Annotated in this window: 48 protein-coding genes and 1 pseudogene (1 of these 49 running past the window's edge); 29 read left to right on the top strand and 20 right to left on the bottom strand. The window is 66.4% G+C overall.

All coding sequences use genetic code 11. The annotated features are described in order from the left end of the window. The 4 genes and pseudogenes from H7J73_RS27570 to H7J73_RS27555 all read left to right on the top strand — a co-directional run. Nucleotides 1-288: pseudogene (locus H7J73_RS27570) on the top strand (DUF6779 domain-containing protein); the annotation flags it as partial. Between the two features lie 94 nt (nt 289-382). Then, entirely contained in the window at nt 383-1,294 is a 912-nt protein-coding gene (locus H7J73_RS27565; protein WP_264070980.1) for a Rossmann-like and DUF2520 domain-containing protein, read from the top strand. A gap of 5 nt (nt 1,295-1,299) precedes the next feature. Then, nucleotides 1,300-2,211, top strand: coding sequence for a pantoate--beta-alanine ligase (gene panC, locus H7J73_RS27560; RefSeq protein ID WP_264070979.1), 912 nt, complete (start codon nt 1,300-1,302; stop codon nt 2,209-2,211). A gap of 3 nt (nt 2,212-2,214) precedes the next feature. Beyond that, nucleotides 2,215-3,030, top strand: coding sequence for a type III pantothenate kinase (locus H7J73_RS27555; RefSeq protein WP_264070978.1), 816 nt, complete (start codon nt 2,215-2,217; stop codon nt 3,028-3,030). Between the two features lie 62 nt (nt 3,031-3,092). On the opposite strand, the gene H7J73_RS27550 is transcribed toward H7J73_RS27555, so the two are convergent. Then, a complete protein-coding gene (locus tag H7J73_RS27550) occupies nt 3,093-4,358 on the bottom strand; it encodes an alanine racemase (protein WP_264070977.1) in 1,266 nt (421 codons plus the stop codon). A 42-nt stretch (nt 4,359-4,400) separates the two neighbouring features. Between H7J73_RS27550 and lysS the strand changes: the two genes are divergently transcribed. From lysS to H7J73_RS27515, 7 genes are all read left to right on the top strand, one after another. Beyond that, the gene (gene lysS, locus H7J73_RS27545; RefSeq protein WP_435405590.1) at nt 4,401-5,945 is read left to right on the top strand and encodes a lysine--tRNA ligase; all 1,545 of its coding nucleotides are present in this window, start codon (nt 4,401-4,403) and stop codon (nt 5,943-5,945) included. A gap of 122 nt (nt 5,946-6,067) precedes the next feature. Continuing rightward, nucleotides 6,068-6,409 (top strand): histone-like nucleoid-structuring protein Lsr2, encoded by a 342-nt coding sequence (gene lsr2 / locus H7J73_RS27540; protein WP_264070976.1) that lies wholly within the window; start codon nt 6,068-6,070, stop codon nt 6,407-6,409. A 261-nt stretch (nt 6,410-6,670) separates the two neighbouring features. Next, entirely contained in the window at nt 6,671-9,217 is a 2,547-nt protein-coding gene (gene clpC1 / locus H7J73_RS27535; RefSeq protein WP_264070975.1) for an ATP-dependent protease ATP-binding subunit ClpC, read from the top strand. Between the two features lie 74 nt (nt 9,218-9,291). Next, nucleotides 9,292-9,663: a YbjQ family protein gene (locus tag H7J73_RS27530; protein WP_264070974.1), complete on the top strand. Its 372-nt coding sequence runs from the start codon at nt 9,292-9,294 to the stop codon at nt 9,661-9,663. Between the two features lie 136 nt (nt 9,664-9,799). Beyond that, on the top strand, nt 9,800-10,015 hold the full coding sequence (locus H7J73_RS27525) for a CbtB domain-containing protein (protein ID WP_264070973.1): 216 nt from the start codon (nt 9,800-9,802) through the stop codon (nt 10,013-10,015). A 21-nt stretch (nt 10,016-10,036) separates the two neighbouring features. Beyond that, nucleotides 10,037-10,837, top strand: coding sequence for a CbtA family protein (locus H7J73_RS27520; RefSeq protein ID WP_264070972.1), 801 nt, complete (start codon nt 10,037-10,039; stop codon nt 10,835-10,837). After that, entirely contained in the window at nt 10,834-11,382 is a 549-nt protein-coding gene (locus H7J73_RS27515; RefSeq protein WP_264070971.1) for a histidine phosphatase family protein, read from the top strand. Before H7J73_RS27520 ends, H7J73_RS27515 begins: the two co-directional genes overlap by 4 nt. Here the strand turns inward: H7J73_RS27515 and H7J73_RS27510 are convergent. Both H7J73_RS27510 and mhuD read right to left on the bottom strand, forming a co-directional pair. Next, nucleotides 11,379-12,743: a serine hydrolase gene (locus H7J73_RS27510; RefSeq protein WP_264070970.1), complete on the bottom strand. Its 1,365-nt coding sequence runs from the start codon at nt 12,741-12,743 to the stop codon at nt 11,379-11,381. The two genes, H7J73_RS27515 and H7J73_RS27510, sit on opposite strands and share 4 nt — an antisense overlap. A gap of 4 nt (nt 12,744-12,747) precedes the next feature. Further along, nucleotides 12,748-13,065: a mycobilin-forming heme oxygenase MhuD gene (gene mhuD, locus H7J73_RS27505; protein ID WP_264070969.1), complete on the bottom strand. Its 318-nt coding sequence runs from the start codon at nt 13,063-13,065 to the stop codon at nt 12,748-12,750. Nucleotides 13,066-13,121: 56 nt separating this feature from the next. Here mhuD and H7J73_RS27500 point away from each other — a divergent pair, with 56 nt between their 5' ends. Further along, nucleotides 13,122-13,892 (top strand): alpha/beta fold hydrolase, encoded by a 771-nt coding sequence (locus H7J73_RS27500; protein ID WP_435405589.1) that lies wholly within the window; start codon nt 13,122-13,124, stop codon nt 13,890-13,892. Here the strand turns inward: H7J73_RS27500 and H7J73_RS27495 are convergent. Then, nucleotides 13,866-14,135, bottom strand: coding sequence for a hypothetical protein (locus H7J73_RS27495; protein ID WP_264070967.1), 270 nt, complete (start codon nt 14,133-14,135; stop codon nt 13,866-13,868). The genes H7J73_RS27500 and H7J73_RS27495 overlap by 27 nt on opposite strands. Nucleotides 14,136-14,206: 71 nt before the next feature. On the opposite strand from H7J73_RS27495, the gene H7J73_RS27490 reads away from it, so the two are divergent. Then, a complete protein-coding gene (locus tag H7J73_RS27490) occupies nt 14,207-15,169 on the top strand; it encodes a GlxA family transcriptional regulator (RefSeq protein ID WP_264070966.1) in 963 nt (320 codons plus the stop codon). Between the two features lie 55 nt (nt 15,170-15,224). Here the strand turns inward: H7J73_RS27490 and H7J73_RS27485 are convergent, their stop codons facing one another. After that, nucleotides 15,225-16,142 carry an HhH-GPD family protein gene (locus tag H7J73_RS27485; protein ID WP_435405588.1) on the bottom strand — a complete coding sequence of 306 codons (918 nt, stop codon included), beginning with the start codon at nt 16,140-16,142 and terminating at the stop codon, nt 15,225-15,227. Here H7J73_RS27485 and H7J73_RS27480 point away from each other — a divergent pair. Then, nucleotides 16,141-16,758 carry a carbonic anhydrase gene (locus H7J73_RS27480; RefSeq protein ID WP_264070964.1) on the top strand — a complete coding sequence of 206 codons (618 nt, stop codon included), beginning with the start codon at nt 16,141-16,143 and terminating at the stop codon, nt 16,756-16,758. The two genes, H7J73_RS27485 and H7J73_RS27480, sit on opposite strands and share 2 nt — an antisense overlap. A gap of 82 nt (nt 16,759-16,840) precedes the next feature. Beyond that, complete coding sequence (locus H7J73_RS27475) at nt 16,841-17,644, top strand: hypothetical protein (protein ID WP_264070963.1); 804 nt, start codon at nt 16,841-16,843, stop codon at nt 17,642-17,644. Here the strand turns inward: H7J73_RS27475 and disA are convergent. From disA to H7J73_RS27460, 3 genes are read right to left on the bottom strand one after another with little or no spacing between them, the layout of a single operon-like run. Then, nucleotides 17,641-18,747 (bottom strand): DNA integrity scanning diadenylate cyclase DisA, encoded by a 1,107-nt coding sequence (gene disA, locus H7J73_RS27470; RefSeq protein WP_264070962.1) that lies wholly within the window; start codon nt 18,745-18,747, stop codon nt 17,641-17,643. The two genes, H7J73_RS27475 and disA, sit on opposite strands and share 4 nt — an antisense overlap. Next, entirely contained in the window at nt 18,744-20,219 is a 1,476-nt protein-coding gene (radA, locus tag H7J73_RS27465; protein WP_264070961.1) for a DNA repair protein RadA, read from the bottom strand. The genes disA and radA overlap by 4 nt, the downstream gene beginning before the upstream one ends. A gap of 53 nt (nt 20,220-20,272) precedes the next feature. Continuing rightward, on the bottom strand, nt 20,273-20,836 hold the full coding sequence (locus tag H7J73_RS27460) for a copper chaperone PCu(A)C domain-containing protein (RefSeq protein WP_264070960.1): 564 nt from the start codon (nt 20,834-20,836) through the stop codon (nt 20,273-20,275). 254 nt (nt 20,837-21,090) lie between these two features. On the opposite strand from H7J73_RS27460, the gene carD reads away from it, so the two are divergent. Genes carD through rlmB form a run of 5 tightly spaced genes read left to right on the top strand, consistent with a single transcriptional unit; the run spans nt 21,091 to nt 25,144 of the window. Then, nucleotides 21,091-21,579 carry an RNA polymerase-binding transcription factor CarD gene (carD, locus tag H7J73_RS27455; RefSeq protein ID WP_264070959.1) on the top strand — a complete coding sequence of 163 codons (489 nt, stop codon included), beginning with the start codon at nt 21,091-21,093 and terminating at the stop codon, nt 21,577-21,579. 12 nt (nt 21,580-21,591) lie between these two features. Next, a complete protein-coding gene (gene ispD / locus H7J73_RS27450; protein WP_264070958.1) occupies nt 21,592-22,254 on the top strand; it encodes a 2-C-methyl-D-erythritol 4-phosphate cytidylyltransferase in 663 nt (220 codons plus the stop codon). After that, nucleotides 22,251-22,751 carry a 2-C-methyl-D-erythritol 2,4-cyclodiphosphate synthase gene (gene ispF / locus H7J73_RS27445; protein WP_264070957.1) on the top strand — a complete coding sequence of 167 codons (501 nt, stop codon included), beginning with the start codon at nt 22,251-22,253 and terminating at the stop codon, nt 22,749-22,751. The genes ispD and ispF overlap by 4 nt, the downstream gene beginning before the upstream one ends. Nucleotides 22,752-22,762: 11 nt before the next feature. After that, nucleotides 22,763-24,196 carry a cysteine--tRNA ligase gene (gene cysS, locus H7J73_RS27440; RefSeq protein ID WP_264070956.1) on the top strand — a complete coding sequence of 478 codons (1,434 nt, stop codon included), beginning with the start codon at nt 22,763-22,765 and terminating at the stop codon, nt 24,194-24,196. Then, a complete protein-coding gene (rlmB, locus tag H7J73_RS27435) occupies nt 24,197-25,144 on the top strand; it encodes a 23S rRNA (guanosine(2251)-2'-O)-methyltransferase RlmB (RefSeq protein ID WP_264070955.1) in 948 nt (315 codons plus the stop codon). It abuts the gene before it with no gap. A gap of 2 nt (nt 25,145-25,146) precedes the next feature. On the opposite strand, the gene H7J73_RS27430 is transcribed toward rlmB, so the two are convergent. The 4 genes from H7J73_RS27430 to H7J73_RS27415 are packed head-to-tail and all read right to left on the bottom strand — an operon-like array spanning nt 25,147 to nt 28,874. Further along, nucleotides 25,147-25,941: an alpha/beta fold hydrolase gene (locus H7J73_RS27430; protein WP_264070954.1), complete on the bottom strand. Its 795-nt coding sequence runs from the start codon at nt 25,939-25,941 to the stop codon at nt 25,147-25,149. A gap of 10 nt (nt 25,942-25,951) precedes the next feature. Next, nucleotides 25,952-27,187 (bottom strand): SLC13 family permease, encoded by a 1,236-nt coding sequence (locus tag H7J73_RS27425; RefSeq protein WP_264070987.1) that lies wholly within the window; start codon nt 27,185-27,187, stop codon nt 25,952-25,954. Nucleotides 27,188-27,195: 8 nt separating this feature from the next. Beyond that, nucleotides 27,196-28,116 (bottom strand): MBL fold metallo-hydrolase, encoded by a 921-nt coding sequence (locus tag H7J73_RS27420; protein WP_264070953.1) that lies wholly within the window; start codon nt 28,114-28,116, stop codon nt 27,196-27,198. Next, nucleotides 28,116-28,874, bottom strand: coding sequence for a LamB/YcsF family protein (locus tag H7J73_RS27415; RefSeq protein ID WP_264070951.1), 759 nt, complete (start codon nt 28,872-28,874; stop codon nt 28,116-28,118). Before H7J73_RS27415 ends, H7J73_RS27420 begins: the two co-directional genes overlap by 1 nt. 48 nt (nt 28,875-28,922) lie before the next feature. On the opposite strand from H7J73_RS27415, the gene H7J73_RS27410 reads away from it, so the two are divergent. Genes H7J73_RS27410 through H7J73_RS27395 form a run of 4 tightly spaced genes read left to right on the top strand, consistent with a single transcriptional unit; the run spans nt 28,923 to nt 32,758 of the window. Then, on the top strand, nt 28,923-29,912 hold the full coding sequence (locus H7J73_RS27410) for a metal ABC transporter solute-binding protein, Zn/Mn family (protein ID WP_264070949.1): 990 nt from the start codon (nt 28,923-28,925) through the stop codon (nt 29,910-29,912). After that, nucleotides 29,899-30,687, top strand: coding sequence for a metal ABC transporter ATP-binding protein (locus tag H7J73_RS27405; RefSeq protein WP_264070948.1), 789 nt, complete (start codon nt 29,899-29,901; stop codon nt 30,685-30,687). The genes H7J73_RS27410 and H7J73_RS27405 overlap by 14 nt, the downstream gene beginning before the upstream one ends. Next, nucleotides 30,687-31,646: a metal ABC transporter permease gene (locus H7J73_RS27400; protein WP_264070947.1), complete on the top strand. Its 960-nt coding sequence runs from the start codon at nt 30,687-30,689 to the stop codon at nt 31,644-31,646. The genes H7J73_RS27405 and H7J73_RS27400 overlap by 1 nt, the downstream gene beginning before the upstream one ends. A gap of 11 nt (nt 31,647-31,657) precedes the next feature. After that, on the top strand, nt 31,658-32,758 hold the full coding sequence (locus H7J73_RS27395) for an Rv3575c family transcriptional regulator (RefSeq protein ID WP_264070946.1): 1,101 nt from the start codon (nt 31,658-31,660) through the stop codon (nt 32,756-32,758). A gap of 7 nt (nt 32,759-32,765) precedes the next feature. Here the strand turns inward: H7J73_RS27395 and otsB are convergent, their stop codons facing one another. Together otsB and kstR are read right to left on the bottom strand one after the other, a co-directional pair. After that, on the bottom strand, nt 32,766-33,512 hold the full coding sequence (otsB, locus tag H7J73_RS27390; protein WP_264070945.1) for a trehalose-phosphatase: 747 nt from the start codon (nt 33,510-33,512) through the stop codon (nt 32,766-32,768). A 3-nt stretch (nt 33,513-33,515) separates the two neighbouring features. Then, nucleotides 33,516-34,199, bottom strand: a complete 684-nt coding sequence (gene kstR / locus H7J73_RS27385; protein WP_264070944.1) for a cholesterol catabolism transcriptional regulator KstR — start codon at nt 34,197-34,199, stop codon at nt 33,516-33,518. 245 nt (nt 34,200-34,444) lie between these two features. Here kstR and H7J73_RS27380 point away from each other — a divergent pair, with 245 nt between their 5' ends. Beyond that, nucleotides 34,445-36,577 (top strand): acyl-CoA dehydrogenase family protein, encoded by a 2,133-nt coding sequence (locus tag H7J73_RS27380; RefSeq protein WP_264070943.1) that lies wholly within the window; start codon nt 34,445-34,447, stop codon nt 36,575-36,577. Between the two features lie 54 nt (nt 36,578-36,631). Here the strand turns inward: H7J73_RS27380 and H7J73_RS27375 are convergent, their stop codons facing one another. Both H7J73_RS27375 and H7J73_RS27370 read right to left on the bottom strand, forming a co-directional pair. Then, nucleotides 36,632-37,174 (bottom strand): hypothetical protein, encoded by a 543-nt coding sequence (locus H7J73_RS27375; protein WP_264070942.1) that lies wholly within the window; start codon nt 37,172-37,174, stop codon nt 36,632-36,634. Between the two features lie 22 nt (nt 37,175-37,196). After that, on the bottom strand, nt 37,197-38,297 hold the full coding sequence (locus tag H7J73_RS27370) for a ferredoxin--NADP reductase (RefSeq protein WP_264070940.1): 1,101 nt from the start codon (nt 38,295-38,297) through the stop codon (nt 37,197-37,199). 134 nt (nt 38,298-38,431) lie between these two features. Between H7J73_RS27370 and hsaA the strand changes: the two genes are divergently transcribed. Genes hsaA through hsaB form a run of 4 tightly spaced genes read left to right on the top strand, consistent with a single transcriptional unit; the run spans nt 38,432 to nt 42,006 of the window. After that, nucleotides 38,432-39,616, top strand: coding sequence for a 3-hydroxy-9,10-secoandrosta-1,3,5(10)-triene-9,17-dione monooxygenase oxygenase subunit (gene hsaA / locus H7J73_RS27365; protein ID WP_264070938.1), 1,185 nt, complete (start codon nt 38,432-38,434; stop codon nt 39,614-39,616). 11 nt (nt 39,617-39,627) lie between these two features. Next, nucleotides 39,628-40,515 carry a 4,5:9,10-diseco-3-hydroxy-5,9,17-trioxoandrosta-1(10),2-diene-4-oate hydrolase gene (hsaD, locus tag H7J73_RS27360; RefSeq protein WP_264070937.1) on the top strand — a complete coding sequence of 296 codons (888 nt, stop codon included), beginning with the start codon at nt 39,628-39,630 and terminating at the stop codon, nt 40,513-40,515. 3 nt (nt 40,516-40,518) lie between these two features. Further along, complete coding sequence (gene hsaC / locus H7J73_RS27355) at nt 40,519-41,421, top strand: iron-dependent extradiol dioxygenase HsaC (RefSeq protein ID WP_264070936.1); 903 nt, start codon at nt 40,519-40,521, stop codon at nt 41,419-41,421. Between the two features lie 15 nt (nt 41,422-41,436). Next, the gene (gene hsaB / locus H7J73_RS27350; protein WP_264070935.1) at nt 41,437-42,006 is read left to right on the top strand and encodes a 3-hydroxy-9,10-secoandrosta-1,3,5(10)-triene-9,17-dione monooxygenase reductase subunit; all 570 of its coding nucleotides are present in this window, start codon (nt 41,437-41,439) and stop codon (nt 42,004-42,006) included. Between the two features lie 3 nt (nt 42,007-42,009). On the opposite strand, the gene H7J73_RS27345 is transcribed toward hsaB, so the two are convergent. From H7J73_RS27345 to ipdE2, 4 genes are all read right to left on the bottom strand, one after another. Beyond that, on the bottom strand, nt 42,010-42,249 hold the full coding sequence (locus tag H7J73_RS27345) for a fibronectin-binding protein (protein ID WP_264070934.1): 240 nt from the start codon (nt 42,247-42,249) through the stop codon (nt 42,010-42,012). Nucleotides 42,250-42,259: 10 nt separating this feature from the next. After that, nucleotides 42,260-43,036: an alpha/beta hydrolase gene (locus H7J73_RS27340; RefSeq protein WP_264070933.1), complete on the bottom strand. Its 777-nt coding sequence runs from the start codon at nt 43,034-43,036 to the stop codon at nt 42,260-42,262. A gap of 108 nt (nt 43,037-43,144) precedes the next feature. Next, nucleotides 43,145-44,257 (bottom strand): pyridoxal phosphate-dependent aminotransferase, encoded by a 1,113-nt coding sequence (locus H7J73_RS27335; RefSeq protein ID WP_264070985.1) that lies wholly within the window; start codon nt 44,255-44,257, stop codon nt 43,145-43,147. 51 nt (nt 44,258-44,308) lie between these two features. After that, nucleotides 44,309-44,605 carry the end of an acyl-CoA dehydrogenase IpdE2 gene (ipdE2, locus tag H7J73_RS27330; protein ID WP_264070932.1) on the bottom strand. 666 nt of this gene lie beyond the right edge of the window, so the window shows 297 of its 963 coding nt (coding positions 667-963); its start codon lies beyond the right edge, outside the window; its stop codon occupies nt 44,309-44,311.

The raw sequence follows: 44,605 nt of genomic DNA, 5'->3' as shown, positions 1-44,605 counted from the left end.
CACTCGTCGGCGGCCGAAGGTGCCCCTGGCCCGCGGCTGGCGCCCGCCCCGGCGCCGGTGGCCTCGCCGGCACCCACTCCTCCGCAGCCGGCACCGCCCCGGGCGGAGACCCCACCCGCGCCGCGGCACCGCAGCGATGCGGAGGTCCAGGAGGCCCTGAACACCGAAGCGGCCGAGTCTGCCGACGAGTCCGACGGCAAGCCCGGCGGCACCCCCGCAGCGGAATTGCTGGCGCGGCTGCAAGCCGGGGCGGCCAGGACCGGCGGGCGGCGGCGCCGCGAGGACTGAGGCGTCGGCCGCTTGAGCTACAGTTTGGTCCGACCGTCCGGTACCCGATCTGAGCGGACCGGAACGAATCGATGACGTCAGCGAGGTCGTCTGCGTGGGGACTCCCGGTGGAATCCGTCCTGCCCGGTTGAAGGTGGGAATCATCTCGGCGGGCCGGGTGGGCACGGCGCTCGGCGTCGCACTCGAACGTGCCGAGCACGTCGTGGTCGCCTGCAGCGCCATCTCGACCGAATCGCGGACCCGCGCCGAGCGCCGGCTGCCCGATACGCCGGTGCTGCCTGTCCACGAGGTCGCCGACCATTCCGAGCTGCTGCTGCTCGCCGTTCCCGACGCCGAACTGGCGTCGCTGGTCACCGGGCTGGCGGCGACATCGTCGGTGAAACCGGGAACGATCGTCGCGCACACCTCCGGGGCCAACGGCGTCGCAGTGCTCGCTCCGCTGGCCGAGCAGGGCTGCATTCCGCTGGCGATCCATCCCGCGATGACTTTCACCGGTGGTGACGAAGACATCGTCCGGCTGGCCGACACCTGCTTCGGGGTCACCGCGGCCGACGAGATCGGGTACGCGATAGCGCAGTCGTTGGTCCTGGAAATCGGCGGCGAGCCCGTCGGGGTCCGCGAACGGGACCGGACGCTGTATCACGCGGCACTGGCCCACGCGAGCAACCACATCGTCACCGTGGTGGCCGACGCATTGGAGGCACTGCGTGCGGCGCTGGCCGGCCAGGAACTGCTGGGGCAGGAATTGGTGGGAGACAACCCCGGCGGTATCGCCGAACGCGTCATCGCCCCGCTGGCCCGGGCGGCACTGGAAAACACCCTGCGCCGCGGGCAAGGCGCACTCACCGGCCCGGTGGCCCGCGGCGATGCCGTGGCCGTCGCCGGCCACCTCGCCGCGCTCGGCGACCTCGATCCAGAACTCGCCGAGGCATATCGGGCCGTCGCACTGCGCACCGCGCAGCGATCGCACGCGCCGGCATCCGTCTTCGAGGTGCTGGCGCGGTGAAGCCGATGTCATCGAAGTTTCAGGCCGGCCAGCTCAACGTGTACCCGTCACCGGCCGCCGTCGCCGAGGTCACCAGGGCACTGCGGCACACCGGCCGACGGGTGATGCTGGTGCCGACAATGGGCGCCCTGCACGACGGGCATCTCGCGCTGGTCCGGGCGGCCAACCGCGTGCCCGGATCCGTTGTGGTGGTGTCGATCTTCGTCAACCCTCTGCAGTTCGGGCCGACCGAGGACCTCGACGCCTACCCGCGCACTCTCGACGCCGATCTCGAACTGCTGCGCAGCGAAAACGTCGAGATCGCGTTCACGCCGACTGCCGCGGCGATGTATCCGGACGGACCGCGCACGTCGGTGCATCCTGGAGTATTGGGGGCCGACCTCGAAGGATCTTCGCGGCCAACACATTTCGCGGGCATGTTGACCGTGGTTATGAAACTCCTGCAGATCGTGCGTCCGGACCGCGCGTTCTTCGGGGAGAAGGACTACCAGCAGCTGGTCCTGATCCGGCAGATGGTTGCCGACCTCAATATCGACACGGGCATCGTCGGGGTGCCGATCGAACGGGAATCCGACGGGCTGGCCATGTCGTCGCGCAATCGCTACCTCGATGCCGAGCAGCGTGAACAGGCCATCGCCTTGTCGGCGGCCCTACTGGCCGGCAAGTACGCCGCTGCCCAGGGGCCCGAAGCGGCGGTCAGTGCCGCGCGGGCAGTGCTAGAGGAGGTTCCGGCGATCGAAGTTGATTACCTGGAGGCTCGCGGTCCTGGGTTGGAACCGTCACCGGCGGCGGGGCCGGGGCGGCTGCTCGTCGCCGTGCGGCTGGGTACCACCCGACTGCTGGACAACATCGCCGTCGACCTCGGTGGGGGCAACCCGAGGCTGGCCGGGCATCCCGAAATGCCTTGGAGGAACTGATAAATGCTCCTCGCCATTGACGTCCGAAACACGCACACCGTCGTCGGGCTGATCTCCGGCTCGGGGGAGCACGCGAAAGTCGTGCAGCAGTGGCGGATTCGCACCGAACCCGAAGTCACCGCAGACGAACTCGCGCTGACCATCGACGGTTTGATCGGTGATGACTCCGAACGGCTGACCGGGGCGGTCGGCCTGTCCACCGTTCCCTCGGTGCTGCACGAGGTCAGAGTGATGCTCGACCAATACTGGCCGTCGGTCCCGCACGTATTGATCGAGCCTGGTGTCCGCACCGGGATCCCACTTCTGGTGGACAATCCGAAAGAGGTCGGCGCCGATCGTATTGTCAACTGCCTGGCTGCCTTTCACCGTTACGGCACCGCAGCCATCGTGGTGGACTTCGGATCGTCGATCTGTGTCGACGTGGTGTCGGCCAAAGGCGAGTTCCTCGGTGGGGCCATCGCGCCGGGCATCCAGGTGTCCTCGGACGCCGCGGCGGCGCGCTCGGCAGCACTGCGGCGCGTCGAGCTCACCAGGCCCAGATCGGTGATCGGCAAGAACACCGTCGAGTGTATGCAGGCGGGAGCGGTATTCGGCTTCGCCGGGCTGGTCGACGGCATCGTCCGGCGGATCCGGGAAGACGTCGACGGATTCGCCGGCGACGATATCGTGGTGGTTGCCACCGGGCACACCGCACCGCTGCTGCTCCCCGATCTGCGCACGCCTGCACAGTACGACCGGCATCTGACCCTCAACGGGCTGCGGCTCGTCTTCGAGCGCAACCGTGACGGCCAGCGCGGAAAGCTCAAACCCGCGCGCTGACTAGAAGAGCGTCCGGCGACCGATGCAGAGCGAGAGACGAGGTATGGGGAGGAGCTGGACGATCAGAAGAACGTCCGGACCATCTCGACCACCCTGTCGTCGGCGTCGAGGACCGGGATCATCTGCCACTTGTCGAAGACGGTGCATGGATGGGAGATGCCGAACTCCAGCCAGGAACCCACCTCGGCCCGGTCGGCATCGCCTGCGTCCAGTTGCAGAAACGCGTGCTGGTCATTGAGTTTGGTCACGAAGCTGTTCGGAAGTGCCCGCGGTATCGGCAGATCCTCGTCGAAGGACACGTCGCGGCGGCCCAGCGTGAGCAGTGCGAGGTCGGGTTCGGGTCGGGAACACACCTGCGCCCACACGCTGAGCGCGGGGAGCAGAGTGGGCGGCTGTACCCCGGCCCGGGTCAGGGGTGACGTCCGCCGGTACAGGCCCTCGTCGTGGGTCAGATACGCCCCGCTGCGCAGCACGGTGCGCACGGCCAGGCCCGCGGGCCATCCAGTTGCCAGCATGTCGGTGACCAGGTCGAAGTGGGTGCTGCCGCCGGCTGTGACCAGCACCTCAGCGGTGTCGAACAGGCCCGCCAGTCGTCGCACCGTCGACCGCATCCGTTCGAGGTAGTCGCGCACCACGTCCCGAGCCGCTGGCGTGACGTCGTGGCCCAATGCCGCTTCATAGCCGGCCACCCCGACCAGGCGCAACTGCGGTGAGGCGGCCGCGGCGGCCGCGACTTCGTCGATGTCGTCGTCGGTGCGACAGCCAGTGCGGGCGCCGGCCGCGCCGACCTCGACGCAGACATCGACCCGGCGGGTCGCGCCGGCGGCGGCCAGCTCGGCCGTCATGAGCTGCACCCCGCGCACCGAGTCCACCCAGCACGTCAGGTCGAAATCCGGGTTTCCATCCAGTTCTCTTGCCAGCCAACGCAATCCGTCGGAGTCTACGAGCTGGTTGGCGAGTATCACCGTGCTGATCCCAAAGGCGCGGAAGGTTCGCACCTGGCTGATGGTGGCGGCGGTGATGGCACATGCGCCCGCCCCGAGCTGTTTCGCACACAACTGGGGTGACATGTGTGTCTTACCGTGCGGGGCCAGATAAACCCCGCGCTCGGAACACCACCGCGCCATCGTGTCCAGGTTGTGGGCCAGCGGGTCGGCCCGTAGCACGCACACCGGACCCAGCGGTCCCGCTTCGAGCAGACGCGGTTTCGCGGCACAGATCTGGGCCGGCGTCTGCCCGCTCCACTCGACCGGTAGCCCTTTGAAACGCCAATCGAGAGGTTCGTCGGCAAGCGTCGAGAGGGCAGTTGCGCTGATGGTCGCGGTCACGGGATCAATTTAGGCCCGCACAGTCCACTAAGCTGGCACGTCGTGAGCTCTGCGGATACTTCGAATTCGACGAACGCGTCTGCCTCCGAGTCTTTCTCCGAGGCCGACCTCCCCGAACAGTTCCGTATTCGGCAGGCCAAGCGGGAACGACTTCTGGCGCAGGGGCGTGATCCGTACCCCGTCGAGGTGCACCGCACCCACACGCTGGCCGAGATCCGCGCCGGCTATCCCGACCTTGCCGCGGACACCACCACCGGCGACATTGTCGGCGTCGCGGGTCGGGTGGTCTTCGCGCGCAACTCGGGCAAATTGTGTTTCGCCACCCTGCAGGACGGTGACGGCACCCAATTGCAGGCCATGATCAGCCTCGCCGGTGTCGGGCAGGAGTCCCTCGACGAATGGAAGGCCGATGTCGACCTCGGCGACATCGTCTTCGTGCACGGCGAGGTGATCAGTTCTCGCCGCGGAGAGCTCTCGGTGCTGGCGGATTCGTGGCAGATGGCGTCGAAGGCGCTGCGGCCGTTGCCGGTGGCGCACAAGGAGATGAACGAAGAATCCCGGGTGCGTCAGCGTTATGTCGATCTCATCGTGCGGCCGGAGGCCAGGATCGTCGCGCGCCAGCGCATCGCCGTCGTGCGGGCGGTGCGTTCGGCGTTGGAACGACGCGGCTTTCTGGAAGTCGAGACGCCGATGCTGCAGGTTCAGGCCGGCGGTGCGGCCGCACGGCCCTTCGTCACCCACTCGAATGCTCTCGACTCCGACCTGTATCTACGGATTGCGCCGGAACTGTTCCTGAAGCGTTGTGTCGTCGGCGGCCTGGACAAGGTGTTCGAGTTGAATCGAAACTTCCGAAACGAAGGTGCGGATTCCACACATTCACCGGAATTCTCGATGCTTGAGACTTACCAGGCATACGGAACCTATGACGATTCAGCCGTTGTCACGCGTGAACTAATTCAAGAAGTCGCAGATGAGGCGATCGGCACCAGACAAGTGCCACTGCCTGATGGCGAGATCTATGACCTGGACGGTGAATGGCCGTCGATACAAATGTATCCTTCTTTGTCGGATGCTCTCGGTGAAGAGATCACCCCGGAAACACCGGCCGATTATCTGTGGAGTGTTGCGGGTCGGCTGGATCTTGAGCTACCGAAAGATCGTGGATACGGTCACGGCAAGCTGGTCGAAGAGCTGTGGGAGCACACCGTCGGCGACACGCTGTGGTCTCCGGCTTTTGTGAAGGATTTCCCTGTCGAGACAACGCCATTGACGCGTCAACATCGCAGTATCGACGGCGTTACCGAGAAATGGGACCTTTACGTGCGAGGATTTGAACTCGCCACCGGATACTCGGAGTTGATCGACCCGGTTATCCAGCGGGACCGGTTTGCGGCGCAGGCCAGAGCGGCTGCCGCAGGTGATGACGAGGCCATGGTGTTGGATGAGGACTTTCTCGCCGCCATGGAGTATGCGATGCCACCGACGACCGGAACGGGAATGGGTATCGATCGCTTGTTGATGTGCCTGACGGGGTTGTCAATTAGGGAGACAGTTTTGTTCCCGATTGTGCGGCGACACGTCAACTGAACTGCTGCGCTTGCCCGCGTTGTTGAGCGGGGAAGATTCTTATGGCACATTAGATAGTGGGGGGCCGGTCGTCAAACAGACGATTACCCACATGTGTGCAGAGATGAAGGATCAGTGAGCTAATGGCTAAGAAAGTTACCGTCACGTTGGTCGATGATTTCGACGGTGAGGGTGCTGCTGACGAAACAGTGGAATTTGGCCTCGACGGTGTCACCTATGAGATCGACCTTTCGAACAAGAATGCCGGAAAGCTCCGTGCCGACCTCAAGCAGTGGATCGAGTCAGGTCGCCGTGTCGGCGGTCGTCGTCGCGGCCGTGCGCCGGGATCGGGCCGGGGCCGTGCCGCAATCGATCGCGAGCAGAGCGCTGCTATCCGCGACTGGGCCCGTCGCAATGGACATAATGTGTCGACCCGCGGCCGCATTCCTGCCGACGTCATCGACGCGTTCCACGCCGCCACGTAATTCTCGTTCGCACACCTGCGCCCTGAGTCGGGTTTTCGGGGCGTTTCGCTAGCGGCGAAGCGGCCACTTGGCGAAGCGGGAAACGAATCGGCATTTCCCGACGTTGCTCTGGTGCGTCTACCTGGTTTGCCCATCGGTTGGTACCCCAAGGTAGGACACCCCGGGCGAGCGCCCATTAGAGTGGACGGCAGGTGCTGTGCACTTCTCGTGTGCGGGAGCCCGCGCTATACGCGCCATGTATATGAGAGCAGGTAACCACGGATGTTCGAGAGATTTACCGACCGTGCCCGCAGGGTCGTCGTCCTGGCTCAAGAAGAGGCCCGGATGCTCAACCACAACTACATCGGGACCGAGCACATCCTGCTGGGCCTCATTCACGAAGGTGAAGGCGTAGCCGCCAAATCCCTCGAGTCTTTGGGCATCTCGCTGGAAGGCGTGCGCAGCCAGGTTGAGGAGATCATCGGCCAGGGCCAGCAGGCGCCCTCGGGTCATATCCCCTTCACCCCGCGCGCCAAGAAGGTGCTTGAGCTCTCGCTGCGTGAGGCATTGCAGCTCGGCCACAACTACATCGGCACCGAGCACATTCTGCTCGGCCTGATTCGTGAAGGCGAAGGTGTCGCCGCCCAGGTGCTCGTCAAACTGGGCGCCGAACTGACCCGGGTCCGCCAGCAGGTGATTCAGCTGCTGTCCGGATATCAGGGCAAGGAGACGGCCGAAGCCGGTACCGGGGGACGTGGTGGCGAGGCGGGCAACCCGTCCACGTCGCTGGTCCTGGACCAGTTCGGTCGCAACCTGACCGCCGCCGCGATGGAAGGCAAGCTCGATCCCGTCATCGGCCGCGAGAAGGAAATCGAGCGGGTGATGCAGGTGCTGAGCCGGCGCACCAAGAACAACCCGGTGCTGATCGGTGAGCCCGGCGTCGGCAAGACCGCCGTCGTGGAGGGCCTGGCCCAGGCGATCGTCCACGGAGACGTGCCGGAGACGCTGAAGGACAAGCAGCTCTACACGCTTGACCTCGGCTCGCTGGTGGCCGGCAGCCGTTACCGCGGTGATTTCGAGGAGCGCCTCAAGAAGGTGCTCAAGGAGATCAACACCCGTGGCGACATCATCCTGTTCATCGACGAGCTGCACACGCTCGTCGGGGCCGGTGCTGCCGAAGGTGCCATCGACGCGGCCTCGATCCTCAAGCCCAAGCTGGCCCGTGGTGAACTGCAGACAATCGGCGCGACCACCCTCGACGAGTACCGCAAGTACATCGAGAAGGACGCCGCCCTGGAACGCCGCTTCCAGCCGGTGCAGGTTGGCGAGCCGTCGGTCGAGCACACCATCGAGATCCTCAAGGGCTTGCGCGATCGGTACGAGGCACACCACCGGGTGTCGATCACCGACTCCGCCGTGGTGGCCGCAGCCACCCTGGCCGACCGGTACATCAACGACCGGTTCCTGCCGGACAAGGCGATCGACCTGATCGATGAGGCCGGCGCCCGGATGCGTATCCGCCGGATGACCGCTCCGCCGGACCTGCGTGAATTCGACGAGAAGATCGCCGACGCGCGCCGGGAAAAGGAATCCGCGATCGACGCGCAGGATTTCGAGAAGGCCGCCAACCTGCGCGACCGCGAGAAGACGCTGGTTGCTCAGCGTGCCGAACGCGAAAAGCAGTGGCGCTCAGGTGATTTGGATGTCGTGGCCGAGGTCGACGACGAGCAGATCGCCGAGGTGCTCGGCAACTGGACCGGTATCCCGGTGTTCAAGCTGACCGAGGAGGAGACCACTCGGCTGCTGCGCATGGAAGATGAGCTGCACAAGCGGATCATCGGCCAGGTGGATGCCGTTCGTGCCGTCTCGAAGGCCATCCGCCGCACCCGGGCCGGTCTGAAGGACCCCAAGCGTCCGTCGGGCTCGTTCATCTTCGCCGGTCCGTCCGGTGTCGGTAAGACCGAGCTGTCCAAGGCGCTGGCCAACTTCCTGTTCGGCGACGACGATGCACTCATCCAGATCGACATGGGCGAGTTCCACGACCGCTTCACCGCATCGCGGCTCTTCGGTGCCCCTCCGGGCTACGTCGGCTACGAAGAGGGTGGGCAGCTGACCGAGAAGGTCCGGCGGAAGCCGTTCTCGGTGGTGTTGTTCGACGAGATCGAGAAGGCGCACCAGGAGATCTACAACACCCTGTTGCAGGTCCTCGAAGACGGCCGCCTGACCGACGGCCAGGGACGCACGGTCGACTTCAAGAACACCGTGCTGATCTTCACGTCCAACCTCGGCACCTCGGATATCTCCAAGGCGGTTGGTCTCGGCTTCACCCAGGGTGGCGGCGAGAACAACTACGAGCGGATGAAGCAGAAGGTCAACGACGAGCTGAAGAAACACTTCCGCCCGGAGTTCCTCAACCGCATCGACGACATCATCGTCTTCCACCAGTTGACCAAGGACGAGATCATCCAGATGGTCGATCTCATGATCGGCCGGGTCGGAAACCAGCTCCGCGCCAAGGACATGACCATGGAGCTGACCGATCAGGCCAAGTCTCTGCTGGCCAAGCGCGGGTTCGACCCGGTGCTGGGGGCGCGCCCGCTGCGACGCACCATTCAGCGTGAGATCGAAGACGCGTTGAGCGAGAAGATCCTGTTCGACGAGATCGGTCCCGGCCAGGTCGTCACGGTCGATGTCGACAACTGGGACGGCGAGGGCGCGGGCGAGGACGCGGTCTTCACGTTCGTCGGCGCGCCCAAGGCGGAGAAGGTCGACGAGGCAGAGCTCGCCAAGGCTGTCACCACTGGCACTGGCGCGGCTGCTTCGGAGTAGACACCAGATCGAAGGACGGGCGGTTACCCTCATCGGGTAACTGCCCGTTTTTCGTCTCCGAGGAGTGACGACCCATGCTGGTAGTGACCACCAACGACCTTCCCGGCTGGGAGATCCAGCGGGTGTGTGGCGAGGTATTCGGGCTGACTGTCCGGTCCCGCAACGCGTTCTCGCAGATGGGGGCCGGCTTCAAATCGATGTTCGGCGGCGAGTTGCAGGGGATGACGAAAAATCTGGCCGAAAGCCGCAACGAAGCCATGGGCCGACTCATGGAGGAGGCCCGCAACCGGGGTGGTAACGCCATCGTCGGAATGCGGTTTGACACCACCGAGCTGGGCGACGTCTGGACCGAGATCTGCGCCTATGGCACCGCCGTCCAAGCGGTGCCCGTCAGTGATGGGGCGAAGTACACCGCATCGCAGTTGGGTTATGGCGGCGGGGGCTAGACAGGCCGCTTATGCTTCACAGGTACCTGACGGTTTATGAATCTGGTGAAAATCCGGAACGGCCGCGCCACTGTCACAGTCAGACCAGACGCCGTCACCTCTCGAATCGGGACGCGAACTCCCCGAAAGGATAGAAATGACCACACCTGGCGCTAGCCGGAGCAAGGCTCTCCCGCTCGATCTCTCCGCCACCAAGGCTGCTGTCTGGCTGTCGCTGACCGCCGTTCTCGCGCTGATGGTGCTGTACTTCGTCGGTGTCGACCAGGGCGCCACCTCGGTCTTCGGCGACAACATGTACATCCATGAGTTCGTGCACGACGCTCGCCACCTCCTCGGCTTCCCCTGCCACTGACGCAGGGAAACCCCACACACAATGGAAAAGCAGATAATCGGGCGCGGCCTCCTGGCCGGCGCCCTTGCTGGAGTGCTCGCGTTCGTGTTCTCGACGATCTTCCTCGAGCCGGTCATCGGCCGGGCGATCGAGTTCGAAGACGGCACGGCGGCCGCTCATGAAGCCATGGAGACGGCTGCGGGTAGCGGCGGCCATAGCCACGAGGGTGGTGAACTGTTCACCCGCGGCGTCCAGTCGACCGCCGGGATGGGCTTCGGCGTGCTGGCGTTCAGTGTCGCGCTGGCCGCACTGTTCGCCGTGGTGTTCTGCGTGGCCTACGGGCGCATCGGCAACATCTCGGCCCGGGCCCTGTCGGTGCTGATCGCGGGCGGCATGCTGATCTCGCTGTGGATCGTGCCTGCGCTCAAGTACCCGCCGAATCCGCCGGCGAGCAGTGATGACGCCACCATCTTCCAGCGATCGCTGCTGTATCTGCTGATGGTGGGATTGTCGGCGGTCCTGATGGTGGCCGCGGTGTATCTGGGCCGTCAGCTGGCCCCGAAGCTGGGGGCGTGGAACGCGACGCTGGTCGGCGGCGCGGCATATCTGGTCGCCGTGTCTGTCGTGATGCTGCTGCTGCCCACCATCAGCGAGACCCCGGGCCCGATGACCAATGACGCAGGGGTGATCGTGTTCCCCGGCTTCCCGGCGATCGACATGTACGAATTCCGGCTCTACTCCCTGGGCACTCAGGTGATCATCTGGACCACCATCGGGCTGGTGTCCGCGGCGCTGTTCTCACGTCTCCTTGACGGCAAGCGGCAAGAGACCATTTCAGTGTGAGTGAGGTCGTCCGGCTGACATTCGTCTCCCACGCAATGACGGATGCGATGGCAGCCGGGCGATTTCCCACCGACGAGCCGCTCAATGCGATCGGGCAGCGTCAGGCCGATGCGTCCATCGACCTCGGTCTCGTCGACCAGGCGATGTGCGGCCCGGAAAAGCGGGCCCGGCAGACCGCCGAGCTCCTCGGACTCTCGGCGCGGGTCGATCAGGGATTGGCCGACCTGGACTGCGGCCGCTGGCGAGGTGATGTGCTCGGCGGAGTGAAACCCGATGACCTCGCAGTCTGGCTGACCGACGTCAAACGCGCCCCGCACGGCGGCGAGTCGATCGTCGACGTCGTTGCCCGCGTGCGCGGGTGGATGGAGACCATGACGGCCAACCGGGCCCGATTGGTGGCCGTCACGCATCCGGCGGTTATTCGAGCGGCAATTCTGATCGCGCTCGATGCACCGCCAAAGTCGTTCTGGCGCATCGATATTGCCCCGGTCAGTCGAATCGTCCTGCATTTTCGCGGACATGCCTGGACACTGCGCAACACCTAGTGAGCCGGCGGGGCCTGGCCAACGGGGATCAGGGCGAACATCTGCTTGATGATCGTCATCAGCCAACCCGCAGTCCCGGGACCGTGGAAGCGCGGCCAGTTCATCTGCAGGCTCAGTACCCAGGGCTGACCGGTCCTGTCGACCGCATACCAGCTGAAAGTCAGGTCGCCGGGCAAGTTGCCTGCCTTCGCGCCGATATAAGGCCACAGCTGACGGTCGAGATCGATACCGGAGATCGCCGACATGATCTCCTTGATCGGCGCCGCTGGGCCGACCGCGGCCGTCTGCAATGCGGCGTGCACCCGGCAGATGTCCTCTGCGCTGCCGTACCACTCAATGCCGTAGGCGGAGCCGGGATCGCGGGTGTGCAATGGATCCGGCTCGTAGGGGCGAGAACTGGCGTCTTTGAGCAGCGCCGCGCGACCTGCCGCATTCGCATGCTGCCACTGGTCTCGCAGGTCCGGTTTGCCCCAGCCAATCGAGAACAGCTCGTGCATCGTCGGGAACGGCGTCATGCTGGCGGGATCGTGATGCCCGGCGTCGGCGAGCGCGCGTTCGACGGCGTGGATTCCGACCCGCTCGATCAGCATGTCGGTGGCCATGTTGTCGCTGTTGGAGATCATCTTCTGGGCGGCGGTCCGCACCGATACCTGAGTGCCGGGCGGCAGCTTGTCGAAGCCCGACGAGCCGACAGCCTTGCCCTCGGCAGTGATGGTCAGCTGGTCGTCCCATGACAACCTGCCCGCGGTGATCTCTTCGCCCACGGCGTAGAGCACGTAGGTCTTGAAGATGGACGCCAGCGGCAGCGATTCGGTGGTGTTGGTTCCCGCGAACTGGTCACACTTGCCGTCGTTGACCCGCGAGACCCGGTACGAGTACTTCGCGCCGGTTTTCGACAACACCGCGTCGACATCCGCCCAGGATTTGATCTGCGGCGTCTGGGTGGTGACCTTGAATCGGTCCACCAGCAAGCTGTCGTCGGTGTGCAATTCGATGTCCTGGCGGGCACCGTAGGACGACACGATGTGCAAAGTTGCTGCGCCCGCTCCGATTTCGACGCCGGCGATCGTATAGGGACGGTCGTACCACATGCCGTCCATGGTGGTGCCGACCGAATCGACGAGATCTGGCGCGGTCAACGTCTTGATTCCGACCGGACCGATCGGCCAGTCGGAGTTCAACATGTCCATCACCTGCTGGGCCCGGACTCCCGGCGGGGTGTTGGTGTTGATGTGCACTCCGGCGTCACCGGCATTGGCCGACGGAGTGCCCGAAGACCCGCAGCCGCCGACCAGGGTGACGACGAGCGCAGCCGTGCAGACCAACGCTGCTGCTCGACGCAGCCCCCGCCGGGTTGTCAAGCGTTCAGGCGTTTGCGCTTGACCCGGCAACGTCCAACACAACCTCGAACTCGAGCAGCGATGCGCCGGTGGCGACCGGATTCTTCTGCTCACCCTTGTGCGCCTCGATGGCAGGGCCCGACGCCCACGCCTGGAACGCCTCTTCGGTCTCCCACTGCGTCACCACGAAATAGCGGGTCTCGCCCTTGATCGGGCGGAGCAGCTGGAACCCGAGGAAACCAGGCTGGTTGTCGACGGCGTGGGCGCGATGAGCGAACCGCTTCTCCAGCTCCGGCCCGGCATCGGCGGGTACCTCGATTGCGTTGATTTTCACCACGGACATGGCGTTAGGCTACCGCGCCCCACTTCGGCTCCGGCGAGCCACGCAAGATGGCGTACATGATCAGCGACACGCTCACCTACCGCGGCGGGCGGGGGAACCCGATTGTGTTGACGCACGGATTGATGGGCCGCGGCACGACGTGGTCCCGGCAGCTGCCGTGGCTGACCCGACTGGGCGCGGTGTACACCTACGACGCCCCCTGGCACCGCGGCCGGTATGTCACCGACCCCCACGCGATCAGCACCGAGAGGTTCGTCGCGGATCTGGCGGATGCGTTGGCGCCCTTCGGCAGGCCGGTTCCGGTGATCGGGCATTCGATGGGCAGTCTGCATGCCTGGTGCTTGGCGGCGGAGCGACCCGACCTGGTCGCGGGTGTGGTCATCGAAGACATGGCCCCGGACTACCGCGGCCGGACCACCGGCGCGTGGGAACCGTGGCTGCACGCCCTGCCGGTGGAGTTCGAGACCGCCGATGCCGTGATCGACGAGTTCGGTCCCGTCGCCGGAAGATACTTCGTCGAGGCGTTCGACCGGACCGCCACCGGCTGGCGGCTGCACGGCCGCGTCGAGCGGTGGATCGAGATCGCCGCCGAGTGGGGTACCCGAGATTTTTGGGATCAGTGGCACGCGGTGCAGGTGCCCGCGCTGTTGATCGAGGCGGAGAACTCGGTCACCCCGCCGGGACAGATGCTGGAGATGAAAGTGACCGGTCGCCTGGCGAACTATCTGCAGGTGCCAGGCGCCGGCCATCTTGTCCACGATGAGGCGCCGCAGGAATATCGGGAGGCTGTGACGTCGTTCCTAGCGACTGTCGCTCCTTACGCCTGACGTCGGCCACGACGGCTGTTGTTCGAAGCGCGTGCGGATGGCGTCGAGTTCGTGATCAAGTCGGCGGCCATCGGCGTCTCCTTCTTCGACGAGCCGGGCCACGTCGCGGTTGGTGTAGCGCATCTGGTCCAGATGCCCGCGCAGGAAGTGACTGCCACGTGAACGGGCGGCAAGTACGGCTACCAGCGCAAACGGGGCGAGTAACACGACGATCAGGAGCAGAAGGCTCAACGGTGCATTCATGGCAGTAATACTTCGACAACTAAGATACCGCCAACAGTGGCAGCACTGTCGCGGTTCGGTAAAATACTGCCATGCTTAAGACCGTCTCGGTGCTGGTGCTCGACGGTCTTGCGCCATTCGAATTCGGCGTGATCTGCGAGGTCTTCGGCATCGACCGCTCCGCGGACGGCGTACCGAACTTCGATTTCAAGGTGTGCGGCCCAGAAGCGGGTAGGCCGGTGCGGATGTCCATCGGCGCCAGCCTCACGCCCGATCACGACTTCAGCGCGTTGGTCGGCGCCGACCTGGTGGCGGTGCCCGCGATCAGCGGCCCCTACCCGGAGGAAGCCCTCGATGCACTGCGGGCCGCCGCCGAGTCCGGATCGATCGTCCTCACGGTCTGCTCCGGCGCCTTCGTTGCCGGTGCCGCCGGATTACTCGAGGGCCGGCCATGTACGACGCACTGGATGCATGCCGATGAACTCGCGCGGCTGTATCCCACGGCGAACGTCGACCGAAACGTGTTGTTCGTCGACGACGGCAACCTGATCACCAGCGCCGGCACGGCAGCCGGTATCGACGCCTGCCTGCACCTGGTTCGTCGCGAACTCGGTAGTGCCGCAACCAATATCATCGCCCGCAGGATGGTCGTGCCACCTCAGCGTGACGGTGGTCAGCGTCAGTACATCGACCAGCCCATTCCGGTCCGATGCTCGGAAGGCTTTGCGCCACAACTGGATTGGATTCTGGCGAACCTCGACAAGCCGCATACCGTCGCAACGCTGGCTGAGCGCGCGCACATGTCCGCCCGGACGTTCGCCCGTCGATTCGTCGACGAGACCGGCACCACACCCATGCAGTGGGTGACCGACCAGCGAGTGCTCTACGCGCGACGACTGCTGGAGGAGACCGATCTGGATATCGACCGGATTGCTGATCGGGCCGGATTCGGCACTGCGACGTTGTTGCGCCACCACTTCCGCCGCATCATCGGGGTGGCGCCGTCGGACTACCGCCGCAGCTTCGCCTGCGATGCGGTGGCCGAGCCCGCTTAACCCCTTGTGATTTCGGCGTGTTCGTCGCCGGTCAGCGGTTGGTTCCACGCCGAAGTCACCCGTCGCCTTCGCCGGCCAGCGCAAACCGACCGTCCGCCGTCTGCTCGACGAGTCCGTCGACCAGTAGCGAATCCAGTGCCCGGTCGCGCTGTGCGGTATCGGTCAGCCACACGATATCCAATTGCGCACGCGTGACCGGCTTTTGGCTACCGCGAAGCACATCGAGCAGTCGGCCGCGGACCTGGCGATCGGTACCGGCGTAGGCCTGTCCGCGTTTGGGTGGTGTGGTGGCCGGGGGATAGCCGGCCGCGCGCCAGGCACAGTGGCTCAACGGGCACAGCCCGCACTTCGGCGATCGTGCCGCGCAGACGATCGCGCCCAATTCCATCAGCGCCGCCGAGAAGCGCGGGGCCGTCGAATCATCGGGCAGCAGCACCGCCACGGCGGCCAGGTCTCTGGTGGTCGACGGCGGCCCGGCGTCGGCCAGTCCGTCCACCGCCCGGGCCACCACCCGCCGCACATTGGTGTCGACCACCGGAACCGACTGCTGATAGGCGAAACATGCGATCGCTCTGGCCGTATAACTGCCGACGCCGGGCAGCGTCAGCAGCGCCTCGACATCGTCGGGCACCACGTCGCCGTAGTCGTCGGCGATCACCCGAGCACATTCGTGCAACCGCTTGGCCCGTCGCGGATAGCCCAGCTTGCCCCAGGCGCGCAGCACATCAGCAGCACTGGCCGCAGCGGTCGCAGACGGTGTCGGCCAGCGCGCCACCCACTCCAGCCAGATCGGCAGCACCCGCGCCACCGGCGTCTGCTGCAGCATGTACTCGCTGACCAGGATCTTCCACGCGCCGGCCTCGGGATGGCGCCAGGGCAGGTCGCGATGTTCGCGGTCGTACCAGTCGAGCAATTCCGCGGCTCGGATACTCATCGCGTCTCCGTCGCAGCGGGAGGGCACAATGTGCAGCATGCCGAATACAAGTCCTGTGACCGCCTGGAAGGCACTCAAGGAGGGTAACGAGCGCTTCGTCGCGGGCCACCCACAGCACCCCAGCCAGAGCATCGAGTATCGGGCCAGCCTGGCTGCCGAGCAGAGGCCCACGGCGGTCGTGTTCGGCTGCGCCGACAGCCGGGTCGCGGCAGAGATCATCTTTGACCAGGGCCTCGGCGATATGTTCGTGGTCCGCACGGCAGGGCACGTCATCGACTCGGCAGTGCTCGGGTCGTTGGAGTACGCCGTGACTGTGCTCAACGTGCCGCTGATCGTCGTGCTCGGCCATGACAGCTGCGGCGCGGTGAAGGCCACCCTGGACACGCTCGACGGCGGCCAGGTCCCGAGCGGGTATGTCCGCGATGTCGTCGAGCGGGTCACGCCGTCGATATTGCTGGGCCGCCGCGATGGTCTGACCAGGGTCGACGAGTTCGAACATCGACACGTCGTCGAGACCGGTTCCCAGATCATGGCCCGCTCGACGGCCATCGCCGAGCGCGTCAACGCCGGCTCGCTCGGCATTGTCGGGCTGACGTACCACCTGGCCGACGGCCGGGTGAATCTACGCAATCACCTCGGCGATATCGGCGAATAGCACAGCAAACTCACATCACCCGGGTCGCGACACGCCGAGCGGGGTCGGACATCTCTCGGTGACCTGGCCTTACCGTGAGATCGTGCTGGATTTGGAACCGCAGGGCCCGCTCCCGACGCAGATCTACTGGCGGCGCCGTGGGCTCGCTATCGGCGTTGCGGTTATCGTCATCGCGCTGGTAGCCGCCATCGTGTTCATGGTCCTTCGGGGCAGCTCCAGCACTGATCCCAAGCCGGTCGCCGACAACAAGCCGAATACCGCGCAGGGCCCGCTGGCGCCGACTCCGACTCCCGAGGTCAAGACGCCCGTCGTGCCGCCCGCACAGGACGTTCCGCCGCCGACGCCCACCGCGACCGCCGCTGTCGTCCCGCCACCGGTCCTCAAAGCGGGCGATGACTGCCCGGACTCCACGCTGGCCGTCAAGGGTATGACCAGCCAGCCGCAGTACACGATCGGCGATCAGCCCAAGTTCACGATGGTGGTCACCAACATCGGTCTGGTCGCCTGCCAGCGCGACGTGGGCGCCGCAGTGCTCGCGGCCTACGTGTACTCACTGGACAACAAGCGGCTCTGGTCGAACCTGGACTGCGCACCGTCCAACGAGACCCTGGTCAAGACGTTCAATCCGGGGGAGCAGGTCACCACCGAGGTGACCTGGACGGGTATGGGGTCCGAGGCCCAGTGCCCGCTGCCGCGGCAGCCGATCGGGCCGGGCACCTACAACCTGGTCGTGCAGCTGGGCAATCTGCGATCGGCGACCGTGCCATTCATCCTGGCTGACGCCGGCGCGCCGCCGCCTGCCGATGCCCCCGCACCGGAAGCGCCGCCAGCGCCTGCTGCGGATGCCCCGCCTGCGGACGCGCCCGCGCCTGCGCCCGCGGGCTAGGCCAGCCGGTCGGCGATGGTCGATTCAGCCAACTGAGACAAACCCTCGCGAACGTGGCGCGCCCACATGGCGCCGATGCCCTCCACGTTCTGCAGATCGCTCGCGCTGGCGGCCAGTAGTCCCTGCAGTGAGCCGAAGGTCCGCACCAGCAGGTCGACATGCGCGAACTGCAGCCGCGGGATGGCGGCCATCGCGCGATATCCGCGAGAGCTCAGCGCGGAATCCTGCGCCTCCACGGTGGACGGATAGCCGAACACCTGGGCCAGTGCGGTGAAGTCCAGCAGGTCTGCGTCGGAGAGCGCGTCCAGGGCATCCAGCGTGCCCGCCACCTGCCCCTTGGACGGCGCATCGGGGCTGGCGTGGTAGTCGCGGACGATCAGTTCACGGGAGGTGTCGTTGCCGCCAAGGAGCTCTTCGAGCTGGAGCCGCAATTGCCGGCCATCGGTGCCCAGTTCGACGGCGTCGGAGTCGATCTCCAGACCGATTCGGCGGACCATTTCGAGCCGTTGCACCACGGTCATCACATCGCGCAGCGTGACGAAATCTTCGATCTCCGCGGTGGACAGCTGCCTGCTGACCTCGTCGAGTCGGGACTTGTAGCGTTCCAGCGTCGCGATCGCCTGGTTGGCGCGGGACAAGATGGTGGCCGAATCGGCGACGACGTGCCGTTCGCCTGCGACGTACACCGTCACGATGCTCATCGAGTGGCTGACCGAGATCACCGGATAGCCGGTCTGGATAGCTGTGCGTTCTGCCGAGCGGTGCCGGGTGCCGGATTCGTCGGTGGGGATGGAGGGGTCGGGGACGAGCTGCACATTGGCGCGCACGATGCGGCTGCCGTCGGTGGAGAGCACCACCGCGCCGTCCATCTTGGACAGTTCTCGCAACCGGGTGGGCGCGTATCGGACGTCGAGCGCGAAACCGCCGTCGCAGATGGTCTCGACGCTGTCGTCATAGCCGAGCACGATCAGGGCGCCGGTGCGGCCACGCAGGATTCGCTCCAGTCCGTCGCGCAGGGCGGTGCCGGGAGCCAGTCGGCCGACGGTCTCACGCAACGTGGGGCGCGGCGATACCGCGCCGATGGACCTGATGCCGGGCGTCACAGCAGACCATTGTCCTCTGTGGCGTCCTGATGGGAACCACCGTCTACCAGTTTCAGCTCGGGTCGCTTCGCCGGCCGCACTTCGGGTGGTTTGCTGGCGGGCTGCACTGCGATGCGCAACAGCGCTTTGAGGGCGTCGCCGATTGTGCTCACTTCGAGGGTCTTTAGGCCCTTGGGGGCGTTGGCGCCCGGCGGGACCATGGCCGTGGTGAAACCCAGCCGCGCCGCCTCGGCGAGCCGGCGGTCCAGGCCGGTCACCCGACGTAGATCACCGGCCAGCCCGACCTCCCCGATGACGACGGTAGAGGTCGGTAGGCACAGGTCGGCGAACGCCGACGCGATGGCGATTGCCACGGCGAGATCCGATGACGGGTCGGTCAGGCGCATGCCACCGACGGTCGACAGATATATGTCGCGCTGCCCGATCGCCAGCCCCGCTCTGGTCTCCAGCACCGCAGCGGTCATCGCCGCCCGCGACTGGTCGAGACCGCTGACCGCCCGTCGGGGCGACGGCGCGGTCTGCATCCCGACCAGTGCCTGGATCTCGCCGATCAACGGTCGCTTGCCGTCCATCGTCACCGTCACCGCGGTGCCGGGCACCGGTTCGGGACGCTGATCCAGGAACAGTCCCGACGGATCGGCGACACACTCAATCCCGTTGTCGTGCACCATGAAACAGCCGACCTCATCGGCGGACCCGAATCGGTTCTTCACGCCGCGGACCATCCTCAGCGCGGTGTGCCGGTCGCCTTCGAAATGCAGCACGACGTCGACGAGATGCTCCAGTGAGCGCGGCCCGGCGATGGCGCCGTCCTTGGTGACGTGACCGACCAGGATGATCGCCACCCCAGGTCCACCCGCCGCCTTGGCCAGCCCGGTCAGTGCCGTGGTGACGGCACGCACCTGGGTGACTCCGCCGGTGACACCGTCGTTGTCGGTGGTCGACAGGGTCTGAACCGAGTCGACCACGACCAGGCTCGGTTTCACCGCGTCGATGTGTGCGAGCACGGTATCCAGGTCAGATTCGGCGGCGAGGTAGACATCGTCGTGGCTGCAGCCGGTCCGCTCGGCGCGCATCCTGATCTGGCCGGCGGATTCTTCGCCGGAGACGTACAAGGCGCGCCGGCCCGAGGAGGCCCAGCGGTGCACGACCTCAAGCAGCAGGGTCGACTTGCCGACCCCGGGCTCGCCGGCCAGCAGCACCACCGCGCCGGGTACGACGCCCCCGCCCAGTACCCGATCGAGTTCGCTGACGCCGGTCGGCAGATGACGGGTGTTGTGGGGGTCGATGGCGCTGATCGGCACCGCCGCCGACGTCGGCGCGACCTGGCGCCTGGCGTTACCACCCATCGACGTCAGCACTGCGACTTCGTCGACAGTGCCCCAGGTGCCGCATTCTGGGCAGCGTCCGACCCACTTGGCCATCACGTGCTGGCACTCCGAGCAGCGGTACTGCGAACGCGGTTTTGCCACGTCGTGACGGTATCGGGCGGGTCCGACAGTTCCGGGTCGGACGCGCCGCGCCGCTAGTGCGCTTCGGTCGCGGCGCCCTGGCGGGGCGCGTTGCCGGCCGAGATCGGCACGGAGAGCGTGGTTTCACCGGCCTTGGCGAAGGTGAATGTGAAGCTGTACGTCAGGCCGTTGCGAATCGGCCTCGACAGCTCGACGCTGGCATCCGCGGCCGCAGCACCCTCGACCGAACTGAGCGCGGTGACACCGTCGGGGCTACCGACGACCAGGACGCCGCTGGGCGGTATCTCGCCGCTGCCGGTGAGAGTGACGGCGCCGACGTCGGAGGTGATCCCGACGAGTTTGTCGCCCGAGTCGGGGGAGAGGTTGGAGGCGATGAACATCAGGTCGACGTCCTGGCCGGGCTCCAGCGCGTCACCCTTTTCGACAGCCTGGATGTGGACATTGCGCAGGGTGATGTTCTTGACCGTGCCCACCGTGCCGTTGACGGCAGGCTCCTGGGTTGCGGTCTGCGAGATCTGGCCTGCGCCGCAGCCCGCGAGAGCGGTGGCGACCAGCAGGGCGCCGACGGCCACTCCGGCACGGGTGACGGAGGCCCGGCGGGTATCAAAAGGGATCACTGAAAGCCTCCTGTTTACGGCCGTCACGGTCCGACCTGTGGACAGTGGTGCTGAGCCTAGTACGGAGCGTAGTAGTGGGTGTCCACAGGCGGTAGCGGAGGGGCCGGGGAGCACTGAACTAGCCGCTCAACCTGCACGGATTCGCCACCCTGTCAACCCCCAGTCTTCACTCGTTGTGCCCCTGACCTGCACCGTTGTTCCGCGCCTGTCGCGGCATCGTGCTAGTATGGAGTAGCGAAAGGGGCTCCAAACTGATGATTTTCAAGGTCGGAGACACCGTTGTCTATCCACACCACGGTGCTGCATTGATCGAGGCGATCGAAACCCGAACCATCAAGGGCGTTGCGAAAGAATATCTCGTCTTGAAGGTGGCTCAGGGAGATCTCACCGTTCGAGTTCCCGCTGAGAATGCCGAGTACGTCGGCGTGCGTGATGTGGTCGGGCAGGAAGGCTTGGACAAGGTCTTCCAGGTGCTGCGAGCCCCGCATACAGAAGAGCCGACCAACTGGTCCCGTCGCTACAAGGCGAACCTCGAGAAGTTGGCTTCCGGCGACGTGAACAAAGTTGCCGAGGTCGTCCGCGATCTGTGGCGTCGTGACCAGGAGCGTGGGCTCTCGGCAGGCGAGAAGCGCATGCTGGCCAAAGCCCGGCAGATCCTCGTCGGCGAGCTGGCTCTCGCGGAGAACACCGATGACGCCAAGGCTGCCATCATTCTCGACGAGGTCCTGGCCGCCGCGTCCTGACGGCGAATGTAGATGGGGCGCGTTGTCGCCATCGTCCCGGCCGCGGGGTCGGGTGAGCGGTTAGCTGCCGGAGTTCCGAAGGCGTTCGTCGATCTTGCCGGTCTGACACTGGTTGAGCGAGCGATAGAAGGTTTGCGGCAGTCAGGCGTCGTGGATTCGGTCATTGTTGCCGTGCCGCCAGACCGCACCGACGAAGCCAAGTTGATCCTCGGCTCGACGGCCACTGTCGTCGCCGGCGGTCTTGATCGCACTGAATCTGTCCGATTGTCGTTGGCTGCGGCCGGCGATCCAGAATTTGTGCTCGTACACGATGCTGCTCGTCCGCTGACTCCGCCATCCCTGATCGTCCGAGTTGTTGAGTCCCTGCGATCCGGGCACACCGCCGTTGTCCCCGCTCTGCCGTTGGTGGACACCGTCAAGGCCGTAGATGCCAACGGGGTCGTCCTCGGTACGCCGGAGCGCGCCGGGCTGCGGGCGGTCCAGACGCCGCAGGGTTTCGACACGGCCACCCTGCTGCGTGCCTACGAGCGCAGCGGTGGGGCGCCGGTCACCGACGATGCGTCGATGGTGGAGAGCATCGGCGGCCAGGTGCAGATCGTGGCCGGTGATCCGCTGGCGTTCAAGATCACCACGCCGCTCGATCTACTGCTGGCCGAAGCGCTGGTGAATCGGTGACGGAGCTGCCGCGGGTGGGGCTGGGCACCGATGTCCACCCCATCGAATCAGGTCGGCCCTGTCACCTGCTGGGTCTGCTGTTCGAGGGTTCCGATGGCTGCGCCGGACATTCCGACGGTGACGTTGCCGCGCACGCATTGTGCGACGCGCTGTTATCGGCGGCCGGGCTCGGCGATATCGGTGGGATCTTCGGTGTAGACGATCCGCGTTGGGCCGGGGTGACCGGTGCCGACATGCTGCGCCACGTCCGCGGTCTGCTCGACGAGCAGGGTTTCCGGATCGGTAACGCGACGGTGCAGGTCATTGCGAATCGGCCGAAGATCGGGCCGCGGCGCGCCGAGGCCCAGAACGTTCTTTCCGACGTGCTCGGCGCCCCCGTCTCAGTCTCGGCGACCACCACCGACGGTCTCGGGCTGACCGGGCGCGGTGAGGGTCTGGCGGCGATTGCCACCGCCCTTATCGTCGCCGATGGAAATGCCGCCCGTTTGGGCCGGTAAGCTGGCACGTCGTGACCGATCGCGGGACCCGTCTTGAGGGTCTGAAACTCCACGACACCATGTCTGGTGCCGTGCGCGACTTCGTTCCGGTTCGCCCGGGACATGCCTCCATCTACCTGTGCGGGGCCACTGTGCAGGGCTTGCCGCATATCGGTCACGTCCGCAGCGGGGTGGCATTCGACGTGCTGCGACGCTGGTTGACGGCCAAAGGCTACGACGTGGCCTTCGTCCGCAACGTCACCGATATCGATGACAAGATCCTGATCAAGGCTGCCGCGGCGGGTCGGCCGTGGTGGGAGTGGGCTGCCACCCACGAGCGGGCGTTCTCCGCTGCGTATGACGCACTCGGTGTGTTGCCGCCGTCGGCCGAGCCGCGCGCCACCGGGCACATCACGCAGATCGTCGAGCTGATCGAGCGTCTCATCGACACCGGGCATGCCTACACCGGCGCCGGTGACGTTTATTTCAACGTGCTCAGCTATCCGAACTACGGCGCGCTGTCCGGTCACCGGATCGACGATGTGCACCAGGGTGAGGGCGCGGCCACCGGTAAGCGGGACCAGCGTGACTTCACCTTGTGGAAAGGTGCCAAACCCGGTGAGCCGTCCTGGCCCACGCCATGGGGGCGCGGCCGGCCCGGTTGGCATTCGGAATGCGTCGCGATGGCCCACGAGTACCTCGGCGATACTTTCGATATCCACTGCGGCGGAATGGATTTGATCTTTCCGCACCATGAGAACGAGATCGCGCAGGCCTGCGCGGCCGGCGACGGCTTCGCCCAGTACTGGCTGCACAACGGCTGGGTCACCATGGGCGGCGAGAAGATGAGCAAGTCGCTGGGCAACGTCTTGTCGATACCTGCCGTGCTGCAACGGGTTCGGCCGGCGGAACTGCGCTACTACCTGGGTAGCGCCCACTACCGGTCGATGCTGGAGTTCTCGGAAAATGCCCTGCAGGACGCGGTCAAGGCCTACACCGGTATCGAGGATTTTCTGCATCGGGTCCGCACCAGGGTCGGCGCAGTCGTGCCCGGACAGTGGAGTGAGAAGTTCGCCGCGGCCCTCGACGACGACCTGGCGGTGCCCATGGCCCTGGCCGAGGTGCACAGTGCCCGTGCCGACGGCAACCGCGCTCTGGACGCCGGTGATCATGAGGGCGCGCTGCTGGCCGCCACCTCGATCCGGGCGATGATGGGCATTCTCGGCTGCGACCCGCTCGACGAGCGCTGGGAATCCCGCGACGAGACATCTGCGGCGCTGGCCGCCGTCGATGTGCTGGTGCACTGGGCACTGGAAGGGCGCGCGCAGGCGCGCGAGGAGCGTGACTGGGCGCAGGCCGACCAGATCCGGGATCGGCTCAAAGAGGCCGGCATCGACGTCACTGACACTGCCGACGGACCCCAATGGGAACTCATCGACTTCGAAAAAAAAGAGGGTTCCAAGTAGATGGCCGGTAATTCACAACGCCGCGGAGCAGTGCGCAAAGAAGGCACCAAGAAGGGCCAGGTCGTCGGGTCGGGCGGAGTCCGGCGCCGAGCCCTCGAAGGGCGCGGCGCCACCCCGCCCGCGCACGAGCGGCCCCACCACCCGGCCGCCAAGCGCGCCAAGGCGGCCGCCCGGTCCAACCAGGGCCGGCCCCGCAACAAGAAGACCGACGACACCGAGATCGTGTTGGGCCGCAACCCGGTGCTGGAATGCCTGCGCGCCGGCGTGCCCGCGACGGCGCTCTACGTGGCGCTTGGCACCGAGTCCGATGAGCGCCTGACCGAATCTGTCACGCGCGCAGCCGATTCCGGTATCGCCATTCTCGAAGTTCCGCGCACCGACCTCGACCGGATGAGCACCAACGGTCTGCATCAGGGCATCGCGCTGCAGGTTCCGCCGTACAACTACGCCCATCCCGAGGACCTGCTCCGCTCCGCAACCAAGAACGTCGAGCCCGCGCTGTTGGTCGCGCTGGACAACATCTCCGATCCGCGCAACCTCGGGGCGATCGTGCGGTCGGTCGCCGCGTTCGCCGGCGACGGGGTGTTGATCCCGCAACGCCGGTCCGCGTCGGTCACCGCCGTGGCCTGGCGCACCAGCGCCGGTGCGGCCGCGCGGGTTCCGGTGGCCCGTGCCACCAACCTGACCCGGACGCTCAAGGAGTGGCGCGACGCCGGGCTGCTGGTGGTTGGGCTCGACGCGGGTGGCGACACCACACTCGACGACCTCGATGCGGCCGGCCCGATGGTGTTGGTCGTCGGCTCGGAGGGCAAGGGCCTGTCCAGGCTCGTGCGGCAGAACTGCGATGCCATCGTGTCGATTCCGATGTCCGGGCCCACCGAATCGCTGAACGCCTCGGTCGCAGCCGGTGTGGTGCTGGCAGAGATCGCCCGCCAGCGGCGAGGCTGATCTCAGAGGGCTGCGGTGAATTCCGTGATCGCGGCGGCGACCTGATCCGGAACCTCCAGCGGCGACAGATGCCCGGTGCCGGCCAACACGGTCATCGTGGCCTGCGGGATCAGCGACAGTACATGCGCCCGGAGCAGTGCGGGCGGTTCTACCTTGTCGTGCTCGCCGGCCACGATCAGGGTCGGCACCCCGATGGCGCCGACGCCGGCTGACACGTCCTGAGCGAGACCCGTTGTGGGCCAGCTGTATTTGGCCTCGTCCCCGGCGCTGAGACTGTCTTCGACGATCTGGCGCCGCACGTCAGCCGGCAGTGCGATCTCGGTCAACATGTGGTCGACGCTCTGCTGCACCGCCTGCTCGTCGTCGTAGGCGCGGGAGGTCAGTTCCTGAAGCTGGGCGGTCATTGCAGCGGGGGCGGCGGGCGCGGGTGCGACGAGGACGAGCCCGACCAGCCCGCGGGGTCGTCGCGCGGCGACCATTTGCGCGACCTTGCCGCCCATCGAGTGGCCGACCAAGACAACCCGGTCGTAGCCGAGTCCGGCCAGGACGTGCTCGGCGTCGGCGGCCAACTGGGCCAAGCCATAGGGACCCGGTGCTCCGGCGGAGCCGCCCCAGCCGCGTTGGTCGTACGCCAGCACGGCGGTCGTGGCAGGCAGACGGTCGATGACGGGTTGCCATGTCCGCTTCGACCCGCCCCAGTAGTGCAGAAACACCAGGGCGGGTTGGTCCCCGGACCGCGCGACGGCCGACAGGTCAGCGCCGGCGACGGAAAGCGTGGTGGTGGCGAACGCTGGCATGCGCGCTACGTTAGACCCCGACCAGGCGAACCCCGGCCCACAACGCCAGCACCGCGAGAACCAGCGAGGTGGGCACCGTGAGCAGCCCAAGCCAGGTGAAGGTCCCCACCTTCGGTGGGACGTCCTGGGCGGTGAGTACCCGGCGCCAGAGCAGGTTGGCCAGCGATCCGACGTAGGTCAGGTTCGGCCCGATGTTCACCCCGATCAATACTGCCAGCACCGCAGCGGGTCCGCCTGTCGCCACCAACGGCAGCATCACCAGTACCGCGGGCAGATTGTTGACCAGGTTGGCCAGGACTGCGGCCACCGCGGCAATGCCGAGCAGGGCGGGCAACGTAGAACCGCCGGGGATCAGGTGGCTCATCCCCGTGGTCAGGCCGTTGTTCATCACCGACTGGACGACGACGCCGAGGGCCAGCACAAAGATCAGGAACGGCACGTTCAACGATCGGGCAATACCGCCCGGCGTACTGCGGCGCTGGGCCAGGCTGCGGGCACCCAGGACAAGTGCCCCGCCCAGGGCTGCCCACACCGGTTCGACGCCGAGAAACGACGTCGCCGCGAATCCGGCCAGTGTCAATGCCAGCACCACCAGCACGAACTTGGGCAGGTGCGGTGGGTCGACGGTGTCGGTGCTGTCGGTGGGTTCCAGATCGCGGGCGAAGAAGCGCCGGAAGACGACGTACTCGGCGGCGATCGCGACCAGCCACGGCGCCAGCATCAGCACGGTGAACCGAGTGAACGACAAGCCGGCGGCGCTGAAGGCCAGCAGGTTGGTCAGGTTCGACACCGGCAGCAGCAGGGATGCGGTGTTCGACAGGTGTGCGGTCGCGTAGGCGTGCGGCCGCACCGGGACCCGCAGCGTGCGCACCGTAGCCAACACCACCGGGGTCAGGAGCACCACCGTCGCATCGAGGGACAGCACCGCGGTGATGACGGCCGCCACTACGAAGACCTGCCGCAGTAGGGCATCCGGCCGACCGGAGCTGGACCGGGCCATCACGGCCCCGAGCGCATCGAACAGGCCCTCGTCGTCGCAGAGTTTGGCCAGCACCAGGACGGCGGCCAGGAAGGCGACGACGGGTAGCAGCTGCAGGGCCTCGGCGGTGGCATCGTGGACCGAGATCGCCCCGACTGCAACGAGAATGGCGGCGGCAGGGACCGCGACCACCGCCTCTGGCCACCCGTTCGGGCGGGCGATGGCGAAGACGAGGGCGGCGGCCAGCAGTGCCAGCGACAGGATCAATGCGAATGTCAAGCCCAGGGGTCCTCGCGTCGCCACACGGTCGGCAGCTGTAACGCCACCCCGTCTTCCTCGGCCAGTCCACTCAGCACCTGTAGCGAGGCATCGAGGTCGTCAGTGGCAAAAGGTAATGCCCGCAATGGTTCTGACAGGGGTCGGAAGAAATCGTCCCAGTGGATCCCGACGGCGGCGGAGGCACCTACGGCACGCACCGTCTCGGTCCAGTACTCCACCAGATAGCGCCGCGGTTGCAATCCCAACTGGCCCAGGCCCAGATAGACCACGTCGACGTGGTGGCCCACCAGCGCGCCGGGTACGTAGCCGGCGCTGCCCTGCACCAACAGCGTTCGATCCGTCGGGCGATGGTGGATGATCACCGACCAGGCTTCACCGCAGCGGTACGCCGAGAGTTTCGCGGGGGTGACGACGGGTTCGGTGATGACGCCGGGGAACCGGTCGGGTGGGCAGTGGTGTGATTCGACGAGCGTGACGTCGTAGGCACCGACGGCGATCGGCGTTCCAGACACGGCGATCACGATGCGGTCCTCGGGCAGCCCGCCGCCGCGCGCGATGTTCGCCGTCGAGGCACCGCCGATCAGCTGTGCGCCGGTCCGCTCGGCGACCAGTGCGGAATCCAGCGCGTGGTCGAAGTGGGTGTGGACCGGGATGACTGCGTCGAGCCGCTGCACCCCGGCTCGGGTCAGGCAGCCGTCGACCCGGGCGGTGGACGGCGCCAGCTTGCGTAGGGCGACCGCGGGCAGGCTCGGTCGGGAGAAGAACCCGTCGGTCATCAGCGCCGAGGTGCCGTCGTCGATGAGCAACGTGGCCACCCCGAGCCAGGTGACCGAGAGCGGCGCGTCGGGCGCGGCGGGCGCCACGGTGAATCGGTCGCGATGCGCGGCGAGATCGGGCCGTCCAAGTTTGAGTCGCATCAGACGAATGCCCGCAATGTGACGCCGCCGGCCGCCAACCGGTCGCGGACGGCCTCCGCGATCTGTACTGCGCCGGGCGAATCGCCGTGCACGCAGATGGATTGGGCGCGTACGGCGATAGTCGACCCGTCGCTGGCGAGCACCGTTCCGGAGGTCACCATGGTGACCACCCGGTCGGCAATCTGCTGGGGATCGTGGAGGACGGCACCGGGCTCGGCCCGGGATACCAGCTGGCCGTCGGGTTGGTAGGCGCGGTCGGCGAACGCCTCGGTGACCGCGCGCAGACCGAGCTCTCGCGCCTCGGCGAGGAACATTGATCCGGGCAGCCCGAGGACCGGTAGGCCGGGGTCGACGGCATGCACCGCCCGGGCCACCGCGGCAGCCTGCGACTGGTGGCCGACGATCGTGTTGTAGAGGGCGCCATGGGGTTTGACGTAGCTGACCGTCGAGCCGGCGGCCGTGGCCAGCGCCTGTAATGCGCCGATCTGGTAGATGATGTCGGCGGTCAGATCCTCGGCTGTGATGTCGATGAACCGCCGGCCGAAGCCGGCCAGGTCCCGGTAGCTGACCTGCGCGCCGATGGAAACTCCGCGCTCTGCGGCGGTCCGGCAGACCCGCAGCAGTCCGGCAGGGTCGCCGGCGTGGAAACCGCAGGCGATGTTGGCGCTGGTGACGATGGCCAGCATCGCGTCATCGTCGCCGAGTCGCCACACCCCGAAGCCCTCGCCGAGGTCGGCGTTGAGGTCGACAGTCGGCACGGAACCAACCCTAATCCGTGTGCCGGTGGCCCCGGTGACGAACCCATAATGGAAACGATTATCATTACCGACGTGATTGTCAGCATCCCCTCCACGCGCCTCTTCGCAGCCGTCGCCGTCGCCGTCGTCCTCCCGCTGGCAACAGCCTGTTCGGGGGGCGGCGGTGAGAAATCCGGTGCCACCACGTCGGCAATCGGTGCCGACGCGCCGGCGTGCCCCGCCCAGCCGGTCAAGGTGACCGTCAGCGTCGACCAGTGGGGCCAGATCGCGGCCCAGCTCGGCGGTCAGTGCGCCACGGTCACCACGGTGCTCGCCAACTCCTCGGTGGACCCGCACGATTACGAACCGTCCCCTGCCGATGCCGCCGAATTCACCGGCGCCCAGCTGGTGGTGCTCAACGGTGACCACTACGACGAATGGGCCGCGAAGCTCGCGGCGACCTCCGCGCCGGCCGCCCCCGTCATCACCGCCGCGGCGCTATCTGCGCCACCGGTCGACGGCGCCGCACCCAACCCCCACGTCTGGTACAGCCCGACGACGATCGACGCCCTCGCGGATGCGGTGACCAAGGAACTGAGCACCCTGGCGCCCGGCGCCGGCGACTACTTCGCCGAGCGCCGCGCGGCGTTCACCTCGTCGATGCAGCCGTACACGACGCTGATTGCCGATATCAGAAAAGCCGCATCGGCCAAGACCTACGCCGCCACCGAGCCGGTGTTCGACCTGATGGCCCAAGCGCTGGGCCTGACGGACAAGACGCCTACCGGATATCAGACAGCGTCGGCGAACGAGAGCGACCCGGCGCCCGCCGACCTCTCGGCGTTCCGCGAGCTACTGGCCGACAAGGGTGTTGACGTGCTGATCTTCAACACCCAAACCGAAGGCTCGGTGCCCGACGACATCCGTGCTGCCGCCGAAAAGGCGGGCGTACCGGTCGTCAACGTCACCGAAACGGTGGCGCCGGGAGCAGTTTCGTTCGAGGCTTGGCAGGTGGACCAACTCACTGCACTGGCCAAGGCACTCGGTGTCAACACCTAACTCGACCGCTCAGCGCGATCCCGCGCTCGCCTTCAGCGATGTCAGCGTCGTCCGCGGCGGCCGGCTGATCTGGTCGGAGGGCACCTTCGAGGTGCCCGCCGGCGGGATCACCGCCGTCATCGGTTCGAACGGCTCCGGTAAGACCACCCTGCTCCAGGTCATTCTCGGCCTCATCAGGGTCGCCTCCGGTGAAGTGTTGGTGCTCGGCAAGCCGCCCGGGGAGGCGACCGACTCGATCGGGTACGTCCCCCAGAACTATGCGGCTGCCGCGGGGAACGCGGTGCGGTCCTGCGATGCGGTGCTGCTGGGTCTGACCGGCAAGCGGTGGGGGTTCGCGCGCGCCTCCGCAGACGAACGCCACCGGGTCGAGGAGATTCTGGCCGCCGTGGGCGCGACGCCGTTCGCGCACCGTCGGCTCTCCCAGCTCTCCGGCGGGCAGCGCCAGCGCGTCGCCATCGCCGAGGCACTCGTCGGGCGGCCCAAACTCCTGATCCTCGACGAGCCGCTGACCGCGCTGGACCTGCGCAACCAGCGGGAGATCGTCAGGCTGTTGGCCAGGATCAGGGATGAGTTCGGCGTCACGATCCTGGTGGTCGCCCACGACCTGAATCCGCTTCTGGGCGTGCTGGACAGCGCCATCTACCTGCTGGACGGCCACGCGCATTTCGACGTGATGGACGAGGTGGTCGACGAGGGGCTGCTGAGCCATCTCTACGGTACGTCGATCCAGGTGGTACACACCCCGCAAGGCGACCTCTACATGCGGAGCATCTGATGCGCACAACCGTGATAGCACTTGGCTACCAGGACAATTGGTGGCAGATCCTGACTTCGGCGTTCATGCGCAACGCGCTCGTCGGTGGCACCCTGGTGGCCCTGGCCGCCGGACTGATCGGCTACTTCATCGTGGTCCGCAATACCGCCTTCGCCGCACATGCGTTGGCGCATATCGGTTTTCCGGGTGCGACAGGCGCTGTGCTGGTCGGTGTGCCGGTTTCGGTCGGGCTCGGGGTGTTCTGCATCGGTGGCGCCCTGGTGATCGGGGCCCTCGGGAAACGTGCCGACGACCGCGAAGTCGCGACGGGCACCGTGTTGGCTGCGGCCACCGGGCTCGGTTTGTTCTTCAGTTCGCTGGCCACCAGAAGCAGCAGCACCGTGACGAACGTGTTGTTCGGCAATCTGCTCGCCGTCTCGCACGAACAGCTGATCATCTTCGCCGTGCTGGTGGCGGTGCTCGCCGTGGTCATCGCCTCCATCTACCGGCCCCTGCTGTTCGCCTCCGTCAACGCCGAGGTCGCCGAGGCCAGGGGCGTTCCGGTGCGCGCCCTGTCGGTGGTCTTCATGGTGTTGTTGGGCCTGGCAGTGACGATGGCGGTCCAGGCGGTCGGCACCCTGTTGCTGTTCGCTCTGGTGGTCACGCCGGCAGCAACGGCCATCATGCTGACCGCCCGGCCGGGCGCGGCGATGGCGGTGTCGACGGCATTGTCGATCGTCGGCGTGTGGGCGGGCCTGGCGATCTCGGCGATGTTCAACATGCCGCCGAGCTTTCCCATCGTGACGATCGTGTGCGTCATCTGGCTGGGAGTGTGGCTGGTGGTGAACGGAGCCGGCCCGCGTTACGACGAGCGCCGAGGGGCGAGGGGCGCAGGAGTAGCGCGATCAGGCGCCGCTTCGAAGGCGCCACCTGCGGCCCACGGCGCGGCTGCCTCGGGATCTGTGCGACCGATGAACTAGCGTCACAGAGCATGTCCAGGAGTCCCGTTCCCCGGCGACGCGCGACCCTGGCTTCGTTGGCGGCCGAACTCAAGGTTTCCCGCACCACCATCTCGAACGCCTACAACCGCCCGGACCAGCTCTCCGCCGATCTTCGGGAGCGGGTGTTCGCCACCGCAAAACGGCTCGGGTACGCGGGTCCCGATCCGGTCGCGCGCTCGCTGCGCACCCGCAAGGCCGGTGCGGTCGGCCTGGTCATCACCGAGCCGCTGACGTATTCGTTCAGTGACCCGGCCGCGCTGAACTTCGTGGCGGGCCTCGCCGAATCCTGCGAAGACGTGGGGCAGGGCCTGTTGCTGGTGGCCGTCGGGCCCAGTCGGACGCTCGAAGAGGGTGCCGGCGCCGTGCTCTCCGCCGGGGTGGACGGATTCGTCGTCTACGCGGCCTCCGATGACGATCCCTACCTGCAGGTGGTCCTGGAACGCCGGCTGCCGGCCGTCCTGGTCGATCACCCCACCGATGTGCCGGGGGCATCGCGGGTGGGTATCGACGATCGCGGTGCCATGCGTGAGCTCGCCGACTACGTGATAGGCCTCGGTCATCGCGAGATCGGGTTGTTGGCGATGCGGTTGGGTAGCGAACGCGGAGTGGGCGAGCCCGGCGCCGCCTTGGTCACGCCGGACCGCTTGAGTGGCACCCACTTTCAGGTACAGGCCGAGCGGATCGCCGGGGTGCGCGACGCGATGACGGCGGCCGGACTGGATCCGGGCGAACTGACCATCGTGGAGAGCGCCGAGCACGAGGCGACCTCCGGCGGCACCGCCGCCGAGCTGGCACTGGCGACCAACCCGCGGATCACCGCGCTGATGTGCACCGCCGACGTGCTGGCGATTTCGGCGATGGACTATTTGCGGGCCCGCGGGATCTACGTTCCTGGGCAGATGACCGTGACGGGCTTCGACGGTATCCCGGAGGCACTCAAACGCGGGCTGTCCACCGTCGCGCAACCGAGTTTCGAGAAGGGCAGACTGGCGGGCGACCTGCTACACAACCCGCCGCGTTCGGGACTGCCCGTCGTCGATGTGCTGCCCACCGAGGTGATCCGCGGCCGCACGGCCGGGCCGCCGGGCTAGGCCACGACTAAGCCCGCTGCGCCAGTAGGAATTCCAGGGCTGCCGCGACATCCGCGGGCGCGTCGACCCGGTATCGGGCGGCCGTGGCTCCCTCGCCGACCTTGACCCCGACATCGCCGACACGCATCCGGCGGAAAGCCTTCTCGTCGGTCACGTCGTCGCCGAAGAACACCACCGCCGACGCGTCGTCCCGGTCCCGGAGGATGTCGATCGCCTCGCCTTTGTCGGTCGAGATCACCGCGAACTCCAGGACCGCCTTGCCTGCGGTCGCGTGGGCGTCCCAGCTCTCGGCGGCCGTGCGGGCCTGCGCCAGGGCCGCCTCGGCGTCGTCGGGCGCAGCGTTGCGGACGTGCAGTGCGACGCTGGCCGGCTTTGTTTCGACGGTGACGCCCGGGCGCCCGGCGGCGATCGCCTCCAGCTCCTCGGTAATCCGTCCGAGCAGCTGGGTGTCGATGTCGTGGGCAAACCCGGTGTCGAATTCGGCGCCGTGACTGCCGACCAGATGCACCGGCGCGGACATTCCCGACAGCACCACCAGGTCACGCAGCGCGCGCCCGGAGATCAGTGCGGCGGTGGTTTCGGGCAGCGCGGCAAGGGCGCGAAGGGCCGTCGCCGCGGCGGGCAATGGCCGGGCATCACCGGGATGGTTGACGATCGGCGCCAGCGTGCCGTCAAAGTCGGACGTAACCAGCAGCCGGGGCGCCCGCGCGACGGAGCGCAGGGCCTCTTCGAGGTCAGAGGGGAGCGCGCTCACCGCTCAGATCTTAGGGTCCTCTGAATCGCCGATCAGTAGCCGGACGGCCAGATCCAGGCGTTTACTGACGTCGGTGGCCGAGGCGCGCCGGGTCAGCCAGGCCAGCAGGTTGGACAGCCACACATCGGAGATGACGCGCGCGATGTGGTACTGGTCCTCGGTCGGTTCGCCGTCGGACATCGCCCTGGCGAACATGCTGTCGATGATCTTCTCGACGTGATCAACCTCACCTGCGGCGGAGGCGTCGGCGAAGACGTAGGCGCGCGTCATGGCCTCGGTGAGCAGCGGGTTGCGCTGCATCGCCCGGTTCAGCTTGCTCACCATGAAGTTCAGCCGCTGATACGCCGTTCCGCCGGCGACGACAGTGCGGTCGGTCTTGGCGTCGATGCGTTCGAACTCGCGGCCGAGTGCCGATACCAGCAGGTGCACCTTCGACGGGAAATAGCGGTACAGCGTCCCGACGGCGACATCGGCGCGGTCAGCCACCGCACGCATCTGAACTGCCTCGTAGCCGCCCTTGGAGGCGATCGCCATGGTGGCGTCGAGGATCCGCTTGCGGCGTTCGCGCTGCGCTTCGGAGCCGAGTTCCGATTCGGAGAGGACGGCCACGGTCAGTACCTCACGCGGCTGTGAACTTGTTCCCTGAGTCGACCTGGCACCGGTCCGGGAGTGTGCTGGCGTCGACATTCGGAAGACAGCCCCTTCTTTCTACGTATCGGTCCAAAACGATACGCATGCCGGACCAGAATTGCCCACCTCCGCGATGCCCGAGGGGTGCGTGATCCCCGGGTGAGAGTCATCACTGTCCTGCTGCGATGGCGTTCGACTTGACGTTCGATCGCTGGCACTATTAGAACACGTTCTAGTGGGTCGTACTGGTCTTCAACGCATCGAATACAACGCATCGAACAAGGAGTCCCGTGGTGTCTGGGATGTCAGCTACTGCTACCGATGAACAGTTTGCCGCGCGCGAAATGGTGCGGGACTGGGCCGCCGGCTCGGGGGCGATCACCGCGATCCGTGATGTCGAGCAGGGCAAGCCTGAGGCCTGGCGCCCGGTTTTCGCCGGCCTGGCCGAACTGGGATTGTTCGGGGTCGCGGTGGCAGAAGAGGCGGGCGGCGCAGGCGCCACCATCGGCGATTTGTGCGCGATGCTCGACGAGGCGGCCCGCGCCCTGGTGCCGGGGCCGGTGGTGTCGTCCGCTTTGGCGACGCTGCTGCTCGACGATATGAACGGTACTGACGGCATCGATGAGCTGCTGGAATCGTTGGTGGCCGGCGAGCGGACCGCCGGTCTCGCACTGGCCGCCCAGCTGCGCTTCGATGCCGAGAGCAACCAGGTCAGCGGGACCGCCGAGCATGTCGTGGGCGCCGACAGCGCAGGCGTGCTGCTGCTACCCACCGAGCATGCTTGGCTGTTGGTCGACGCGACCGCGACAGGCGTGGAGATCGAACAGCTGAGCCCCGCCGACTTCTCGCGGCCGCTGGCCCGCGTCGTCCTGACGTCGGCACCGGCGACTCCACTGGCGCGCACCCCGCAGCGCGTCCGCGATTTGGCGGCCACCCTGTTCGCCGCCGAGGCGGCGGGAGTTGCCCGCTGGGCGCTGGACACTGCGGTCGCTTACGCAAAGGTGCGCGAGCAGTTCGGCAAACCGATCGGCAGCTTCCAGGCCATCAAGCACATCTGCGCGGAGATGCTGGTCCGGGCCGAACAGGCCGCGGTGACCTCGGCGGATGCGGCCCGCGCGGCGTCGGACAGTGACCATGATCAGCTGGCGGTATCCGCCGCGGTGGCCGCGGCCAGTTGTATCGAGGCCGCCATCGCCAACGCCAAGGACTGTATCCAGGTCCTCGGTGGCATCGGATTCACCTGGGAGCATGACGCGCACCTGTATCTGCGGCGCGCCTACGGCATCAGTCAGCTGCTCGGCGGCCGCCAGGCCTGGCTGCGGCGGATCGCCGCACTGACCACCGGCGGCTTGCGTCGTCACCTCGGTATCGACCTGAGCGAGGTCGCGGATCAACGCTCCGGCATCGCCGCTGACGTGGCGGCTATCGCCGAACTGCCCGACGATCAGCGCCAGGCGGCGCTGGCCACGGCCGGGCTGCAGGCTCCGCACTGGCCCGCCCCTTACGGCCGGGCTGCGGCACCGGCCGAGCAGCTGCTCATCGACCAGGAGCTCGCTGCCGCCGGTGTCGACCGGCCGGATCTGGTGATCGGCTGGTGGGCCGCCCCGACCATCCTTGAGCACGGCACCCCAGAGCAGATCGAGCGGTTCATGCCCGGCACGCTGTCCGGGGACATCTATTGGTGCCAGCTGTTCAGTGAGCCCGGCGCCGGTTCGGATCTGGCCGCGCTGCGGACGAAAGCCGTGCGCACCGAAGGCGGTTGGCTGCTGACCGGGCAGAAGGTGTGGACGTCGAACGCCCAGCGGGCCCAGTTCGGAGTCTGCCTCGCCCGCACGAATCCCGATGTGCCCAAACATAAAGGCATCACGTACTTCATCGTCGACATGTCGGCGCCGGGCATCCTGATCCGCCCGCTGCGGGAGATCACCGGCGAGGCGCTGTTCAACGAGGTGTTCCTCGACGACGTCTTCGTGCCGGACGATCTGGTGGTCGGACAGGTCGACGGGGGCTGGGCCTTGGCTCGAACCACCCTGGCCAACGAGCGCGTCATGATGGGCGGCGGGGGCAAGCTCGACAAGGGCATGGAGGACCTGATCAGCGAGGTCGACGGCCTCGAGCTGGACGCGGCCGAACTGGACCGGTTGGGGGCGTTGATCGTCGCTGCCCAGATCGGCTCGCTACTGGACCACCGGATCGCCGAAATGGCGGTCGGTGGTCGTGATCCCGGGGCGCAGTCCAGTGTGCGCAAGCTCGTTGGCGTGCGTTACCGCCAGGCGCTGGCCGAACGGATGATGGAGTTGGCCGAAGGCGGCGGGATCGTCGATTCCGCTGAGCTGCGGTACTTCCTGAACACCCGGTGCCTGACGATCGCCGGCGGAACCGAGCAGATCCTGCTGACGTTGGCCGCCGAGCGGCTATTGGGACTGCCGCGGTAGAGCTGATCGCTCGCTCCTCAACCGCCTCGTTCCTCGACGGTATCGGTCGACTCGCTAGCCGAAGCGTGTCTGGCTGCAGGTGCTCGGGGAGGTGATGTTGTGCCCGCCGTAGACCACCTGGATCTGTGAGCAGACGATGTAGTCGGCGTCGGTCTTGGGCTGGCCGGTGGCCAGGTCTGTGGGCCAGGTGTTGCCGACGAGCCGGTATTTCTCGACCGGGCCGCCACCGAAGTAAATCGTGGTGAGCTCAACGGGCCCGATGGATTTGAACATCCTGGTGTTGGGCGCGTTGAAATCGGTATTGAGATAGTTGTTGCGGTCCGATGACCGAATCGTCGTGGTCTGCCGCGCCCACAGATCGTCGGGGAACCCGGTCGGGCCATCCGGCGTCATCAGATTGGCTGCGGCCGTGAAGTAGCACTGTGTATCGGCCAGTACGCAATTGGCGGTGGTGTGCACCTCCAGGTTCGTGCCGTCGCCCATTGGGAATGAGGAGCTCCTGGAGGCCGACGCCGCGGAGCCGACAGCCGGCTGCGCCAGCGCGGCGAGGGACAGCGCGCAGGCGGCGATGCAGAGGAGGCGCTGCTTCTGCTTCATCGTGGAAAAGGTAGCGCCGCTGTCATTCGTCATAGGTCACTTCCACCGAATCGGATTTCGGTAGTGCCTGGCACCCGAGGATCAGTCCCTCGTCGAGGTCGGACTGCTCGAGCACGTCATTGATCTCCATGGCGACGTCGCCGCTCTTCTTTAACACCGCACACGCGCCGCAATGGCCTTCGCGGCATGAGAACGGCGCATCCAGTCCCTTGTCCAGCAGTACGTCGAGCAGCTTGGCGTTACGCGGCCAGCTCAGCTCGTGGGTTTCTCCGTCGAGGGTGACGACCGCGGTGGCCGGGGGTTCGTCGCCGGCGTCGTCGGAAAGGGTGACGGCGGCGAACGGATCGGAGTCCAGTGACCGGAACACCTCGACGTGCACCTGCTTCTCTGGCACATTCAGCGAGTCCAACGCCTCCTGGGCGGCCCGCATGAACGGCCCGGGTCCGCAGATGAACGCCTGCCGGGAGGTGTGCCCGGCCATCAGCCGCGCCAGCGCCGCCGAGCTGGGCAGACCCTGGACCGACTCCAGCCAGTGCACGACGGAGAACCGGTCGGGATACTGCGCGACGAGCTCACGCAGCGCGGCGGCGAAGATGACGGAACCCTCGTCGCGGTTGGCGTACAGCAGCGTCACTTGGCCGCTGCCCTGCGACAGCGCCGATTTGCAGATCGCCATCATCGGCGTGATCCCGCTACCGGCCGCGATCAGCAGGAAATCGTCGTCGAGCGTCCTGGGCACGAAGGTGCCCGACGGAGCCAGGACGTGAATGCGCATGCCTGGGTGGGCGTTGTCGCACAGCCAGTTGGACGCGTAGCCGTCGACGGTGCGCTTGACGGTGACCGTCAGAGCGTCGTCGCTGTGGGGCGAGCTGCACAGGGAGTAGCAGCGCGCCACCGAGCCGGTTCGCTCGCTGGGGATCCGCAGGGTCAGGAACTGGCCGGGCGCGTAGCGCAAACGCTCGGCGGGAATATGTGGGGCGTCCGGCCCGTCGGGGACACCGAAGACCAGGGAGCGCGCGTCAGCGGTCTCGGTGATGACCTCGGCGATCTGCAGCTCGAGCACATGCGTGCCGAGCGGTTCGTCCGTCACGGCGCTACCGTCCCTTCTCGCTGATTTGCACATAACTAGAACAGGTTATAGAAATGCGCCTCCGCAGGTCCAGCAACCGCAGGCGTACGCTGCTCGACACAAATCGTAACGTGTTCTAGTCTTGCTCTAACCCGCTAAGATTCCGCATCCCGTTGGAGGCAGTGCAAGTGACGACCATTCAACAACGTGACGCGCAGTCGGTCCTATCCGGTATCGATGATCTGCTCCCGCAACTGCGCGAGCGGGCTCAGACCACCGAGGACTTGCGCCGCCTTCCGGATGAAACCGTTCAGCAACTCGACGAGGTCGGCTTCTTCAAGCTGCTGCAGCCCGAGCAGTGGGGCGGCCTCCAGTGCGATCCGACGGTCTTTTACGAAGCGGTTCGCCGACTCGGTAGTGCGTGTGGCTCCACCGGTTGGGTCAGCTCGATCATCGGGGTGCACAACTGGCACCTTGCGCTGTTCGATCAACAGGCCCAGGACGAGGTCTGGGGTGACGATGCCGGCGTTCGCATCTCGTCCTCGTACGCCCCGATGGGCGCGGGTGTTGTCGTCGACGGTGGCTACCTTGTCAGCGGCGCATGGCAGTGGTCGTCCGGCTGCGACCACGCCACCTGGGCCTTCCTCGGTGGACCGGTTATCAAGGACGGCAAGCCAGTTGACTTCGGTAGTTTCCTGATCCCGCGTAGCGAATACCGCATCGACGATGTCTGGCACGTGGTCGGACTGAAGGGCACCGGCAGTAATACGGTGGTGGTCAAGGATGTGTTCGTGCCGCGCCACCGGTTCCTGTCCTACAAGGCGATGAATGACCGCACCGCGGGTGGACTGGCCAACAACACCGCGCCGGTGTACAAGATGCCTTGGGGCACCATGCATCCCACCACCATCACCGCGCCGATCATGGGCATGGCCTACGGTGCCTACGACGCACACGTCGAACATCAGGGCAAGCGGATCCGCGCCGCGTTCGCCGGCGAGAAGTCGAAGGACGACCCGTTCGCCAAGGTCCGGATCGCCGAGGCCGCCAGCGATATCGACGCGGGCTGGCGTCAGTTAATCGGCAATGTGGGCGACGAGTATGCCCTTCTCAAGGCGGACAACGAAATTCCGTTCGAACTGCGGGCACGGGCCCGCCGCGATCAGGTGCGTGCCACCGCGCGGGCGATCGCTTCGATCGATCTGCTGTTCGAGGCATCCGGCGCAACCGCTCTGGAAACCGACAAGCCCGTGCAACGGTTCTGGCGCGACGCGCATGCCGGCCGGGTGCATGCCGCGAACGAACCCGAGCGCGCATACCTGATTTTCGGCAACGAAGCGTTCGGGTTGCCGGCGCAGGACACGATGGTCTAGTCGGGACGCTGATGACATCCTTCATCGAAGAAGCTGCGTCGCAGACCGAGGTCACCTTCGAGTCGACTTCGCGCTACGCGCAGGTTCGCGACGATATGAGGCTGCACTACCACGAGGCCGGCGTGGGTAATTCGCAGACGATCGTGCTGTTGCACGGGGGTGGGCCCGGTGCGTCCAGCTGGTCGAACTTCGGCCGCAATATTCCGGTGCTGGCCAAGCAGTTTCACGTGATCGCGGTGGACCAGCCCGGCTACGGATTCTCGGACAAGCACACCGAACACGAGCAGTACAACCGCTACAGCTCGACGGCGGTGCTGAACTTGTTCGACCACTTGGGAATTCAGAGACCAGCGCTGATCGGCAACTCCCTCGGCGGCGGCACCGCGGTTCGGCTGGCACTCGACCATCCCGACCGCGCCGGGCGGCTGGTGCTGATGGGTCCCGGCGGTCTGAGCGTGAACCTGTTTGCCCCCGACCCCACCGAGGGTGTCAAACTGCTCGGTAAGTTCGCCGCCGAGCCGACGCGGGAGAACATCGAGAAGTTCCTGCGGATCATGGTTTTCGACCAGAAGATGATCACCCCGGAACTCGTCGACGAGCGGTTTGCGATCGCCAGCACGCCGGAGTCGTTGGCCGCCACCCGGGCGATGGGCAAGTCTTTCGCGGGAGCCGACTTCGAGCTCGGCATGATGTGGCGCGAGGTGTACAAGCTGCGCCAGCGGGTGCTGTTGATCTGGGGACGTGAGGACCGCGTCAACCCCCTCGACGGTGCGCTGGTGGCGCTCAAGCAGATCCCGAAGGTGCAGTTGCATGTTTTCGGGCAGTGCGGGCATTGGGCGCAGCTGGAAAAATTTGACGAGTTCAACAAGCTGACCACGGACTTCTTGCAGGGAGGCTAAGTCATGAGCATTCGGTCACTGGGGTATCTGCGCATTCAGGCCACCGATATCGCCGCGTGGCGTGAATACGGTCTGAAGGTGCTCGGCATGGTCGAGGGGTCCGGGCCGACAGAGGGGGCACTCTATCTGCGGATGGACGAATTCCCGGCCCGGCTGGTGATCGTTCCCGGCGAGCACGACCGGTTGATGGAATCCGGCTGGGAAACCGCCAATGCCGCTGGGCTGCAGGAGATTCGCGACCGGCTGGACGTCGAGGGAACGCCCTATAAGGAGGCGACCGCCGCTGAACTCGCCGACCGCCGCGTCGACGAGATGATCGTCTTCCAGGACCCGTCGGGTAATACCCTGGAGGTGTTTCACGGCGTCGCTTTGGAACACCGCAGGCTGGTCAGCCCGTACGGTCATAAGTTCGTCACCGAGGAACAGGGCCTGGGTCACGTAGTGCTGTCCACCCGCGACGACGCCGAGGCTCTGCATTTCTACCGGGATGTCCTCGGCTTCATACTTCGCGACTCCATGCGGATGCCGCCGCAGATGGTCGGCCGTCCCGCCGATGGGGCTCCGGCCTGGCTGCGTTTCTTCGGGGTGAACCCGCGCCACCACAGCCTGGCGTTCCTGCCGATGCCGACACCGAGCGGGATCGTGCACCTGATGATCGAGGTCGAGAACAGCGACGACGTCGGTCTCTGCCTGGACCGCGCGCTGCGCCGCAAGGTGCCGATGTCGGCCAGTCTGGGCCGGCACGTCAACGACAAGATGCTGTCGTTCTACATGAAGACGCCGGGCGGATTCGATATCGAATTCGGTTGTGAAGGACTGGAAGTCGATGACCAGGACTGGGTGGCCCGGGAAAGCACCGCGGTCAGCCTGTGGGGCCATGACTTCACGGTCGGTCTCCGCGGTTGACGGCGTGAGCGATCAGTGACGGGCGCAGACCTGGACCCGCGCACATTCCGGCATGTGCTCGGTCAATTCTGTACCGGCATCACCATCATCACGACCGTGTATGACGGCGCGCCCGTCGGGTTCGCCTGTCAGTCCTTCGCTGCACTGTCGCTCGACCCACCGCTTGTATTGTTTTGCCCGACAAAGCTTTCCCGGTCGTGGCAGGCCATCGAAGCCAGCGGCCATTTCTGCGTGAACGTGCTGACCGAGAAGCAGAAGCACATCTCGGCGCGGTTCGGCTCGAAGGAACCCGACAAGTTCGGCGGCGTCGACTGGCGCCCGTCGAAGAAACTCGGCTCGCCGATCATCGAGGGCTCGCTGGCGCATATCGAATGCACGGTGGCCTCAGTACATGACGGCGGCGACCATTTCGTCGTCTTCGGCGCGGTCCAGTCGTTGTCCGAGGTGCCGGAGGTCAAGCCGCGTCCGCTGCTGTTCTATCGCGGTGAGTACACCGGTATCGAACCCGACAAGAACTCGCCCGCCCAGTGGCGCGACGACCTCGAGGCGTTCCTTACCGCGACGACACCGGATACCTGGCTCTAGCGCTCAGATACAGCCATTGATACAGGGATCCACCGGGCGTGCTGAATCCTGGTTCGGCATCGGCGGCTGGTCCTTGGTCAGGTCGACGTCGTGGTCCAGGTCAAGCGCGCCAGGGACGAATGCGCAGATGATCCCCAGTGTGCAGGGCGGCATCTGGTCGTCCGCGCTGGCCGGGGCGGCCAGCCACAACGACGCTGCGGCCACCCCGCAGACGGCCAGCAGACGCTTCCCGGTGATCGACACCCACCGGACCTTACCCGCCGGCGATGTGTTGGGAAACGAAGTCGACGATCCGGGCGGCCACCTGTTGATGCACGGTCTCGTTGAGCAGGTCGTGCCTGGCGCCGGGAAACTCGGTCAGCTCGAGGTTGTCCACCTTCGCGACCCAGGCCCGCACGCCGTCGATCGGGATCACCGGGTCATCGGTGCCGTGGATCGCCAAAGTCGGGGTGGTCAGGCCAGGTAGGTCCGTGGCGAACCGGGAGAATGCGTTGTCCAGTTCCTCGACGAGACGTGCCCAGCCCGTCTCGGCATCGGTGAACGCCAGTGGGTCGTTGATGATCGCGTCGAGGTAGAACGGGTCGGCGGACAGTGATTCGGGGGTCAGCTCCAGCGATTCGTCCCTCAATGCGGGGTTGGGGGACAGCGGTGCTGCCGAGATCACTGCCGCGCGGTAGCGACCAGCCTGATCGAGCAGGCGCCAGGCGGCGGCCGTCGCCCCGAACGAATGCCCCGCCAACACCAGCGGCAGCCCGGGCTGTTCCCGTTCGGCGATCTTGGTCAGCTCCTCTGCCAGCTGCGAGCTGACTTCGGTGGACCCGAAATCGCCGCGGGAGCCGGGAGACTGGCCGTGCCCCAGTTCGTCGACTGCCCACAGGTCGATACCCGCGGCGTTCAGGGTGAACCCCAGCCGGTGATACATGCCGCTGTGTTCACCGAAGCCGTGCAGGAAGATGATGGCCGCCCGGGGCTGCGCTGCCGCCCAGTGCCGATAGTAGAAGGAGCCGTGCTCGGAGTCGAAGAAAGGCATGGGCACATGGCAACAGGCCGACCGCCGCCTCGCAATACTTTGAGTCAGCCTGCTTGTGATGTCGGCGTGAATCCGACCGCTCAGCGGTTACGGGCACGCCGAAATCGCTTAACCCGCGGAAATCCACCCGCCGATACGGGCCACCGCCTCGTCGATATCCGACGTCGGGCCGGCGAAGGACAACCGGACAAATGAGTCGCCCCGCACGGTGTCGAAGTCGATACCGGGTGCGATGGCAACTCCGGTGTCGGCCAGCAGTTTCGAGCAGAAGGACATCGAGTCGTCGGTGAAGTCCGAGACGTCGGCGTACACGTAGAACGCGCCGTCTGTCGGCGCCAGCCGCTCGATGCCGATTTGGCGTAACCCGTCGAGCAGGTGTGCCCGGTTGGCGCCGTAATGCCCCAGCTTGCTGTCTGCCTCGGCGATCGACTCGGGAGTGAACGCGGCGACGGCCGCCACCTGCGACAGCACGGGTGGGCAGATGGTGAAGTTCCCGGTCAGCCGGTCCACCGCTCGCTGCAGTGACTTCGGCACCAACAGCCAGCCCAGTCGCCAACCGGTCATCGCGTAGTACTTCGAGAAGCTGTTCACCACTACGGCGTCCCGGGACGTGGTCCACGCGCAACTTGTCTGCGGCGCGCCGGGATACACCAGGCCGTGGTAGACCTCGTCGCTGATCAGCCGGGTACCGGTCTGCTCGCACCACGCCGCGATGGCGGCGAGTTCCTCGGGCGGGATCACGGTGCCGGTCGGGTTGGCTGGGCTGGCGACGACCACACCGTCCAACTCGAGACCGGCCAGCATCTGCGCGGTCGGCTGGAAGCGGGTTTCCGGCCCGCACTCGATATCGACGACCTCACAACCCAGCGCGGTCAGGATATTGCGGTAGCAGGGATAACCTGGGCTGCTCACGGCAACCCGGTCACCGACGTCGAAACACGCGAGGAAGGTCAGCAGGAATCCACCCGACGATCCCGTCGTCACCACCACATCGTTCGGGTCGACGGTCAGGCCGTGCAGAGCGGAGTACGACGCGGCGATAGCCTCGCGCAGTTCGGGGATGCCGAGGGCGACGGTATAGCCCAACGGGCCGCCGGCGAGCGCGGCAGTGGCCGCGGCCAGGACCGCCTCGGGCGCCCCGGTACTGGGCTGGCCGGCCGACAGGTTGATCAGGTCACCGTGGCTGCGCTGCCGTTCGGCTGCGGCCAACCAGACATCCATCACATAGAACGGCGGGATACCCGCCCGCAGCGCGGTCTTCACCTGGTCAGGTTACGTGTGCGCCGCGGCGCTGGCGAAGACTTCCGTCTCCAAGGTGCGGAGCGCCTCGGCCGGGGTGACCAGCAGATGCGAACTACCGTGGGCCCGTTTGAAGTACAGCTGGATATCGTGTTCTGCCGTGATGGCGATACCGCCGTGTAGCTGGATGGCCTCGCCGACGACATCGCGGAATGCCTCGGTTGCCATCACGTGCGCCAGCGCGGCTGATGTCGCGGACGGGTCGGCGATGGCTTCGTCGACGACAGCCCCCGCGGTCTGCACCTTCACATACAGGTCGGCCATCCGATG

Source organism: Mycolicibacterium komossense (assembly GCF_025822605.1).
Lineage (GTDB): Bacteria > Actinomycetota > Actinomycetes > Mycobacteriales > Mycobacteriaceae > Mycobacterium > Mycobacterium komossense.
Note: the sequence above shows the minus strand (reverse complement) of the source record. Positions and strands in the feature narration are given on the sequence as shown.

Bases quoted from the DNA above. Each gene is read 5' to 3' on its own strand.
- panC (WP_264070979.1), top strand. From the start codon at position 1,300: ATGTCATCGAAGTTTCAGGCCGGCCAGCTCAACGTGTACCCGTCACCG.
- H7J73_RS27555 (WP_264070978.1), top strand. From the start codon at position 2,215: ATGCTCCTCGCCATTGACGTCCGAAACACGCACACCGTCGTCGGGCTG.
- lsr2 (WP_264070976.1), top strand. From the start codon at position 6,068: ATGGCTAAGAAAGTTACCGTCACGTTGGTCGATGATTTCGACGGTGAG.
- clpC1 (WP_264070975.1), top strand. From the start codon at position 6,671: ATGTTCGAGAGATTTACCGACCGTGCCCGCAGGGTCGTCGTCCTGGCT.
- H7J73_RS27530 (WP_264070974.1), top strand. From the start codon at position 9,292: ATGCTGGTAGTGACCACCAACGACCTTCCCGGCTGGGAGATCCAGCGG.
- H7J73_RS27525 (WP_264070973.1), top strand. From the start codon at position 9,800: ATGACCACACCTGGCGCTAGCCGGAGCAAGGCTCTCCCGCTCGATCTC.
- H7J73_RS27520 (WP_264070972.1), top strand. From the start codon at position 10,037: ATGGAAAAGCAGATAATCGGGCGCGGCCTCCTGGCCGGCGCCCTTGCT.
- mhuD (WP_264070969.1), bottom strand. From the start codon at position 13,065: ATGTCCGTGGTGAAAATCAACGCAATCGAGGTACCCGCCGATGCCGGG.
- H7J73_RS27500 (WP_435405589.1), top strand. From the start codon at position 13,122: ATGATCAGCGACACGCTCACCTACCGCGGCGGGCGGGGGAACCCGATT.
- H7J73_RS27495 (WP_264070967.1), bottom strand. From the start codon at position 14,135: ATGAATGCACCGTTGAGCCTTCTGCTCCTGATCGTCGTGTTACTCGCC.
- H7J73_RS27490 (WP_264070966.1), top strand. From the start codon at position 14,207: ATGCTTAAGACCGTCTCGGTGCTGGTGCTCGACGGTCTTGCGCCATTC.
- H7J73_RS27480 (WP_264070964.1), top strand. From the start codon at position 16,141: ATGCCGAATACAAGTCCTGTGACCGCCTGGAAGGCACTCAAGGAGGGT.
- H7J73_RS27485 (WP_435405588.1), bottom strand. From the start codon at position 16,142: ATGCTGCACATTGTGCCCTCCCGCTGCGACGGAGACGCGATGAGTATC.
- carD (WP_264070959.1), top strand. From the start codon at position 21,091: ATGATTTTCAAGGTCGGAGACACCGTTGTCTATCCACACCACGGTGCT.
- ispD (WP_264070958.1), top strand. From the start codon at position 21,592: ATGGGGCGCGTTGTCGCCATCGTCCCGGCCGCGGGGTCGGGTGAGCGG.
- rlmB (WP_264070955.1), top strand. From the start codon at position 24,197: ATGGCCGGTAATTCACAACGCCGCGGAGCAGTGCGCAAAGAAGGCACC.
- H7J73_RS27430 (WP_264070954.1), bottom strand. From the start codon at position 25,941: ATGCCAGCGTTCGCCACCACCACGCTTTCCGTCGCCGGCGCTGACCTG.
- H7J73_RS27420 (WP_264070953.1), bottom strand. From the start codon at position 28,116: ATGCGACTCAAACTTGGACGGCCCGATCTCGCCGCGCATCGCGACCGA.
- H7J73_RS27410 (WP_264070949.1), top strand. From the start codon at position 28,923: ATGGAAACGATTATCATTACCGACGTGATTGTCAGCATCCCCTCCACG.
- H7J73_RS27400 (WP_264070947.1), top strand. From the start codon at position 30,687: ATGCGCACAACCGTGATAGCACTTGGCTACCAGGACAATTGGTGGCAG.
- H7J73_RS27395 (WP_264070946.1), top strand. From the start codon at position 31,658: ATGTCCAGGAGTCCCGTTCCCCGGCGACGCGCGACCCTGGCTTCGTTG.
- kstR (WP_264070944.1), bottom strand. From the start codon at position 34,199: ATGTCGACGCCAGCACACTCCCGGACCGGTGCCAGGTCGACTCAGGGA.
- H7J73_RS27380 (WP_264070943.1), top strand. From the start codon at position 34,445: ATGTCAGCTACTGCTACCGATGAACAGTTTGCCGCGCGCGAAATGGTG.
- H7J73_RS27375 (WP_264070942.1), bottom strand. From the start codon at position 37,174: ATGAAGCAGAAGCAGCGCCTCCTCTGCATCGCCGCCTGCGCGCTGTCC.
- H7J73_RS27370 (WP_264070940.1), bottom strand. From the start codon at position 38,297: ATGTGCAAATCAGCGAGAAGGGACGGTAGCGCCGTGACGGACGAACCG.
- hsaD (WP_264070937.1), top strand. From the start codon at position 39,628: ATGACATCCTTCATCGAAGAAGCTGCGTCGCAGACCGAGGTCACCTTC.
- hsaC (WP_264070936.1), top strand. From the start codon at position 40,519: ATGAGCATTCGGTCACTGGGGTATCTGCGCATTCAGGCCACCGATATC.
- H7J73_RS27340 (WP_264070933.1), bottom strand. From the start codon at position 43,036: ATGCCTTTCTTCGACTCCGAGCACGGCTCCTTCTACTATCGGCACTGG.
- H7J73_RS27335 (WP_264070985.1), bottom strand. From the start codon at position 44,257: ATGGATGTCTGGTTGGCCGCAGCCGAACGGCAGCGCAGCCACGGTGAC.